The sequence below is a fragment of the Neisseria sp. HMSC067H09 genome (assembly GCF_001814135.1).
Classification (GTDB): domain Bacteria; phylum Pseudomonadota; class Gammaproteobacteria; order Burkholderiales; family Neisseriaceae; genus Neisseria.
This window is the reverse complement of sequence record NZ_KV814907.1, coordinates 9,828-55,311: the sequence shown is the minus strand read 5'-3', so window position 1 is coordinate 55,311 and position 45,484 is coordinate 9,828. Positions and strand designations below refer to the sequence as shown.

37 protein-coding genes, 1 tRNA gene and 1 pseudogene are annotated in these 45,484 nt (G+C 51.3%); 19 read left to right on the top strand and 20 right to left on the bottom strand.

The genetic code is table 11. The features are described 5' to 3' along the window. Positions 1-70: 70 nt before the first annotated feature. The 3 genes from HMPREF2954_RS05640 to folP all read right to left on the bottom strand — a co-directional run bounded on the left by HMPREF2954_RS05640 (position 71) and on the right by folP (position 3,547). On the bottom strand, positions 71-754 hold the full coding sequence (locus HMPREF2954_RS05640) for a DedA family protein (protein WP_003763064.1): 684 nt from the start codon (positions 752-754) through the stop codon (positions 71-73). 311 nt (positions 755-1,065) lie between these two features. Continuing rightward, the gene (gene glmM / locus HMPREF2954_RS05635; protein WP_045075022.1) at positions 1,066-2,403 is read right to left on the bottom strand and encodes a phosphoglucosamine mutase; all 1,338 of its coding nucleotides are present in this window, start codon (positions 2,401-2,403) and stop codon (positions 1,066-1,068) included. A gap of 286 nt (positions 2,404-2,689) precedes the next feature. Next, positions 2,690-3,547, bottom strand: coding sequence for a dihydropteroate synthase (folP, locus tag HMPREF2954_RS05630; protein ID WP_045075024.1), 858 nt, complete (start codon positions 3,545-3,547; stop codon positions 2,690-2,692). Between the two features lie 145 nt (positions 3,548-3,692). Between folP and HMPREF2954_RS05625 the strand changes: the two genes are divergently transcribed. Further along, positions 3,693-4,886 carry an amino acid aminotransferase gene (locus HMPREF2954_RS05625; protein WP_045075025.1) on the top strand — a complete coding sequence of 398 codons (1,194 nt, stop codon included), beginning with the start codon at positions 3,693-3,695 and terminating at the stop codon, positions 4,884-4,886. 104 nt (positions 4,887-4,990) lie between these two features. On the opposite strand, the gene HMPREF2954_RS05620 is transcribed toward HMPREF2954_RS05625, so the two are convergent. Continuing rightward, positions 4,991-5,066 (bottom strand) — tRNA-Arg (locus tag HMPREF2954_RS05620). A 286-nt stretch (positions 5,067-5,352) separates the two neighbouring features. Here HMPREF2954_RS05620 and HMPREF2954_RS05615 point away from each other — a divergent pair. Then, positions 5,353-6,210 (top strand): c-type cytochrome, encoded by an 858-nt coding sequence (locus HMPREF2954_RS05615; RefSeq protein WP_045075037.1) that lies wholly within the window; start codon positions 5,353-5,355, stop codon positions 6,208-6,210. 124 nt (positions 6,211-6,334) lie between these two features. Here HMPREF2954_RS05615 and HMPREF2954_RS12950 read toward each other — a convergent pair. From HMPREF2954_RS12950 to HMPREF2954_RS05605, 3 genes and pseudogenes are all read right to left on the bottom strand, one after another. Then, a pseudogene (locus tag HMPREF2954_RS12950) lies at positions 6,335-6,457 on the bottom strand (IS5/IS1182 family transposase); the annotation flags it as partial. A gap of 200 nt (positions 6,458-6,657) precedes the next feature. After that, on the bottom strand, positions 6,658-7,572 hold the full coding sequence (locus HMPREF2954_RS05610; protein WP_045075040.1) for a MetQ/NlpA family ABC transporter substrate-binding protein: 915 nt from the start codon (positions 7,570-7,572) through the stop codon (positions 6,658-6,660). Positions 7,573-7,759: 187 nt separating this feature from the next. After that, positions 7,760-8,293 (bottom strand): PepSY domain-containing protein, encoded by a 534-nt coding sequence (locus tag HMPREF2954_RS05605; protein ID WP_009312317.1) that lies wholly within the window; start codon positions 8,291-8,293, stop codon positions 7,760-7,762. A gap of 502 nt (positions 8,294-8,795) precedes the next feature. On the opposite strand from HMPREF2954_RS05605, the gene HMPREF2954_RS05600 reads away from it, so the two are divergent. Beyond that, positions 8,796-9,458, top strand: a complete 663-nt coding sequence (locus HMPREF2954_RS05600; protein ID WP_003768778.1) for a response regulator — start codon at positions 8,796-8,798, stop codon at positions 9,456-9,458. Between the two features lie 58 nt (positions 9,459-9,516). Further along, entirely contained in the window at positions 9,517-10,860 is a 1,344-nt protein-coding gene (locus HMPREF2954_RS05595) for an ATP-binding protein (RefSeq protein ID WP_045075046.1), read from the top strand. Between the two features lie 468 nt (positions 10,861-11,328). Here the strand turns inward: HMPREF2954_RS05595 and HMPREF2954_RS05590 are convergent, their stop codons facing one another. Then, positions 11,329-12,279 (bottom strand): CysB family HTH-type transcriptional regulator, encoded by a 951-nt coding sequence (locus HMPREF2954_RS05590; protein ID WP_045075049.1) that lies wholly within the window; start codon positions 12,277-12,279, stop codon positions 11,329-11,331. A gap of 439 nt (positions 12,280-12,718) precedes the next feature. Here HMPREF2954_RS05590 and HMPREF2954_RS05585 point away from each other — a divergent pair, with 439 nt between their 5' ends. Beyond that, positions 12,719-13,480 (top strand): OmpA family protein, encoded by a 762-nt coding sequence (locus tag HMPREF2954_RS05585; protein WP_039410658.1) that lies wholly within the window; start codon positions 12,719-12,721, stop codon positions 13,478-13,480. A gap of 214 nt (positions 13,481-13,694) precedes the next feature. Here HMPREF2954_RS05585 and serS read toward each other — a convergent pair whose 3' ends face one another. Then, positions 13,695-14,990 carry a serine--tRNA ligase gene (gene serS, locus HMPREF2954_RS05580; RefSeq protein WP_039410661.1) on the bottom strand — a complete coding sequence of 432 codons (1,296 nt, stop codon included), beginning with the start codon at positions 14,988-14,990 and terminating at the stop codon, positions 13,695-13,697. A 212-nt stretch (positions 14,991-15,202) separates the two neighbouring features. Here serS and rpsF point away from each other — a divergent pair, with 212 nt between their 5' ends. The 5 genes from rpsF to mltB all read left to right on the top strand — a co-directional run bounded on the left by rpsF (position 15,203) and on the right by mltB (position 17,774). Next, positions 15,203-15,574 carry a 30S ribosomal protein S6 gene (gene rpsF / locus HMPREF2954_RS05575; RefSeq protein ID WP_003757376.1) on the top strand — a complete coding sequence of 124 codons (372 nt, stop codon included), beginning with the start codon at positions 15,203-15,205 and terminating at the stop codon, positions 15,572-15,574. 2 nt (positions 15,575-15,576) lie between these two features. Next, a complete protein-coding gene (gene priB / locus HMPREF2954_RS05570; RefSeq protein WP_003757378.1) occupies positions 15,577-15,873 on the top strand; it encodes a primosomal replication protein N in 297 nt (98 codons plus the stop codon). 6 nt (positions 15,874-15,879) lie between these two features. Beyond that, entirely contained in the window at positions 15,880-16,110 is a 231-nt protein-coding gene (gene rpsR, locus HMPREF2954_RS05565) for a 30S ribosomal protein S18 (protein WP_003678863.1), read from the top strand. A 16-nt stretch (positions 16,111-16,126) separates the two neighbouring features. Then, on the top strand, positions 16,127-16,579 hold the full coding sequence (gene rplI / locus HMPREF2954_RS05560) for a 50S ribosomal protein L9 (protein WP_003743490.1): 453 nt from the start codon (positions 16,127-16,129) through the stop codon (positions 16,577-16,579). 112 nt (positions 16,580-16,691) lie between these two features. Then, a complete protein-coding gene (gene mltB, locus HMPREF2954_RS05555) occupies positions 16,692-17,774 on the top strand; it encodes a lytic murein transglycosylase B (protein ID WP_045075051.1) in 1,083 nt (360 codons plus the stop codon). Positions 17,775-17,840: 66 nt separating this feature from the next. Here the strand turns inward: mltB and HMPREF2954_RS13230 are convergent, their stop codons facing one another. Further along, entirely contained in the window at positions 17,841-18,659 is an 819-nt protein-coding gene (locus tag HMPREF2954_RS13230) for an aldose epimerase family protein (protein ID WP_321178155.1), read from the bottom strand. A gap of 198 nt (positions 18,660-18,857) precedes the next feature. Here HMPREF2954_RS13230 and dnaX point away from each other — a divergent pair, with 198 nt between their 5' ends. The 3 genes from dnaX to recO all read left to right on the top strand — a co-directional run bounded on the left by dnaX (position 18,858) and on the right by recO (position 22,440). After that, positions 18,858-21,035, top strand: coding sequence for a DNA polymerase III subunit gamma/tau (dnaX, locus tag HMPREF2954_RS05540; protein ID WP_045075053.1), 2,178 nt, complete (start codon positions 18,858-18,860; stop codon positions 21,033-21,035). A 141-nt stretch (positions 21,036-21,176) separates the two neighbouring features. After that, the gene (locus HMPREF2954_RS05535; protein ID WP_003744574.1) at positions 21,177-21,512 is read left to right on the top strand and encodes a YbaB/EbfC family nucleoid-associated protein; all 336 of its coding nucleotides are present in this window, start codon (positions 21,177-21,179) and stop codon (positions 21,510-21,512) included. 187 nt (positions 21,513-21,699) lie between these two features. Continuing rightward, positions 21,700-22,440, top strand: a complete 741-nt coding sequence (gene recO / locus HMPREF2954_RS05530; RefSeq protein WP_003744573.1) for a DNA repair protein RecO — start codon at positions 21,700-21,702, stop codon at positions 22,438-22,440. An 82-nt stretch (positions 22,441-22,522) separates the two neighbouring features. Here recO and HMPREF2954_RS05525 read toward each other — a convergent pair whose 3' ends face one another. After that, positions 22,523-23,017 (bottom strand): DMP19 family protein, encoded by a 495-nt coding sequence (locus HMPREF2954_RS05525; RefSeq protein ID WP_045075057.1) that lies wholly within the window; start codon positions 23,015-23,017, stop codon positions 22,523-22,525. Between the two features lie 318 nt (positions 23,018-23,335). Between HMPREF2954_RS05525 and HMPREF2954_RS05520 the strand changes: the two genes are divergently transcribed. Beyond that, positions 23,336-23,527, top strand: a complete 192-nt coding sequence (locus tag HMPREF2954_RS05520) for a zinc-finger domain-containing protein (RefSeq protein WP_003763364.1) — start codon at positions 23,336-23,338, stop codon at positions 23,525-23,527. Between the two features lie 6 nt (positions 23,528-23,533). After that, positions 23,534-23,881: a hypothetical protein gene (locus tag HMPREF2954_RS05515; protein ID WP_003763387.1), complete on the top strand. Its 348-nt coding sequence runs from the start codon at positions 23,534-23,536 to the stop codon at positions 23,879-23,881. An 86-nt stretch (positions 23,882-23,967) separates the two neighbouring features. Here the strand turns inward: HMPREF2954_RS05515 and adhP are convergent, their stop codons facing one another. Further along, positions 23,968-25,011, bottom strand: coding sequence for an alcohol dehydrogenase AdhP (adhP, locus tag HMPREF2954_RS05510; protein WP_082054554.1), 1,044 nt, complete (start codon positions 25,009-25,011; stop codon positions 23,968-23,970). A 443-nt stretch (positions 25,012-25,454) separates the two neighbouring features. Here adhP and HMPREF2954_RS05505 point away from each other — a divergent pair, with 443 nt between their 5' ends. Beyond that, positions 25,455-26,930, top strand: coding sequence for an aldehyde dehydrogenase family protein (locus HMPREF2954_RS05505; RefSeq protein WP_045075060.1), 1,476 nt, complete (start codon positions 25,455-25,457; stop codon positions 26,928-26,930). Positions 26,931-27,216: 286 nt separating this feature from the next. On the opposite strand, the gene HMPREF2954_RS05500 is transcribed toward HMPREF2954_RS05505, so the two are convergent. The 3 genes from HMPREF2954_RS05500 to dnaE form a co-directional block, all read right to left on the bottom strand. Next, positions 27,217-27,468 carry a hypothetical protein gene (locus HMPREF2954_RS05500; RefSeq protein WP_045075062.1) on the bottom strand — a complete coding sequence of 84 codons (252 nt, stop codon included), beginning with the start codon at positions 27,466-27,468 and terminating at the stop codon, positions 27,217-27,219. A gap of 231 nt (positions 27,469-27,699) precedes the next feature. Then, positions 27,700-29,178: a 4-hydroxy-3-polyprenylbenzoate decarboxylase gene (gene ubiD, locus HMPREF2954_RS05495; RefSeq protein WP_045075064.1), complete on the bottom strand. Its 1,479-nt coding sequence runs from the start codon at positions 29,176-29,178 to the stop codon at positions 27,700-27,702. 127 nt (positions 29,179-29,305) lie between these two features. Continuing rightward, complete coding sequence (gene dnaE / locus HMPREF2954_RS05490) at positions 29,306-32,740, bottom strand: DNA polymerase III subunit alpha (RefSeq protein ID WP_070689042.1); 3,435 nt, start codon at positions 32,738-32,740, stop codon at positions 29,306-29,308. Positions 32,741-33,191: 451 nt separating this feature from the next. On the opposite strand from dnaE, the gene HMPREF2954_RS05485 reads away from it, so the two are divergent. Beyond that, positions 33,192-34,094 (top strand): ribokinase, encoded by a 903-nt coding sequence (locus HMPREF2954_RS05485; protein ID WP_039408657.1) that lies wholly within the window; start codon positions 33,192-33,194, stop codon positions 34,092-34,094. A gap of 265 nt (positions 34,095-34,359) precedes the next feature. On the opposite strand, the gene HMPREF2954_RS05480 is transcribed toward HMPREF2954_RS05485, so the two are convergent. Then, a complete protein-coding gene (locus tag HMPREF2954_RS05480; RefSeq protein ID WP_045075069.1) occupies positions 34,360-35,481 on the bottom strand; it encodes a porin in 1,122 nt (373 codons plus the stop codon). A gap of 441 nt (positions 35,482-35,922) precedes the next feature. Beyond that, entirely contained in the window at positions 35,923-37,557 is a 1,635-nt protein-coding gene (locus HMPREF2954_RS05475) for a CTP synthase (RefSeq protein WP_003768576.1), read from the bottom strand. Between the two features lie 251 nt (positions 37,558-37,808). Between HMPREF2954_RS05475 and HMPREF2954_RS05470 the strand changes: the two genes are divergently transcribed. Together HMPREF2954_RS05470 and HMPREF2954_RS05465 are read left to right on the top strand one after the other, a co-directional pair. Continuing rightward, the gene (locus HMPREF2954_RS05470; RefSeq protein WP_045075072.1) at positions 37,809-39,266 is read left to right on the top strand and encodes a TrkH family potassium uptake protein; all 1,458 of its coding nucleotides are present in this window, start codon (positions 37,809-37,811) and stop codon (positions 39,264-39,266) included. 172 nt (positions 39,267-39,438) lie between these two features. Beyond that, on the top strand, positions 39,439-42,765 hold the full coding sequence (locus HMPREF2954_RS05465; RefSeq protein ID WP_210398480.1) for a DUF2339 domain-containing protein: 3,327 nt from the start codon (positions 39,439-39,441) through the stop codon (positions 42,763-42,765). Positions 42,766-42,910: 145 nt separating this feature from the next. Here HMPREF2954_RS05465 and HMPREF2954_RS12940 read toward each other — a convergent pair whose 3' ends face one another. The 3 genes from HMPREF2954_RS12940 to HMPREF2954_RS05455 all read right to left on the bottom strand — a co-directional run bounded on the left by HMPREF2954_RS12940 (position 42,911) and on the right by HMPREF2954_RS05455 (position 45,311). After that, on the bottom strand, positions 42,911-43,075 hold the full coding sequence (locus tag HMPREF2954_RS12940; RefSeq protein ID WP_197067795.1) for a hypothetical protein: 165 nt from the start codon (positions 43,073-43,075) through the stop codon (positions 42,911-42,913). A gap of 52 nt (positions 43,076-43,127) precedes the next feature. Beyond that, a complete protein-coding gene (locus tag HMPREF2954_RS12935) occupies positions 43,128-43,367 on the bottom strand; it encodes a hypothetical protein (protein ID WP_197067796.1) in 240 nt (79 codons plus the stop codon). Between the two features lie 612 nt (positions 43,368-43,979). Further along, positions 43,980-45,311 (bottom strand): pentapeptide repeat-containing protein, encoded by a 1,332-nt coding sequence (locus HMPREF2954_RS05455; RefSeq protein WP_168165595.1) that lies wholly within the window; start codon positions 45,309-45,311, stop codon positions 43,980-43,982. Positions 45,312-45,484 lie beyond the last annotated feature (173 nt).

The following is a 45,484-nucleotide window of genomic DNA, read 5'->3' as shown; positions in this document are numbered from 1 at the left end:
ACGCCGTACTGGTTTAAAGTTAATCCACTATATTGAATATCGTCAACCTTGTCAGGGGGGGGGCTTGATTTTATTGTTCGCTTTGCGCGGCTTTTTTGGCTGCCTTGGCGGCTTTGCGCTGCGCCCGCTTTTCGCTCAACTTGGTACGGTAGAACTGAAGGCGTTGGCGTTTTTTCCACCAGAACCATGCCAACGCTACTGCCAATATACCCAAAACAGTAAAGATGCCGGATTGCAGGCTGTGCATTTTTGCCATCAGCCAATCGATGTTGTTCGCACCGTATTCGCCCAAATAAATCCAAACCGGCACGGAAATCAATGCGGCAAGCCCGTCCATCAGAATGAAACGGGTATAGGAAACTTTGCGGCTGATGCCCGCAGTCACGAAAACGGCGGTACGCAAACCGGGCAGGAAGCGAGCGACGAACAATACCCAGTTGCCGTATTTGTCGAATTTTTCCTGCACCTGCGCGTAACGCTTGGGCGTCATCACGCGGGCAATCGGTTTGAACTTAAGGATTTTCTGCCCCCACAAGCGTCCGGCGACAAACATAAATCCGTCGCCCGCCAACACGCCGAGCATACCGACGACAACCATCCAATGCGAATTGGTGTACCCCAAGCCGGAAATCACACCGCCTGTCACCAGCGTCAAATCTTCGGGAATCGGTACGCCAAAGCCGCAGATGACCAAAACGAAAAACACGGCTGCGTAGCCGTATTGGACAAAAAAGGCTTCTAAAAAGGCAAACATGGCGTATCCGTCGGTTGTAATGTGGAGGGAAAATTCATTTGAACTGAATGTCGTATTTTACCAAAGATAGGGTCGTCTGAAAGAAATAACAAGGAAGGTTATGAAAATAGGTGTGAACAATATGAATTGATGTGTTTCAGACGACCTCGAATCCTAAAAAACACAATCACAATGGATTAACCTTAAACCGGCATGGCGTTCCCCCGCCTTGCCCTGATTTAAAATCAATCCACTGTACCGCCGTTCCCGCTTGCGTGGAAACGACGGCAGTTCCAAGGTTTGCTAAAAACCTGATTGATTTTTTGACGGCATTACTGCTTGCCGGTGATGGCTGCCGCGATGCGTTCCGCGCCCTTTTTCGCCCAGTCCGCCTGACGCGCTTCGACCATGACGCGCACGACCGGTTCGGTACCTGATGCGCGCAATACGACGCGGCCTTTGCCTTCGAGCTCTTTTTCTACTTCAGCCAATACATCTTTCGAGGCTTCCTGCCATTTCTGACCTTTTTGAATGCGCACGTTGATCATGGTTTGCGGATACGGCTGCCAGTCGGCGCAAACGGTGGCAAGGTCTTGGTTCAGGATTTGCAGCGCCGCCAAAACTTGCAGCGCGGAGATGATACCGTCGCCGGTGTTGTGTTTGTCCATACACAAAATATGGCCGCTGGCTTCGCCGCCGATGAGCCAGCCGCGTTGGTTCAGTTGTTCCAACACATAGCGGTCGCCGACTTTGGCTCGGCAGAAATCGACGCCCTGCTCTTTCAGGGCAATTTCCATCGCCATATTGGTCATGACCGTACCGACCACGCCGCCGATGTTGATGCCTTCGCGGGCGCGGGCTTTGGCAATGACGTAAATCAGGCTGTCGCCGTCGTACACTTTGCCGTTGCGGTCGACCATCATCAGGCGGTCGCCGTCGCCGTCCAACGCGATGCCGTAGTCGGCTTCGTTTTGCAATACGGCAGCCTGCAAGGCTTTGGGATGGGTTGCGCCGCATTTTTCGTTGATGTTGTAGCCGTTGGGTTCGTCGCCGATGCTGACGACTTGCGCGCCGAGTTCGTGGAACACTTTGGGCGCAACGTCATAGCCTGCGCCATGCGCGGTATCGACCACCAATTTCAGGCCGCGCAAATCCAAATGGCTGGGGAAGGTGGATTTGCAGAATTCGATATAGCGGTCGTCCGCTCCGTTGATGCGGCGGGCGCGTCCGAGGCGGGCGGACGGCTGGGTTTTCATTTCCTCGTCGATTTTGGCTTCGATTTCCAACTCGATTTCATCACTCAGTTTCACGCCGCCTTCGGCAAAGAATTTGATGCCGTTGTCGGAATAGACGTTGTGCGACGCGGAAATCATCACGCCGGCGGACAAACGCAGCGCACGGGTCAGATAAGCCATACCCGGCGTAGGCAGCGGGCCGGTTTGGATGACGTTGACACCTGCGGCGGTAAAACCCGCCACCAGCGCGGCTTCAAGCATGTAGCCGGAAATACGCGTGTCTTTGCCGATAAGGACAGTCGGCTTCTGCCCGCCGTCATGCTGCACCAACACCTGCCCCGCCGCATAACCGAGCTTCAATACGAAATCGGGGGTAATCGGGAATTGACCGACTTCGCCGCGCACGCCGTCCGTGCCAAAATATTTTTTTGCCATAAATTTGCTCCGTGAGGATGTTTTTAAAATGAGAATACCCGTGAATGTTATAACGGGCAGTATAGGGGATTTTATGCAAACCTGTTGGGATTTATGTTTAGCGTTATTAGATTGAGCCTGAGCGGTATAGTTTCTTATCTTATCAAAATCCGAAACAAGTTAACCGGATTAAACAAACAGGTCGTCTGAAACCGTCCAACTCGTTTTCAGACGACCTCTTTATCACCACTTCAGGGGCTGCCGACATTTCATTTTCCAAGTGGTTTTTTTGCTTCCAAAACGAAAACTATCGGACGCCGGCAGGCCCTAAGGCATCCCACACCTTCAACGCATCCGCCGTCGCCTTCACATCATGCACGCGCACGATTTGCGCACCGCGCGCCACAGAAGCCAGCGCTGCCGCCACGCTGCCGTGTACGCGTTCCGCCGCATCTGCCTCGCCGGTCAGCTCGCCTATCATGCGTTTGCGCGACACGCCGATCAGCAGCGGAAAACCCGTTTCCGCCATCAATTCGGGCAAGTGCCGCATCAGCGCGATATTGTGTTGCAGGTTTTTACCGAAACCGAACCCCGGATCAAGCGTGATGCGTTGCGGGGCGATGCCTGCCGCGATACATTCCGCCGCCCTCTCTTTCAAATACCGCGCCACTTCGCCGACAACATCTTGATATTTCGGATTAATCTGCATGTTTTCGGGCAAACCCTGCATGTGCATCAGGCAAATGCCCGTGTCCGCCTGACGCGCCAGCAATTCGACCGCGCCTTCGTCGGTCAACGCCGCTATATCATTAATAATATCGACACCGCCGAGTGCCAACGCTTTTTCCATAATCACCGTGCGGCGCGTGTCCAAACTGACGGGAACGCCCCACCCCGCCACTTCCGCCAATACAGGCTTAACCCGCGCCCATTCTTCTTCAGGCGAAACATAATCCGCACCCGGCCGCGTCGATTCGCCGCCGATGTCGAGAATGTCCGCGCCCTCCTTTAGAAGCTGTTCGGCGTGTGCCAAGGCTGTTTGGGCGTTTTGCGAATATACGCCGCCGTCGGAAAAAGAATCGGGCGTCAGGTTGACGATACCCATGATTTTCGGCTTGTTCAAACCGATTTCAAACCTGCCTGCCTGCCAGATGCGCGTGGTCATGATGGTGTTCCGTAAAATAATGAAGACGAAATTATAGGTCGTCTGAAAACATCATGCAGCTTTCAGACGACCCCGTTTTACAAATCCTGCCGTTTAATGCAAAAATCAGGTTTCCCGTCCCCATCCGTCTGACAAAGGAAGCATCATGTACCGACACGTCGAATACTATCCCGGCGACCCGATTTTGAGTTTGGTCGAAACCTTCAAAAACGACCCTCGCCCTGAAAAAGTCAATTTGAGCATAGGCATTTATTTCGACGATGAAGGCAAAATGCCCGTATTGGAATCCGTGAACCGTGCCGAAACCGCCCGCGCCGCCACGCCTGCGCCGTCGCCCTACCTGCCGATGGAAGGTTTGAACACTTACCGCAGCGCGGTGCAACATTTATTGTTCGGCAAAGACAACCCCGCGCTTGCGCAAGGACGCATCGTTACCGTACAAACCTTGGGCGGATCGGGTGCGCTCAAAGTCGGAGCGGACTTCCTGCACCGCTGGTTCCCCGCAGCGCGTGCCTACGTCAGCGACCCGACTTGGGACAACCACCGCGGCATTTTTGAAGGCGCGGGTTTCGAGGTCGACACTTATCCTTATTACGACCCCGCCACCGTCGGTGTGAAATTCGACGAAATGACCGCGTTTTTCAATACCCTGCCCGAACACAGCGTCTTAATCCTACACCCCTGCTGCCACAACCCGACCGGCGTGGATATGTCGGAACAGCAATGGGACGAAGTGTTGCAAATCATCAAAACGCGCAAACTGATTCCGTTTATGGACATCGCCTACCAAGGCTTCGGCGGCGATTTGGACAGCGATGCCTACGCCATCCGCAAAGCGGTGGAAATGGAATTGCCGCTGTTCGTCAGCAATTCATTCTCGAAAAACCTGTCGCTCTACGGCGAGCGCGTCGGCGGTTTGAGCGTGGTTTGCCCGAATAAAGAAGAAGCGGAATTGGTGTTCGGACAGATCAAATTCACCGTCCGCCGCATCTACTCCAGTCCGCCCGCGCACGGTGCCTATATCGCCGCCGATGTGATGAACAGCCCCGACCTTTACGCTTTGTGGCAAAACGAAGTTTACGTTATGCGCGACCGCATCCGCGCCATGCGGCAGAAACTTTACGACGTATTGACCGTCCAAATCCCTGACCGCGATTTCACTTATTTCATCAAACAGCGCGGCATGTTCAGCTACACAGGATTGAGCGTGGAACAAGTCCATAGGTTGCGCGACGAATTTGCCGTTTACCTGCTGGATTCGGGCAGGATGTGCGTCGCCGGGCTGAACGCATCGAATATCGCCTATGTTGCCGATGCGTTTGCCGAAGTGCTGAAATAAAGCGCAAAAAGTAAAAGGTCGTCTGAAACCCGATGTAGTTTTATTTGAAGTAAGTCAAAAGGCCGCCCGAAAAATTTTCATCTTTCAGACGGCCTCTCTATAATTGGCGCACCCAACAGGGATCGAACCTGTGACCTCCAGCTTCGGAAACTGACACTCTTCCAACTGAGCTATGGGTGCGAAGAAGGCGTAAGATTAACGCAAATCCCGCCTGTTGGCAAAGCCTATTATGCAGGATGGCGCAAACAAGACAAATTTGAAGAAAAATTCCATAAAATAATCAACAACATACACAACCCACCCCTTAACAGGCGGCAAAAAACCGCCGCCTTTGCGTATATTTTCCACGAGAGCGATTGGAAAGCCCTTGTGAATTCAGTATAATCCAGCAAAATATTGTTAACTGCGTTTAACACACCAAACTATAACTCAAAGCACAACCTAACCTAACGGCGAGGCCTACCAAATGAAACAACTCCGCGACTCCAAAGCCCAAGGCTCTGCATTGTTTACCCTTGTGAGCGGTATCGTTATTGCCATTGCAGTCATTTACTTCCTCATCAAATTGGCGGGCAGCGGCTCGTATGCAGACGTTGCCCAATCTTCCGAAACTGCTACCCAAACCCGCATCCAGCCCGTAGGACAGCTTACCTTGGGAGACGGCATTCCGGTAGGCGAACGCAAAGGCGATCAGATTTTCAACAAAATCTGTATCCAGTGTCACGGCGCAGACAAATCCGTCCCCAACGCGCCAAAAATCGAAAACAACGGCGAATGGGCTCCCCGTATCGCACAAGGCTTCGACACCCTTTTCCAACACGCTCTGAACGGCTTTAACGCCATGCCTGCAAAAGGCGGCGCAGCCGATTTGACCGACCAAGAACTCAAACGCGTCATCACTTACATGGCGAACAAGAGCGGCGGCACCTTCCCTGATCCGGATGCCGCAGCGCCTGCCGATCAAGCCGCTTCAGGCAATGCAGCCGCCTCCGCACCGGCCGCTGCCGGCTCTGCCCCCGCAGCCGATGCACCTAAAGCCGAAGACAAAGGCGCAGCCGCTCCTGCAGCCTCCGGCGCAGACGGTAAAAAAGTTTTCGAAGCAACCTGTCAGGCATGTCACGGCGGCGCAGTCCCCGGCATTCCCGGCATAGGTAAAAAAGACGAATGGGCTTCACGCATCAAACAAGGTAAAGAAACCCTGCACAAACACGCAATCGAAGGCTTCAACGCCATGCCTGCAAAAGGCGGCAACGCCGGCCTGAGCGACGATGAAGTCAAAGCAGCGGTCGACTACATGGCAAACCAATCAGGCGCTAAATTCTGATTTGTTCAAAAAACGCCATATATCCCATCAAAAACGCACCTTTAAACAAGGTGCGTTTTTTTATGAGTTCCAGGAAATATGTAATCCCCTATCAACGCAGGTTTGGGACAAATAACATCCCCACTTCATTTACGATATATAGTGGCTTAAATTTAAACCAGTACGGCGTTGCCTCGCCTTGCCGTACTATCTGTACTGTCTGCGGCTTCGTCGCCTTGTCCTGATTTAAATTTAATCCACTATATTTTATTCATTAACCCGTTCATTCTACCCTGCCTACACAAAACATACTGAGATAGAAAGAACAGCATTAAATTTTCTTTCAATTGGCAGCACAACAAGATTTTCAATTCACGCACATTGTTTATAAAAACCAATCTAAAAAAGGTCGTCTGAAACCTTATTTGGGTTTTCAGACGACCTTTTTTTACTTTTGAAGTTTACTGCTTATTTTGCTGCCGAAGCCGTAGAGGCTGCTTCGGCTTTTGCACCGACAGCTGCATCTTCACCCCATGCAGCAGGATATTTATAGCCTTCGAAGCGTTTGTGCGCATAGGCTTTGAACTCATCGGAGTTATAGGCTTCGGTTACATCTTTGAGCCATTGGCTGTCTTTATCGGCAGTTTTGACTGCTGCCCAGTTAACATAGGCAAAGCTCGGCTCTTGGAACAGGGCTTCGGTCAGCTTCATACCGCTGCTCATGGCATAGTTGCCGTTTACGATGGCGAAATCAACATCGGCGCGGCTGCGTGGCAGTTGCGCGGCTTCAAGTTCTACGATTTTGATGTTTTTCGGATTTTCGGCGATGTCTGCTTTGGAAGCAGTCAGCGGATTAACGCCGTCTTTCAGCTTAACCCAACCCAATTCGTTCAACATCACCAGCGCACGGGCGAAGTTGGACGGGTCGTTAGGCGCGGAAACACTGCTGCCGTCTTTGACTTCGTCCAAAGATTTCAGTTTGCCCGGATACAGGCCCAAAGGCGCAGTCGGCACTTGGAAAGTCTCAGTAATGTCTAATTTGTGTTCTTTTTTAAAGTCATCCAAATAAGGTTTGTGTTGGAAAATATTGATGTCCAGCTCGCCTTCGGCCAAAGCAAGGTTGGGACGGACGTAGTCGGTAAACTCGACCAGTTTGACGGTGTAGCCTTTTTTCTCCAGTGCAGGTTGGATTTGATCTTTGACCATGTCGCCAAAGTCGCCGACGGTTGTGCCGAAGACGATTTCCTTTTTCGCCGCGCTGTTGTCGGTAGCCGGCGATGCGGCGGATGCGGCAGGTGCGCTGTCTTTTTGACCGCCGCAGGCTGCCAACACAACGGCTAGCGCAGCAGCAGAAAGGGTTTTGATTAAGGTGTTCGCTTGCATATTTTGCTCCTGATTATTTATCGAAACGGTTTTCAGACGACCTCTGTCATCAAAAGATAAGGATTTTAAATCTATTTGGGCAGCTTGCGGACGTTTTTTGCAGAATCAAAATATTAAAAGGTCGTCTGAAACCTGATTTGGGTTTTCAGACGACCTTTTGACAGGTCACCACGAATCGGTTTTTACTTTATAAATCGATGTGTGAAGACAGTACCTGACCGCTGTTGGCATCGACGCGTACCTCGTATTTTTGGATGTTGTTGACGGTTTCCACTTTATAAACCGACGGGCCTTTTTTATAGCTCAAATCGGCATCCTTCGCGCGGCCGCCTGTTTTGGCTTCGGCTGCAGCAATCGCCTGTTTCAGGGAAATATTGGTGTTCGGCAGCGGTTGGAGCGGTTTTTTGTCGTAGTCTGGGCGGCTTTCGATGATGTGCCCGTTGGCTGCATCGACGAAAACTTCTTGTTTCTGGTCATCGGCAACTATTTCTACTTTATAGTAGCTCTGGCCGTTTTTGTGGCGGAAATCGACTTCGACGGCGCGGCCCGGAATTTTGGCCACTGCGTAATCGACAGCTTGGGCGGCACTGATTTTGCTACTGGAGAAAGCGGCGGCTTTGGTTCCGGGTATGGCACCTGCGGCATATGCACCGACACTGGCAGTACCGATGGTCAGAGCGGTTGCGACGGCGATGATGAGACCTTTTTTGCTGAATTTCATGATGTTTCCTTTTTTGTCGGATAAAAATAAAAATGTTTGTGTATTTGAAATCTGCCAACAGTGTCTGCTGGATTGAGCGTATTAAAACAAGCCAAACTTAAGCGAACCTTAAGAAAAAGATTTTTCTATAAATTTTATTCAAATTATTGTTTTTATTTTATATTTATTCCTCCAAATTTCTTAAGTTCTACTTAAGCCCAGCCTGTTTTAATGACAGGCCTCAACCTGAAACCAAGGGTAAAGCGGGCAGTCTGCATGATGTTCCATTACCATCCCGACTTTGGTTTTCAGACGACCCTGCCTTACAATATTGTTTTGAAGCAAGGCAGTACAACAAAACGAGTTTCAAGCCAATCCGCTATACAATCCATATCATATAGAGCCAATTAAAATAGAGGCATCCGGTTTTCGCTATGCCTTTTCTTGCGAAGTCGGGAAATGACGGGGCAGAGCGTCTTGATTTGAATTCACTGCATTTATCCGAACAAACAGGAGTATCTTTATGCGTATCCTGCTGGTGGAAGACGACCCGCACATCGGCGACGGCATTGCCGCCGGGCTGAAAAAGCTCGGTATGGCGGTGGACTGGTTTTCAGATGGCGCTCAAGGACAGTCCGCACCACTGGCTGCGCCTTATGATGCAGCGGTGTTGGATTTGGGGCTGCCGAACATCGACGGCATAGAAATATTGCGGCACTGGCGCAAACAAGGTCTGACGCTACCCGTGCTGATTCTGACGGCACGCGATGCGCTGCCCGACCGCCTGACCGGGTTGAACAGCGGCGCGGACGATTACCTGTGCAAACCGTTTGCATTGGAAGAACTTGAAGCACGGCTGAATGCCTTGGTGCGCCGCAGCCACGGACGCAGCGACAGCGGCCTGACCTTCGGCAGCCTGTATTTGGATACCTCCGCCCAAACCGCCACACTTGGCGGCAAGCCGCTGAACCTGACCGCGCGCGAATGGCGGCTGCTGGAAATGCTGGTCGCCAATCCGAAACACATCATCAGCCGCGCCCAAATCGAAGACAAACTATACGGCTGGGATCAAGAAGTTGAAAGCAACGCGGTCGAAGTGCATATCCACAACCTGCGTAAAAAAATCGGTTCATCCGTGATTCAAACCAAGCGCGGATTGGGTTACCAACTCGGAGAAATGCCTTAAGGTCGTCTGAAAACGCAAAAATTGAAGAAACAGCCCACTTGTACAAAAAGGTCGTTCCATGTTTAAAAAGCTTCCGCCCGAAACTTCTATCCGCAAACGCCTGATACTCTATATCGGCAGCGGACTGCTCTTGGCATGGTTCGCCGCCAACGCTGTTTCACTGGCAATGGCGTTACACGAACTGAACGAATCCGCCGACAGTCAGATGAGCGACCTTGCCCAATCACTGCCCTACATCGAACCGGAAAAAGCCGTGCTGCTGCCCAAAGTTAAAAAAAGCCTGGGCAAAGGCCATACCGGTTTTGCAGAAGACAAACAAAACGGCATCTCCGTCTGGAATGCAGACGGCAGGCTGTTGCTCTCAGACAAAAGGGGTAAAGAAATTCCATTCCGCAAAATTTCCGGCTTCACCGACATCGGGAAGCCTTGGCAGGAAAAAAGCCTACGCGTCATCTATTACCACGACGGGAAAACCGGACAGACAGTCGCCGTCGCCCAACCCTGGCGTAACCGCCTTGAAATTTTGTGGAATATTGTTTGGGCGCACCTTGCCGCCTCGCTGCTTGTTCTGCCGCTGATGGTGTTGCTACTGCATCTGGCGGTCAAACGCAGCATCTACCCGCTGAAAGAGCTCGCATCAGAATTGTCCGAACGCCGCGCCGACAACCTTGCTCCCGTCAGCCGAGCCGTACCGCAGGAAACCCAAACCCTGGTCGACGCCCTCAACCGCCTGTTCGCCCGCGTTCAGACCAGCATCGAACGCGAACAACGCTTTACCTCCGATGCTGCCCACGAACTGCGCAGCCCGCTTGCCGCATTGAAAGTGCAGGCCGAAGTCCTCGCCCTCAGCGACACTGCCGAACAGCCCTACCACCTGCAACAAATCCAACAAAGCCTCAACCGCGCCGAACACCTAATCAACCAACTGCTCACGCTGGCACGGCTCGATCCCGAACAAGGCCTGAAAAATACCACCCCCATCAATTGGGAGAGCCTCAGCAGCCAAGTGCTGCAAAACACCAACCTCCCCGCCCGCGAAAAACGCATCCGCCTCAAGCGCGAATTTCTTGCCGAGCCGCCCCTCCTGCAAGGCGACGACGCGCTACTGCAACTCATGTTGCGCAACCTGCTCGACAACGCTGTGCGCTATTCGCCCGAAAACAGCGAGGTTGGACTGTATTTTCACGCTGACCGTATCGAAGTACGTGACCAAGGCACCGGCATCGCCCCCGAACACCTGTCGCGGATTAAAGAACGTTTCTACCGTCCTGCCGGACAAAATGCCCAAGGCAGCGGACTGGGTTTGTCCATCGCCGAACACATCGCCAAACTCCACGGCCTGACGTTGAAACTTGAAAACCGCGACGGAGGAGGTTTGAGTGCATGGCTGGAGAGAGCCTGACAATAAGTACAAAACAGCAGCTTCCTATATTTGGCAAACGCTTCCCCCAATCACCCAAAGGTCGTCTGAAATTCCTGACAAATCAGGTTTTCAGACGACCCTCTATAATCAATTAAAATAAAAAACACCCAATATCCTTCATTTCCGCGCAGGTAGAAATCCGAATCTGGAGTTTTCAAAAATACTCAAGGATTGCAGCGAATACAATATCTAAACGGAAGGTGCAGAACACTTTTGTTTCTAGCTCTGAAAACAGTTCCGATTAAATAATCAGCCTTCCTACCCTCGACACCTTGGGTTTATCAAACTCTGCATCCTTACAAGAAACACACCTTTAAAAACATAGAAATATTCAAACCAAGCATACGGCAAAACTAAAAGGTCGTCTGAAAGCACGGTTCTGACAAAATCAAAACCGCCCGTTTCCAGACGACCTCTTGCCCCATCAGGCGTATTTCAACTAAACAATCAAATAGAAAAGTCCTCGACTACTGGAGTATAAAGCGTTCTATCGACCACTTCACGCGTCAACTTAGGCGCGAACAATTCTATAAAATCATATGCATACCCCCTAAGATAGGTATCTTTCCTAACGGCAATCCAAGTTGGAGACGACTCAAACAAATGTGAGGCGTCCACTAATTCCAGATCCGTGTCATTCTCAGGATCGTAAGCCATCTTCGCCATCAACCCGACACCAAGACCCAAACGGACATACGTCTTTAAAACATCCGTGTCCGCTGCCGACAACACAACATCGGGCTGCTCTAATCTGGCTTTATTAAAAGCCCGGGCAATACTACTCCCCTGATTGAACGCAAATTCATAAGTAATCAAGGGAAAAGAGGCCAAATCCTCAATACTCAAAGGATTTTTACAATCCAACAAAGGATGTTCATGCGGCACGATAACCGCATGATTCCATTCATAACAAGTTAATTTACCCAACTCCGGATGCTCATCGATACGCTCAGTTACAATCGCAATATCCGCCTCTCCGTTGCTGACCATCTGGGCGATGGCCGCAGGACTGCCCTGCTTGATGGTCAGTGTTACCTTCGGATAACGTTTGACAAATTCCGCCACAATCAAAGGCAGGGCATAACGTGCCTGCGTATGAGTCGTCGCAACAATCAACGAACCACTGTCATGATCAGTAAACTCACTGCCTATATTTTTAATATTCTGCACATCGCGCAAAATCCGTTCTACAATTTCCAACACAGCCTTGCCGGGCTGCGACACAGAAACCACGCGTTTGCCGCTGCGGATAAAAATCTGTACGCCCAACTCCTCCTCAAGAAGCCTGATTTGCTTGGAAATACCCGGCTGGGAGGTAAAAAGGGCTTCAGCAGCTTCAGACACATTCAGATTATGCCGGTACACCTCCAATGCATACCGTAATTGCTGTAATTTCATAAACGGCTCGTGTTCTATATATTTGTATGATTTGTGCGACAAATGGCAGACAATTTAACATATTTTTCCTAAATTGTCGGCAGCACCCTCACCTCAAATAAAAACTTTTGTTTTAAATAGTACTATACAAACCGATTATCGAAACCAACATTTCCCTCAGTACAAACTGTATCCTTCATACAACAACAAATGGCAACAAACTCCGATTTACCCATAAATAAATGACACAAACTTGATTTTTAGGCATGATTCGAAGCTAGGAAGCAGGCAGTTTCATGATTGTATGAGGCATTGAGTATTGACAGTAGGCACCATGCTTCTTTATAGTGCAGACTGATATATCCGATTTGCCGCTGCTTAGTATGCTGCGGCCTGTATATTGGTAATTTGCAGCGGTTCTTAAACACCCGCCGCATAACAATTTAGATGAGGGAATAAAATGACCAAACAGCTGAAATTAAGCGCATTGTTCGTTGCATTGGTTGCTTCCGGCACCGCAATGGCAAGCGAACCGCATACCAAACACGGCTACACCGTAAGCAGCCAGTCTCAAGAAGTTGTCCGCAACAACTATGGCGAATGCTGGAAAAACAGCTATTTCGACAAAGAAACCCAAGGTCGTGTCGAATGTGGCGACCGTGAAGCAGTAGCCGCAGTCCAACAAGCTCCAGAATATGTTGATGAAACCGTATCTCTGTCTTCTAAAACACTGTTCGGCTTCGATAAAGACAACCTCCGCCCTGAGGCTCAAGAGAACCTGAACGCATTAGCCCAACGCCTGAACAATGAAAATGTTCAAACTGTGCGTGTCGAAGGTCACACCGACTTTATGGGTTCAGAAGAGTACAACCAAGCTCTGTCCGAACGCCGTGCAAACGTAGTTGCCAACTACTTGGTTGGCCGTGGTATTCCTTCCAGCAAAGTTTCCGCTGTAGGTCTTGGCGAATCTCAAGCTCAAATGACTGCCACTTGTGAAGCAGAAGTAGCAAAACTGGGCAAAAAAGTATCCAAAGCCAAAAAACGTGCTGCTTTGATTGCATGTATCGAACCTGATCGTCGTGTTGACGTGAAAATCCGCAGCACTGTTACCAAACAAGTTGCCCCAGGCCAAACAATTGAAGGTCAAGGTGAGCGTCCTGCAGTAGATGAAGGCTGGATTCCTTCTCCCTACAACGGTGTACACGGTTACGCCAAACCTTAACTAAATTTAGTTTTAATTCAAAACCCCGCCTCTGCGGGGTTTTCTTATATTTTTATTTTCTCCTCTACAAATTAAGAGACTTTTTATCCCCTCTTACACCCACCTCTATAAATAATCAAAAAAATCAATAAACAAAACTTAATGAAAAACAAATAAAAAAGTATCCTAAGATTACTCAGGATACCCTCTTCAAGTCTCATATCATCAAGTAAAATTACTTAACCTCTATCTTTTCTACTCCGCCCATATAAGGCTGCAAAGCAGCAGGAATATTGATGCTGCCGTCGGCGTTTTGATGGTTTTCCAAAACAGCAACCAAAGTACGGCCGACTGCCAAGCCGGAGCCGTTTAAGGTGTGTACCAAGCGGTTTTTGCCGTTTTCGTCTTTAAAACGCGCCTTCATGCGGCGAGCTTGGAAATCTTCGCAGTTGGAACAGCTTGAGATTTCGCGGTAGGTGTTTTGCGCGGGAACCCAGACTTCCAAATCATAGGTCTTAGTCGCGCCGAAGCCCATGTCGCCGGTACACAGGGTAATCACGCGGTAGGGCAGCTCCAAGGCCTTCAGGATGTTTTCGGCATGACCGACCATTTCTTCCAGCGCTTCGTATGATTTTTCGGGATGAACGATTTGCACCATTTCCACTTTGTCGAATTGGTGTTGTCGAATCAGGCCGCGCACGTCTTTGCCGTATGCGCCCGCTTCGGAGCGGAAACATGGGGAATGGGCGGTCAGCTTCAGCGGCAAATCGCTGCCTGCCACGATGCTGTCGGCAACGGTATTGGTCAGCGTCACTTCGGCGGTCGGAATCAGATATTGCGTTTTTTTGCTCTCGTCACCGCCGCGGGTAACATGGAACAAATCTTCTGCAAATTTAGGCAGTTGGCCTGTGCCTTGCAGGGTGGTGTCGTCCACGATGTAGGGCGTGTAATGCTCGGTGTAGCCGTGTTTCAGCGTGTGCGTATCGAGCATGAATTGCGCCAGCGCGCGGTGCAGGCGGGCGATTTGACCTTTCATGACGGTAAAGCGCGCACCGGAGAGTTTCGCGCCGCCTTCGAAATCCAAGCCCAAAGGTTCGCCCAAATCGACATGGTCTTTGATTTCAAAGTCAAATTCGCGCGGCGTGCCGACTTTGCGGACTTCGACGTTTTCGGTTTCGTCTTTACCGACGGGTACACTTTCGTGCGGCAGGTTGGGAATGCTCAACAACCATGCGTCCAATTCTTTCTGAACGGCATCCAAATCGGCAGCGGCCTGCTCCAAATCGGTTTTGATTTGGGCGACTTGATCCATGGCTGCCTGCGCCTCTTCGTGTTTGCCCTGTCCTTTCAATGCGCCGATTTGTTTGGAAATGCTGTTGCGCGAGGCTTGCAGTTCTTCGGTTTTCACTTGGACGGCTTTGCGCTGCTCTTCCAAGGCATTGAAACGTGCGGTATCAAACTCGTAACCGCGCTGCGCCAAACGTTCAGCGACGGCTGCGGTGTGGCTGCGGAGCTGTTGGATGTCTAACATTTTGTTATTCTCTCGATAGAATTCAGAAATGGCATTATTGTAAACCAAATCGCCAATCTTTTCATGACAACACTTTTATTCAAAAACCCCTTTCTTACATATCATCCATTGCAGAAAAAGCAAGAATGGGATAGAATCCATCGTTTTGTCAAACCTTGCCTTTTGCTTTCGCATGGCAAAAGGCTGTATTTAATCATCCATAAGGAGATAACATGCGTCATTATGAGATCGTGTTTATCGTTCATCCTGATCAAAGCGAGCAAGTGCCTGCTATGGTTGAACGTTACAAAACCATGATTGCCGAAGCCGGCGGCAAAATCCACCGCTTGGAAGACTGGGGCCGCCGTCAACTGGCTTACCCGATTAACAAAATCCACAAAGCACACTATGTTTTGATGAACATCGAAACTACTCCTGAAGTAGTTGAAGAGCTGGAAACCGCTTTCCGCTTTAACGATGCCGTACTGCGCCATCTGACCATCAAGACAAAACATGCTGTAACCGAAGCCTCTCCTATGCTGGGCGGCGAAAAAGCAAAAAACTTGCTGAACGGTGCGGCTGAAGAAGTTGCAGCAGCCGAATAAGATTGGATAATCTTACAAAGCTTACCGCCCTGATTTACAAGGTTGAATCCTTGAGATACACACCGGCAGGAATCCCTGTTTTGGATATTATGTTAAAGCATGAATCTTGGCAGGAAGAAAACGGGCAAAAATGCCTGGTCAGTTTTGAAATTCCCGCGCGTATTTTAGGTAAGCAGGCTGAAGAATGGCAGTATCGGCAAGATACGATGGTTGAAGCAGAAGGCTTTCTCGCACAGCGAAGCAAACGCTTCCCAAGGCCGATACTCCGCATACAGAACATTAAAGAATATAAAGGTTAAACGACAATGGCTCGTCAATCATTCAAACGTAGAAAATTCTGCCGCTTTACGGCTGAAAAAATCCAAGAAGTCGATTACAAACAAGTTGATCTGCTGAAAGACTTCATTTCTGAAAACGGCAAAATCATCCCTGCCCGCATCACTGGCACCAAAGCGCATTACCAACGCCAATTGGCTACTGCAGTCAAACGCGCACGCTTCCTGGCTCTGTTGCCTTACACCGATCAACACAAATAATTTTGGAGTTTAAATCATGCAAATTATTCTGTTAGAGAAAATCGGCGGTTTGGGCAACTTGGGCGACATCGTTACCGTAAAAAACGGTTACGCCCGCAACTTCCTGATTCCTGCCGGCAAAGCCAAACGCGCTACTGAAGCCAATATGAAAGAATTCGAAGCACGCCGTGCCGAATTGGAAGCCAAACAAGCCGAAATCTTGGCCGATGCTAAAGCACGTCAAGAAAAACTGGACGGTCAAACCATCACTATCGCTCAAAAAGCCGGTGTGGACGGTCGTCTGTTCGGTTCCGTTACCAATGCCGACATCGCTGCTGCGATTGTTGCTTCAGGCGTTGAAGCTGCAAAATCCAACGTCCGCCTGCCTAACGGCCCTTTGAAAGCCGTAGGCGAGTACGAAGTTGAAGTGGCTCTGCACACTGACGCTGTTGCTGCGATTACCGTTGCTGTTGTTGCGGCTGCCGAGTAATAGACAGTCTTAAAAGGTCGTCTGAAAGGAAAGGGAATGTATATTCCTACCGTCTTTCAGACGACCTTTTTGCATAATGAAGGCTGCTTCCTTAGTGACTATAAATTCAGATATGAAAAAATTTATCCCTTTCATCGCAATATCAACCGCGTTGCTACTTTCCGCTTGTAGCACAACCAAAACAAACGTTGAGTCTGCTAAAACGGTTGAACCGATCAATCAAAGCAAAAACCAGCGTCCTGCTTTTGATTCTGCTGCGGAATCGGTTGCCAGCAGCGGCTTTAATGCCAATACCAATGTCCGCCAGTTTATCCGTTATGAGGCAGCGAAAAAGCAGTTTACAGAAGCCGAGCTGCAAAACTTTTTCAATGGCGTGGTTTACAAGGGCAATATCATCAATATCATGTACCGCCCGTCAACTTCCCGCCCTTGGTATGAATTCCGCACGGGCAACTCCGGCGCGATGAAATTTAACGGCGGCAAACAGTTTTACGCTGCCAACCGTGCCGTTATCGATGATGTGGCACGCAAATACGGCGTACCTGCCGAGCTGATTGTGGCGATTATCGGCATTGAAACCAACTACGGTAAAAATACAGGCAGCTTCCGCGTTGCCGATGCTTTGAGTACCTTGGGTTTTGATTATCCGCGCCGCGCCGAGTTTTTCCAAAACGAGCTGATTGAGCTTTTGCTGATGGCGAAAGAAGAAAAAGAGAACGTTTTTGACTTCAAAGGCAGCTATGCGGGCGCAATGGGTATGCCGCAATTCATGCCTTCAAGCTATCGCAAATGGGCGGTCGATTATGATGGCGACGGACACCGCGATATTTGGAACAATATCGGCGACGTTGCCGCCTCTGTTGCCAATTATATGAAGCAACACGGCTGGAAAACAGGCGGCAAAATGATTGTTCCCGTCAATCTGACAATTACGCCTGATTTAAAAGCCATCATTGATGAAAAAACCGCATTGAACCGTACCGTTGCGGATTTCAAAGCGATGGGCGTGGTTCCGCAAAAAGCGGTTGCCGACAATGAGAAAGCCGTTTTATTCAGCTTGGAAACCAGTCCGGGCGTATTTGAATATTATCTCGGTCTGAATAATTTCTATACGGTTTGGCAGTATAACAACAGCCGGATGTATGTTACCGCCGTGCGCGACATTGCGAATGCAATCAACAACAACGGTTTGTAATGTTTAAAAACCACCTTCTCCAAGGTGGTTTTTTATTTGAGGGCCTGAAACAAATCCACTCTAAATTCAAGCAATCAAACGGATTTTCATGCCGTAACGCTTTTTGCCATGTCCCGATACAAACTGCCCACCGCGCGCAGGCGATAAAAATGCGTTACCTTCTGCGGTAGGCTCGGCGCAGGTGTATTGTCCGTTGCGGTCGCTCCAAAGCGCGTAAACGGGCAGGTTTTGCGTTCGGATGTCGAGTTTCAGTCCATCAAACGCAACATGTGTATCCGACGGCGAGGCGACAAATTCCGTGTGTGCGATATATAGTGGATTAACTTTAAACCAGTACGGCGTTGCCTCGCCTTGCCGTACTATCTGTACTGTCTGCGGCTTCGTCGCCTTGTCCTGATTTAAATTTAATCCACTATAGTCGGCATCGTAGGGCGCGCCGTTGAAATCGAATTGGGTGCCGACGGCGGGGAAATAGGGATGGAAACCGGGTGAAGTGCGCACGGGCGCGTCGCCGTAATTGCAGACGGTCAGCGTGGCGACTGCTTCGTTTTCGTTCGGCAGGCTGTAATCCAGCAGCCATTCGACGTTTTCGTAGCCCTTTGCCGTACTGATTAATCTCAAGCCGACATCCGATTCGTTTTGATAACGGACTTGCCAAGTAGAGGTTCTGCCGAAACCGTGTTGCGCCAAATGGTTTTTACTGTCCGGTCCGAACTGCGGCAGGCAGACGTGCATCCCGCCGCGTAATTTTGTGTCAGTACCGACTTGGACGCTGGTTTTCGGGAATAACACTTCCCGACCGTGTAAAACCAAATTGTCCACATATGCACCCAAGGTGTTTATCTGCATGGATGCGGAATGATTGCGTAAGATGATTTCAGACATAGTGATTTGTTCTTCAAGATATTTTAGATTTTGTAATATTCTAACGATTATACACGCGCCTTTCTCGATATGCAGACAGAAAATCCTTAATAAAAATCAAAAAAATGCTAAAATACCCGTCATCTTCCAAGGTCGTCTGAAAGGCGTTCAACCACTTTTCAGACGACCTTCCGATTTATTTCCAGCAGAGAAAACCTTATGGCTTATCAAGTTCTTGCCCGTAAATGGCGTCCGAAAACCTTTGCCGACTTAGTCGGTCAGGAACACGTCGTCAAAGCCTTGCGCAACGCGCTGGACGAAGGCCGCCTGCACCATGCCTACCTGTTGACCGGTACGCGCGGGGTCGGGAAAACCACCATCGCCCGTATTCTGGCGAAAAGCCTGAACTGCGAAAACGCGCAACACGGCGAGCCTTGCGGCGTGTGCCAAAGCTGTACGCAAATCGACACCGGACGCTACGTTGACCTGCTGGAAATCGACGCCGCCTCCAACACCGGCATCGACAACATCCGAGAAGTACTGGAAAACGCCCAATACGCGCCGACTGCCGGCAAATACAAAGTCTATATCATCGACGAAGTACATATGCTCTCCAAAAGCGCATTCAACGCGATGCTGAAAACGCTGGAAGAGCCGCCCGAACACGTCAAATTCATCCTTGCGACCACCGATCCGCACAAAGTCCCCATTACGGTTTTGAGCCGCTGCCTGCAATTTGTCTTGCACAACATGACTTCGCAACAGGTTGCCGACCACCTTGCCCATGTTTTAAACAACGAAAACATCGCCTACGAACCTGCCGCCCTGCAACTTTTGGGCCGTGCCGCCGCAGGCTCGATGCGCGATGCTCTGAGCCTGCTCGACCAAGCCATCGCCATGGGTTCGGGCAGCGTTGCCGAACAAGACGTCCGCCAAATGATTGGTGCGGTGGACAAGCAATATCTCTACGAACTGCTGGCGGGTATCGTCAACCAGGACGGCGAAGCCCTGCTGGCGAAAGCGCAGGAAATGGCGGCGCGTGCCATCGGCTTTGACAGCGCGTTGAGCGAACTTGCCATGCTGTTGCAACGCCTTGCCTTGATACAGGCGGTTCCTTCCGCTTTGGCACACGACGACCCTGAGCGCGAAACCCTGTTGCAACTAAGCCAGGCACTCAGCGGCGAACAAATCCAGCTTTATTATCAATGCACTATCCACGGCAAACAGGATTTGAGCCTTGCGCCCGACGAATACGCCGGCTTCGTCATGACCCTGCTGCGTATGCTTGCGTTTGCGCCGCTGGCAGCGGATGCGCACGACGTTGGCGGACATATCGAAAATACCGAGCTGCATTCTGCCGAAACGGGTGTCCATACCGCAAAGAAGCCTTTGCAACTTCCCCAGTCTGAAGCCGCCAAACCGCCCGTTCAGACGAGCTCCACGCCTGCAACGTCGTCTGAAAACAAGGTTGCCGAACCGGTTTCGACTCAAGGAAACAACGACGTCCCACCTTGGGAAGACACGCCGAGCAAGGCAGAAACCGTAACAGAAACGCCTGCGCAAAAGGCGGATGCGAGCGTTCAGACGACCTCTGACGCAGCAGAGACAAACACTTCGTCCGCAAACGAAGCAGAAACGCCGTTTCAGACGACCCCTCAAGCCGAAACGTCGTCTGAAAATCAAGTTTCCGATTACGGGGCAGCAAACAACGAAACCGATGTTTCCTTGGCTGATACGTCGTCTGAAAACCCCATTCAGACGACCCCGATTGAAGAAGCCGTGGATGCAGAATCGTTTGCGCATGAAGCTTCCGCAGAGCCTTTCTACGATTACGGTTCGCCCGAGCATGACTACCCCGTAGCGGATAGCGCGGAAATGCCACCGCCGCCGGATTGGGAACACGCCGTCCCTGCCGATACGGCAGAAGCAGAATCGGAAGCCGAAGAAGACAGCGACGACGAAGACACGCAGTTCACCCCGCTGCCCGATTTTTCCACCGAAAACTGGGCGGCAATCGTCCGACATTTCGCCCGCAAGCTCGGCGCCGCGCAAATGCTGGCGCAACACGCCGCATGGACGCACTACGACGCAGGCAGCCATCTGATGATGCTGTCGCTGACCGACGAAGCCCGCGCCACCGCCAACAAAGAGCGGCTCGACAAAATCAAAAACACGCTTGCCGAAGCCTACGGCCTGCCGTTGAAATTGCAAACCGAACCGTGGCGCGACGATACCGGCTGGGAAACCCCGACCATGCGCCGCCAACGCCTCCAGCTTGAAGGCAGGCAGCAGGCACAGGATTTGCTCGAAGCCGACGAAACCGCGCGTCAGGTTTTAAAGGTTTTCGAAGCCCAATGGCAGCCCGATTCTTTGGAACTGGCGGAGCAGGCGGAATAACGGCAATCGAGAATTTCCGTTTCCCTTCGGATACCTAAACATTCAGGTCGTCTGAAAACCATCAACCCGCTTTCAGACGACCCTTCACACCAAACGGTATGACCCCATAACCTTAACGATTCAACCACAGGAGTTTTAAATATGTTCGGAAAAGCCGGATTAGGCGGCCTGATGAAACAGGCGCAGCAAATGCAGGAAAACATGAAAAAAGCGCAAGCGAAACTTGCCGAGACCGAAGTAGAAGGCGAAGCAGGCAACGGCTTGGTTAAAGTCGTGATGACCTGCGCCCACGTCGTGCGCAAACTCGAAATCAGCCCCGACCTGATTCAAGAAGCCGCAGACGACAAAGAAATGCTCGAAGATTTGGTGCTCGCCGCCATCAACGCCGCATCTGAAAAAGCCGAAGAAACCACCAACAAAACCATGGGCGCATTCACCCAAGGTCTGCCCGCAGGCATGGGCGACTTCTTCCGCTAAACCCGCGCCGCAAAAGCAAATAAAGGTCGTCTGAAACGCCAAAAAGCAGTTTCAGACGACCTTAGGATTATCGTTTTAACAAATCGACACCCGTCCAATATTTTCAGACGACCCCTGCCCGCTTTGGTAAAATACACCATACAATCAACCGCCCTCTTCCACCATTCCCCAACCACGCCAACCGCCCATGACCAACCAGCGCATCAACCACGAACCCATCTTCCTGCTTGCTTCCGCCCCTTGGCGCGAGAGCAGTTTATGGGTGGAAGTGTTCAGTCGCCGTTACGGGCGCGTGGCTTTACTGGCGAGAAGTGCGCGCAAGCGGCAGAGCGAGTTGCGCGGCGTATTGGTGCCGTTTGTACCGGTCAGCGCCTCTTGGTACGGTTCGCAAGAGTTGAAAACGCTGCATCGTGCAGAGTGGATAGGCGGCTGGCCGCAGCCGCAAGGCAGGGCTTTGTTCAGCGGTCTGTATATCAACGAACTAATGCTCAAACTGACGGCTCGCGAAGACCCGATACCCGAGCTTTACGACGCTCTGGAAGCAGTGATGCGGGCGGTATGCGGTGAAAACAGCCATACCGCTGCGCTGCGGCGTTTCGAATGGGCTTTACTTACCCGCTTGGGATTCGCGCCCGATTTGTTCCACGATGGCAACGGCGAAGCAATCCGCGCCGAAGAAACCTACTGGCTGACGCCTGAAAACGCGGTTGTCCCGATCGAAGAAGCTGAACGCTTCAATCCGCGCAACCATGGTGTTGCCGTCAGCGGCGACATCTTGATTCAGTTGCGCGAAGGCGATTTCACCCACCCCGAAAGTCTCGGACAGTCACTAAAAATCACGCGCCTGCTGATTGACAACCTCCTGCCCGAAGGCATTAAATCCAGACAGGTTTTGCAACAGCTCCAGCAATTCAGTTTCGGTATTTAATCCTTTTCAGACGACCTTTTAAATTTCGATTTTTTCTCTTAGTTTCATACTGATGCGGAAAATCAAAAGCATACCGCGCACATCAATCCGCGATCTCCGCAAACTTCTCCCAATTTGCCAACACATACGCCACAGCCGCCGCCATATCGTCATCCGCGATTTCGTAATATTCGCCGTCCAATTCCTCAAAATCGGGAAACTCGGCACGAATCTCGTCCAAAGATGCCCCGCTGTCCGCCATTTCCTCGATTTTCGCGCCGTCCCGCCCGTATAAAGCCTTTGCCTTATCCAAAATCTTAGGTGTCGGTTTAATCCGCCAGCGGCGCAGGCTGTCGGCGACGGGGTTATGGAACACATATTCGCCGTAACCCGCCGCAATCAGTTGCACAAAGCCGCCTTCCTGCACTTGGCTGTCCAAATAGCAGTAAGCCGTCAGCGTGTGCTGCTCGTCGTTCAAACACCGCATTTCCTCATCGCCTGCCGCATCCGTATAATCCAAATACGCCGCGCTCAATGTGTAGAGAAATTCTGCGGCGTCTTGAGGGTTCAAATCATCCTGCCGAAAAAGTGTCGTCATGTTAAAGCCCGTTTGAAAATAAAGTGGATTTAAAGCCGATTCATCATAAAACTGCATTATAGTGGATTAACTTTAAACCGGTACGGCGTTGCCTCGCTTTAGCTCAAAGAGAACGATTCTCTAAGGTGCTGAAGCACCAAGTGAATCGGTTCCGTACTGTCTGTACTGTCTGTGGCTTCGTCGCCTTGTCCTGATTTAAATTTAATCCACTATATAACCAAAGCATTATCAAACCAAAACCCATTTTCAGACGACCTTTTGCGCTGCACAAACAGGCGATATATCGTACAATAAGGTCGGACTTACCAAGGAAAAATCATGAACGCAAACACCGAAACCGTCATTATCTACCCCAAAGACCTGCCGCTGCACTGCTCCGGTCCCAACCACGAAACTTGGAACGGTCATCCGCGCGTCTTCCTCCCGATTCAGTCCGACAGCGACATCGAATGCCCCTACTGCGGAACGCGTTACCATCTCGAAGGCCACATTCCCCACCACCATTATTGAGACGCTATGAAGAGATACGCCCTCCTGCTGTTGCTCGGACTGTGTACCGCCTGCGGTTCGTATAAAGCCGTCCGCCCCGATGCCCCTCTCGCCGTCGTCGCCGAAGCGCAAAACAACGCCATCCGCTACCAAGCCGCCGACGGCAGCCGCATCTCCGCCATCTACGTCAACAGCAACAGCCCGATGACGGTCGAACTGCGTCAGGGAAGTACGGTCGAAAAACTGACGCAAACCCATTCGATGACCAAAACCACGGAATACCGCAACGCAAGCACAATATGGCAGCTTCAGGACGGCTTCGCCACGCTTACCCGCGGCGGCAAAACCGTCGTCTTCACCGAAATCATCGAATAATCCTGTCTGAAGTTCTTATCAAAAGGTCGTCTGAAACCCCAAAACAAGGTTTCAGACGACCTTTTTAGTCAACTGCCTGCATCAAATTAATGATGACCGCAGCCGCATTCTTTTTTCATGTCGATAACCATGCGGCCGGTGATTTTGCCTTCGCGCATTTCTTGGAAAATCGCCGGAGCTTCGTCCAAAGCACGCAGTTGGACTTTCGGTACGACCAAGCCTTCTGCGCCGAATTGGAAGGCTTCTTCCAAGTCTTTGCGCGTACCGACCAGCGAGCCGACCACTTCGATGCCGTCCAAGACCAGACGCGGGATGGACAGGTCCATAGATTCGGGCGGCAAGCCGATGGCAACGACGCGGCCGCCTGCGCGGACGCAGTCCACAGCGGAGTTGAACGCGGCGGCGGATACGGCGGTGACAACGGCTGCGTGTGCGCCGCCAGTTTTCTCTTGAATCACTTTAGCAGCGTCTTCTTTGGCGGCGTTGATGACTAAATCTGCGCCGCTTTCTTTAGCGAATGCCAGTTTTTCATCGTTGATGTCGATGGCGACAACGTGTGCGCCGAATACTTTTTTCGCGTATTGGACACCCAAGTTACCCAAACCGCCCGCGCCGTAAACGGCAATCCATTGTCCCGGACGCACGCCGGAAACTTTCACGCCTTTGTAAGTGGTTACGCCGGCGCAGGTAATGCTGGAAGCTTGCGCAGGGTCGAGGCCGTCGGGTACTTTGACGGCGTAGTCTGCATCGACGATACAGTGGGTCGCCATGCCGCCGTCGGCGGTGTAGCCTGCGTTCAATACGGAACGGCACAAGGTTTCGCGGCCGGTATTACAGTATTCGCACGAACCGCAGCTTTGGAACAACCATGCGATGCTGACGCGGTCGCCGACTTTCAGTGCATTCGCGCCCGGAGCAACTTCTTTGACGATACCGATGCCTTCGTGTCCCAACACGCGTCCCGGTTTTTCGCCGTAGTCGCCTGCCGCAACGTGCAGGTCGGTATGGCACACGCCGCAACATTCGACTTCAACCAACGCCTCGCCGTATTCCAACGGGCGTACTTCGCGTTCTACAACTTCTACATCACCTGCTACATTTTGATTTACAACAACTGCTTGCATCTTCATGGTGTTCTCCTTGGCATTCGTAAGAAATCCGTAAATGGTGGGACAGGCGGAATCGGAATAACGCCCTTCCTCTGAATGAGAATACTCCCCTTCATTTCGCTGTGTCAACACCCTATCTTTTTGAAAAATAAGAAATAAAATGTTATACCATAACAATCTGTTTGCGCAGAAATATATCTGCCAAGCCGCTGAAAAATTCTTACACATATCATGTAAAAAAGGTCGTCTGAAAACTTTAAATACATTAACAAACCCGCTTCATTTCCATGCGGGGTCAAGCCTTATCGGATTAGATTTCCTATTTTAGAAAATTACATATTTGGAATTTTGAGAACGATATCATTTTTAGTGCTTGAACTGAAAGAGAAAAAATACTATTCTATTTTCAGACGACGTTGGAGATACGTCCGAAACCTCAAGAAGACAACCAAGGAGACAGCATCATGGCAAAAGATTTAAATGTGTTTGATAAAGAGTACGGCCTCTTGATTAACGGCGTGTGGACCAAACCCGGCGCGCTTTTGGATTCATACAATCCTGCCAACGGAGAATTGTTAGCCAAATTTACCGACGCATCCGATGCCGATGTCGATGCTGCGGTTGCCGCCGCGCAAGAAACGTTCAAAACATGGCGCAAAACCACCACCACCGAACGCGCTGCCATCCTCAACAAAATCGCCGATGTGATTGACGAAAACTTGGAATTGTTCGCCTTGCAGGAAACGCTGGACAACGGCAAACCCATCCGCGAAACCCGCGCCGCCGATATACCTTTGGCTTCCGACCATTTCCGCTACTTTGCCAGCGTAATCCGCGGCGAAGAAGGCACTGCCACCCAGCTTGACTCCGAAGACCTGTCTATCGTCCTGCGCGAACCTATCGGCGTAGTCGGTCAGATCATTCCGTGGAACTTCCCCTTCCTGATGGCGGCTTGGAAAATCGCACCCGCACTTGCCGCAGGCTGTACCATCGTCATCCACCCGTCTTCCAGCACTTCGCTGAGCCTGTTGTCGCTCGCTCAAAAAATTAACCACCTGCTGCCTAAAGGCGTGCTGAACATCATCACCGGACGCGGTTCTAAATCCGGCGAATACATGCTGCACCACAAAGGCTTCAACAAACTCGCCTTCACCGGCTCGACCGAAATCGGCCGCCGCATCGGCATCGCTGCCGCCGAAATGCTCATTCCCTCCACCTTGGAGCTGGGCGGCAAATCCGCCAACATCTTCTTTGACGACATGCCGTTTGACAAAGCCCTCGAAGGCGCGCAAAAAGGCATTTTGTTCAACCAAGGCCAAGTGTGCTGCGCCGGTTCGCGTATCTTCGTACAAGAAGGCATTTACGACAAATTCGTCAACGCCTTGGCGGAAGAATTCAAAAAAATCAAAGTCGGTTTGCCTTGGGAAGACGATACCCAAATGGGTTCTCAAGTCAACGCCGGTCAGCTTGAAACCATTTTGAAATACGTCAAAATCGGCGAACAGGAAGGCTGCCGCATCATCACCGGCGGTAAGAAAATCGAAGGCGAGTTGGGCAAAGGCGAATTTGTCGAGCCGACCTTGATCGAAGCCGGCAGCAACAGCGCCCGTGTCGCCCAAGAAGAAATCTTCGGCCCGGTTGCTACCGTGATTAAATTCAAAACCGAAGAAGAAGTCATCAAAATGGCGAACGACAGTGAATACGGCTTGGGTGGCGCAGTTTGGAGTACCGACATCAACCGCTGCCTGCGCGTTTCCAATGCACTGGAAACCGGCCGCGTTTGGGTGAACTGCTACAACCGCCTGCCCGCAGGCGCACCGTTCGGCGGCTACAAAACTTCAGGCATCGGCCGCGAAACCCACAAAATGATGCTCGCCGCCTACACGCAGGTGAAAAACATCTACATTTCCACCCGCGAAGAGCGCGAAGGCTTCTATTGATTGCCAGCTGAACATCGTTTATTGATGTAGAAAAAAGGTCGTCTGAAAATCCGGATTCGGGTTTCAGACGACCTTTTGTGTTGACTGGATTTTTATGAGTACTTGTCGTTATAGACAAATAAACCGTCAGGCTTGGCTTTGGGAAGGATTAAACGGTTTTCAGGAGATCTATGAAGTCAAAGGGTAGGGATGATTTCGCTATACGGTTGAAAATCTGTTTTCAGACGGCCTTTTTTGAAATTGCAGTCAGGTCATCGTTACCTTATCGACGTTTCAAATTACCTAATTACCTGAAAGCCTGCCACACCACCCAAGCAATGATTGTCCAAGCAAATACCATTCCCGCTGCCAATATCATCACAAATACCAGCCAGACGGCAATCTCCATCTTACGTCCGGTCAATACGCGCCGTACTTTCCGCCGGCCGCCATGCCGATATGCGCGGCGCAGAACGGAAATGCGCTTTTTGCCGTAGCTCAGGAAATCCCAAGTAGCGGCAAAGAGTTCGAGAACGCCAGCTACAAAATCCAATACCACTATTTAAACTCCGTAAAATATACTGGCGTTATAGTAAATCCAAACAAGGAATCCCTATTCCGTCATGTACGCGCAGGCGGGAATCCGAGCCCTGATTTATCAGGAATATTTAGAGGTTGCCGCGACTTCAAACTTCTGGATTCCCGCCTGCGCGGGAATGACGGTAATTGAATCTTCCCTGTTCCAATCCGCTGTAAAAAACGTTTTCAGACGACCTTTTGATATTCGGGTTTACAACCCCAACTCCCCCCAAATCTCATCAATCTTAGCCGTAACCGCAGGGTCTTTTTTGATTACCCGTCCCCATTCGCGGTCGGTTTCGCCCGGCCATTTGTTGGTCGCATCCAAACCCATTTTGCCGCCGAGTCCGCTGACGGGGCTGGCGAAGTCGAGGTAGTCGATGGGCGTGTTTTCCACCAACACGGTGTCGCGCACGGGGTCCATACGCGTGGTGACCGCCCAGATGACTTCCTTCCAGTCGCGCACGTTCACATCGTCATCCACCACGATGATGAATTTGGTGTACATAAACTGACGCAGGAATGACCAGCAGCCCATCATCACGCGTTTGGCGTGTCCGGCGTACTGTTTTTTCATGCTGACCACCGCCATGCGGTAGGAACAGCCTTCGGGCGGCAGGTAGAAATCGGTGATTTCAGGGAACTGCTTTTGCAAGAGCGGTACGAACACTTCGTTCAATGCCACGCCCAAAACGGCGGGTTCATCGGGCGGTTTGCCCGTGTAGGTGGAGTGGTAAATCGGGTTTTCACGCATGGTGATGCGCTCGACCGTGAACACGGGGAAATGGTCCTGCTCGTTGTAATAGCCCGTGTGGTCGCCGTATGGGCCTTCCAACGCGGTTTCGTTCGGATGGATGACGCCTTCCAGCACAATTTCGGCACGGGCGGGCACTTGCAAATCGCTGCCGATACATTTCACCAGCTCCGTCCGCGAACCGCGCAGCAGTCCGGCAAACTGGTATTCGCTCAAGGTATCGGGAACGGGCGTTACCGCGCCCAAAATGGTGGCGGGGTCGCAGCCGAGCACGACGGCGACGGGATACGGCGTATCGGGATTGAGTTTGCGGAACTCCTGATAATCCAACGCGCCGCCGCGATGCGACAGCCAGCGCATAATCAGCTTGTTTTTGCCGATTAATTGCTGACGGTAAATGCCTAAATTCTGGCGTTTTTTGTGCGGACCGCGCGTGACGGTCAAGCCCCATGTTACCAGCGGCGCAACGTCTTCCGGCCAGCAATGCTGAATCGGCAGTTGATACAAATCAACGTCTTCACCTTCCCACACGATTTCCTGACACGGCGCATTTTTCACCACGTTCGGCGCCATGCTCCAAATGTCTTTCAGCAGCGGCAGTTTGGAAAACGCGTCTTTGATGCCTTTGGGCGGTTCGGGTTCTTTCAAATACGCCAGCGTCTGCCCGATTTCGCGCAGTTTGGACACGCTGTCCGCGCCCATGCCCATCGCCACGCGTTCGGGCGTGCCGAACAGGTTCGCCAACACGGGATAATCATAACGCGTACCGTCGGGCTTAATCGGGTTTTCAAACAACAACGCCGGCCCTTCGGCACGCAGCACGCGGTCGGCGATTTCGGTCATTTCCAAATGCGGGGAAACGGGATGCGCGACGCGTTTGAGTTTGCCCTGCTGCTCGAGCATAGCAATGAAGTCGCGTAGGTCTTTGTATTTCATGTTGATCCTTAGTTGAGGTCGTCTGAAAACCGGACTTTGGATTTCAGACGACCTGAATCATCAAATTTTTATCAGATTTTTTACAGAAGTTTCAATCGGTTCCGAAATAAACCTATAGTTACCAATACTACCAATTCACGCGTACTGCCCTGCTGCCGAGCAGTTTTTCCAGTTCGTCGAATAACGCGGAGCTGGGCGTAACCATCCATTTCGGCGGCACCTGAAACTTGCCCGACGCTTTGTCGTTGCTGTACGACAGTTGCAGCGGGATGTGCGGCGTGTCGGGCAGGCGGTGGGCGGTGAGGATGGTAGCGAGGCGCTCGATGTCGTGACCGGGGGCGAGGGCGAGGCTGAGGCTGCGGGCGTAGCGTTCGCGCGCCATTTGCAGGGTCATGACTTGGTTTGCCATGATGCGCAGCCCGTCGCTGCCGCCGTAATCATCGCGGCTGACTTTGGATTCGATAATCAACACTTGGTCGGATTTGAGGTAGTCGGCGCAGTTTTCCAGCGTCTGGCCGCTGACCATGATTTCAATCTGCCCGCTCAAATCTTCGAGGCTGACGAAGGCGATTTTGCCGCGCTTGCCCATCATGGTGCGCACGGCGGTAACGAATCCGGCGAGGCGCACGCTGTCTTGCGGTTTCAGACGACCTAATTTGGTCGGGGCGATTTGGCGGACTTCTTGAGCATACGGGCCGAACGGGTGGCCAGACAGGTAGAAGCCGATGACGGTTTTTTCTTCGGCGAGTTTTTCCGATTCGCTCCACATGGGCGCGTCGATGAGCTGCACCGGTTCGATGGCGTCTTCCATCATGTCAAACAGCCCGCCCTGATTGGCGTTGGCGGCTTTTTGGTCGGCGTTGTTCATGGCGAGGTCGATGTTTGCCAAGAGCATGGCGCGGTTGGGTTCGATGCTGTCGAACGCGCCGCCGCGTATCAGGGCTTCGAGGGTGCGGCGGTTCATGTGTTCTTTGCCGACGCGCTCGCAGAAGTCCAAGAGGCCGGTAAACTTGCCGCCGCTTTGCCGCGCGGCGATGATGGATTCGACGGCGGCTTCGCCCGTGCCTTTAATTGCGCCGAGTGCGTAGTGGATTTTCATGTTCGGATACGGCGTGAAGCGGTAGTCGGATTCGTTGATGTCGGGCGGCAGGAACTCGATGCCGTTGGCGCGGCAGTCGTCGTAGAAATGCTTGAGCTGGTCGGTGTTGTCCAATTCAGACGACATGGTCGCCGCCATAAATTCGGCGGGGTAATGGGCTTTGAGCCATGCGGTCTGGTAGGAAATCAGGGCGTAGGCGGCGGCGTGGGATTTGTTGAAACCGTAGCCGGCGAATTTTTCCATATAGTTGAAGATTTCGTCGGATTTTTCGCGCGAAATGCCTTGTTTTGCCGCGCCTTCAGCGAAGATTTCGCGGTGTTTCACCATTTCTTCAGGCTTTTTCTTACCCATGGCGCGGCGCAGCAGGTCCGCGCCGCCAAGCGAGTAGCCGCCGATAATCTGCGCCGCCTGCATCACTTGTTCCTGATACACCATAATCCCGTAGGTCGGCGCGAGGATACCTTCGAGCAGCGGGTGGATGTATTGGAATTCCTGACCCTTCATGCGCGCGACGAAGTCGGGAATGTTGTCCATCGGGCCGGGGCGGTAGAGCGATACGAAGGCGATGAGTTCTTCAAACTTGGTGGTGTGCGCCGTTTTCAGCATTTTTTTCATGCCGGTCGACTCGAACTGGAAGACGGCGGTGGTGTTCGCGTCGCGGAAGATTTTGTAGGCGGCTTGGTCGTCAAGCGGGATTTTGCCGACATCGACAATATCGCCGGTGGTGTTTTTGATGTTGTTCTGCGCCATTTCGATAATGGTCAGGTTGCGCAGACCCAAAAAGTCGAACTTCACCAAACCCACGTCTTCCACGTCGCCCTTGTCGTACATGGATACGGGCGAGGCGGATTCGTCCGCCTGATACACGGGGCTGTAATCGGAAATCTTGCCCGGCGCAATCAACACGCCGCCCGCGTGCATACCCAAACCGCGCGTCAAATCTTCCAGCTTTTTCGCCAGCGTAATCAGTTCGTCCGCTTCTTCCGCTTCAATCAATTCCTGAATCTGCGGCTCCGCCTTCATCGCGTCGTCCAAACCCAAAGGTTTGTTGGCTTCCAGCGGAATCAGCTTCGACAGTTTGTCGCACAGGGTAAACGGCAGCTCCAACACGCGCCCTACGTCGCGGATGACCGCTTTGGACGACATCGTGCCGAAGGTCACAATCTGGCTCACCGCCTGCGCGCCGTATTTATCGCGCACATACTCAATCACGCGGCCGCGGTTGCTCTGGCAAAAGTCCACGTCGAAGTCGGGCATGGAGACGCGTTCGGGGTTTAAGAAACGTTCGAACAGCAGCGCGTATTTCAGCGGGTCGAGGTCGGTAATCTTCAGCGAATACGCCACCAGCGAACCTGCGCCCGAACCGCGTCCCGGCCCGACCGGACAGCCGTGCGTTTTCGCCCAGTTGATAAAGTCTTGTACGATAAGGAAATAGCCGGGGAATTTCATCTGGATGATGATGTTCAACTCAAAATCCAGCCGCTCCTGATATTCCGGCATTTTCGCCGCCCGCTCCGCCTCGTCGGGATAAAGCTGAACCATGCGTTCCTGCAAGCCCTCGTTGGACAGTTTCACCAGATAATCGTCCAGCGACAGGCCGTCGGGCGTCGGGAACAAGGGCAGGAAGTTTTTGCCCAGCGTGATATGGATATTGCAGCGTTTGGCAATTTCCACCGTGTTTTCCAAGGCTTCGGGCAAATCGGCGAAACGCTCCAGCATCGTTTCCGGCGGAATGAAAAACTGGCTCGGCGTAAAATCGCGCGGACGTTTCTTGTCCGTCAATACCCAGCCGCCCGCGATGCACACCCGCGCCTCGTGCGCGTTGAAATCGTCGCGGCTCATAAACTGCGTCGGATGCGTCGCCACCACCGGCAAACCCAACTCCTCCGCCAGCTTCACGCTGCCCGAAACGCAAGCCTCCCATTCGGGACGTTCGGGCAGGCGTTGCAGCTCCAGATAAAACGCATCGGGAAACCACGCCGCATACTTCAACGCCGCCGCACGCGCCGCGTCTTCATTGCCGTTCAACAGATTCACGCCCACTTCGCCGTAATGCGCGCCGCTCAAACAAATCAAGCCGCTGTTGTCGCCGTTTTCCAGCCATTCGGGATTGAGTTCCGCATGATGGATATTGCGGTCTTTGCCGACATAGGCCTCCGTTAAAAGCTCGCTCAAGCGCAGATAGCCCGCATCATTGCGGATAATCAGCATGGCGCGGAACGGCTTGTCGGGCGCATTGGGATTGCCTATCCATACATCCGCCGCCCCGACGGGCTTAATCCCCGCGCTGCGGCAGGCTTTATAGAATTTCACCAAACCGAATTCGTTCATCAAATCGCTGATGCCCAAAGCAGGCAAACCGTATTCCTGCGCTTTGGCAATCAGTTTTTTAATCCGCACCATACCGTCGGTAATCGAAAACTCGGTATGCAGGCGCAGCGGGATGTAGGTCGGCTCGGTCATGGCAAAATCGGCGTGAACAATAAAAGGCGTATTGTAGCAGGGTTGGAAAAAGGTCGTCTGAAAAGGAGTGAAGCTGGGCTTGCCAAAACAAACAAAGTGAGTTTCGCTAAAACGGGCACGCGGGTTTTCAGACGACCTTGAAAGAAAAATGGTATATAAAACAGAAAAAATTTTCCATTCTATTTAAATTTTATAAAAAACAAAATAAAAACCGACCAATGTACAAATTTAGCATTCAAACGGTATGAAGTTTCCGAAATTTTACGATTTAATTACAACAAAATCTGATATTAAAATATGAAAAACGGGAATTAATATTGCATTTGCAATTCCAGCGGGTACAATGACGCAAAATGCCTATCGGCATAGAGAATGCGGTTTCCTGCATATTTCAATATCAATAAAGACCGCCTGATACGGTTGTATCGTGTTTCAAAAGGGATATATCAGAATGCTCCATATCAAAGTCGTCGTCGTCGGTAGTATCAACATGGATTTAGTAACCCGCGCCACCCAATTCGCGCGCGCGGGCGAGACTTTGCTGGGAAGCTCATTCCATCGCTACATGGGAGGCAAAGGTGCCAACCAAGCAGTTGCCGCCGCACGCCTAGGTGCATGCGTAACCATCATCGGTGCAGTCGGCGACGACGATTTCGGACTGGAAATGGTAACCAACCTCCGCCACGAAGGCATATGTACCGATTATGTCCAAACCATCATGGGACAAAACAGCGGCATGGCAAACATTACCGTTGCCGACGAAGAAAATTCCATCATCGTTATTGCCGGCGCAAATATGTATCTGACCGTTGCCGACATCGAAGCCGCAGAAGAACGGTTTGCCGAAGCCGACATCATCCTCAGCCAGCTTGAAATTCCGATGGAGTGCGTGATAGCCACATCAAAACTGGCAGCAAAATACAACAAACCCTTTATCCTTAATCCCGCACCCGCCCGCGCCATCCCGAAAGAATTGTTGGAGCAAATTACCATCTTAACACCCAACCGCTATGAGCTTGCCGCCAGCTTGGGAGCACCGCAAGGCTTGTCTCCCGAAGAGTTGATTTTAAAATCCCCCTGCCCCGTCCTGATGACTTCAGGCAGTAAAGGCGCCGTATATAAAGACCCCAAAGGCCGTCTGCGCCATGTTTCAGGTTTTAAGGTACAAACCTCCGACACCACGGGTGCCAGCGATGCCTTCAACGGCGCATTGGCAGTATTCTGGCACGAAGGCATAGACATCGCCGTACGCAAGGCCTGCGCCGCTGCCGCCCTGTCTATTACCCGCTCCGGCGCGCAAAACGGAATGCCTTTCGAGTTCGAGTTAAGCGGCTTCCTCGCCTCTCAAAAATAAGGTTTGATGCGGCAGATTTTTCCCTCTGACACACTATCTAAAACTACCTCAAAACGAGAACATCAGAATTTAATATTCTAAAATAATTTATTTTTTTAACTGTTAAGGCGTTTTCCTATGTAAAAAGGACAAACAGATCCGCCGTATTCGAACCTTCTATTAAATTTGGAAATATTTAAATTTTTATTATGATAAAAGGTCGTCTGAAACCCAAAATCAGGTTTCAGACGACCTTTTATATTTTCTGATTATCCTTACGGTTTCATCAGAATTTATGAACCATACCCAAAGAAACGGCTTTTTGCTCAACAGACCCTGTTTGAGTCGGCGTCAGGCGGGTTTTGCTGCCCAGTTTCATATAACCGGCATGAGCAAGCATAGAAGTACGTTTGCTGAATTTGTAGTTGGCACCAACTACAACTTGGTCGAACTTATCGACCAGTTTCTCGCCGCTGTTCACACCTTTTGCCGCCCAGCCGTGGGCGTAAGTGAGGCGCGGGGTCAGGTTACCGAAGGTATAACCCACGGTAACGGCTGCATCGGCAACTTTGACGGCTTCATTTTTACCGGCATCGGCAGTAATGTCAGCGCCTTTGTAAGTATTGAAATCATCGGTAAAGTAACCCAGATATTTATTTGCGCTTTCATGGCCTTTGGTATATTGCGCACCTACGCCGACAAACAGGTTGTTTTTGTCGTAGTAGCTCTCGATTTTAGCGATTTGCGCGGCTTTGGTTTTACCGTTCTTGTCGGTGTATGCGCCTTTGTAATGGCCATAGGCAAGGTTGGTGGTGAAACCGCTGTTTTCATAAGTCAAACCGGCGGTATATTGCTCTTTGCTGGGTTGTTCGTGCTTATATTTGTCGTCCGGATTGCGGTTGTCGCGCGGTGCGTAGGATGCATTGAACTTGAACCCGCCAAATGAAGGGCTGTCGTAACGCACGGATGTGGTGCGCACACCGGTGCGGGTGTTGATGCCCAAACCCATCGCGTTGGTTTTATACAACCACGGATCGATGGTATCCATCTCGTTGAGCATATTGTTCATATTGCCGACGCGAACCTTACCGAATGAGCCTTCCAAGCCGATGAAGGAATCGCGGTTGCCGAAACTTTGGCTATTGGATTCGCCCAAAATGGAAGTGCGCTGTTCCACCTGCCAGATGGCTTTGAGGTCGTCTGAGAGTTTTTCGCTGCCTTTGAAGCCGATGCGTGAAGTATTGTCGTTGATGCGGGTTGCAGTCGCGCTTTTTTCCGTACCTTCGTTACCTTTGATTTTCACCTGTCCGGAGGTGATGGTGCTTTTAACTTGTCCGTACAGGACAACTTCGGCGGATGCTGCAAAAGGCAAAGCCGCGATAGTCAGGGCAATAATGGCTTTTTTCATACAAACTCCTCTTTAATCAAAGAATCAAATTTAGGTCTATCGTTTTACAAAAATAAGAGACTCAAAACCAAAAACAGCAAGACCCGTGGAACAATTTGCGCAATCATAATGAACTTTCGATATTTAAACAATCTTTTTCATCTTGATAAGAATTATTATTCATTAGAGTTTAGACTTTTTACTACATTCACCCATTTTTTTATAGTTGATTCAAATAGAAACGCAAACCCACCATTTATGGATAGGCAGGAATTTGAGATTTGAAAGTAGCTTTTCCCCCATACACTTCATCCCGACTCCTAAAACCGGTTTCCACTCTCCTCAAAAAAATAATGATAAGTCATTTTTATCTGAATGAATATCCGGTATAGTCGTCTGAAAAGAGAAAAAGCACCTCAACCGAGGTGCTTTTTCTCTTTTCAGACGACCTTTTGCCGGGCATCAGCCTTTTTTATTGTTCAACGCGGCTTTGACAAACGCGGTAAACAAAGGATGGCCTCTGCGCGGGTTGGACGTGAACTCAGGGTGGAACTGGCAGGCGAAGAACCAAGGGTGGTTCGGCAGTTCGATGGTTTCGACCAAGCGTTCGCGTCCGGCAGATACGCCGCCGATAACCAAGCCTGCCTGTTCCAGCGTGGGAACGTAGTTGTTGTTGACTTCGTAGCGATGGCGGTGGCGTTCGCGGATATGTTCGCTGCCGTAGATTTTGGCGGCGAGGCTGCCTGCTTTCAATTCAACTTCTTGCGCACCCAAACGCATGGTGCCGCCCAAATCGGCGGATTCGTCGCGGGTTTCGACGCTGCCGTCGGCGGTTTGCCATTCGTCAATCAGGGCGACGACGGGCGCGGCGCATTTGAGGTCGAACTCGGTGGAATTCGCGCCTTTCAGGCCTGCGACGTCGCGGGCGTATTCGATCAGCGCAATTTGCATACCGAGGCAGATGCCCAGGTACGGCACGTTGTTTTCGCGGGCATAACGCACGGCGGCGATTTTGCCTTCCACGCCGCGCGAACCGAAGCCGCCGGGAACAAGGATGGCGTCCATGTCTTTGAGCATGGAAACGTCGCCGTTGTTTTTCTCGATGTTTTCGCTGTCAACGAAGGTGATTTGCACGTCGGTTTCGGTGTGGATGCCCGCGTGTTTCAAGGCTTCGATCAGCGATTTGTAGGATTCGGTCAAATCGACGTATTTGCCGACCATGGCGATTTTGACGGTGTGTTTCGGATTTTTGATGGCATGGACGATTTTTTTCCACGCAGTCAAATCCGCCTGTTGTACGTTCAGCTGCAACTGCTCGGTAATGATGTTGTCGATGCCTTGGTCGTGCAACATTTCGGGACATTCGTAGATGCTGTCCACGTCGTAGCTGCCGACAATCGCGCGCTCTTCCACGTTGCAGAACAGGGCGATTTTGCGGCGTTCGTCCGCCGGCATTTTCCGATCCATGCGGCAAATCAGGATGTCGGGCTGCAAACCGATGCTCAACATTTCTTTAACGGTATGCTGGGTCGGCTTGGTTTTGATTTCGCCGGCGGCGGCAATGTAGGGAACGTAGCTCAGGTGGGCGAACAAGGTGTTGTTGCGTCCCAACTGGCTGCGCATCTGACGGATGGCTTCCAAAAACGGCAGCGATTCGATGTCGCCGACCGTACCGCCGATTTCGACGATGGCAACATCGTAACCCGCCGCACCTTCGTGGATGCGGCGTTTGATTTCGTCGGTAATGTGCGGGATGACTTGAACCGTACCACCGAGGTAGTCGCCGCGGCGTTCTTTGGCGATGACGTTTTCGTACACCTGCCCCGTGCTGAAGCTGTTGCGGCGGGTCATGGTGGCGTTGATGAAACGTTCGTAGTGTCCCAAGTCGAGGTCGGTTTCCGCGCCGTCGTCGGTGACGAACACTTCGCCGTGCTGAAACGGGCTCATCGTGCCGGGGTCGACGTTGATATAAGGGTCGAGCTTGAGCATGGTTACGTTCAAACCGCGCGATTCGAGGATGGTGGCAATAGAAGCGGCGGCGATACCTTTTCCGAGTGAAGATACGACGCCGCCGGTTACAAAAATAAATTTAGTCATGATGCAGTACCCATGTTGGAATACGGGATTTTACCTTTAAGCGGGTTTTCTGGCAAACGCGGGACGGGATGCGGATGTGGTTTTCAGACGACCTCCGCTTCTACCCTTTTGCGTCTAGACAAGGCAATAATTTGTTAAAATAACGTCTGTTTGCGATTACCGATGACGATAAGGTCGTCTGAAAATGTCGGCTTCCTCATCGCCATCCCATGCCGCCGGATGATTCGGCCGGTTTGTTAAGATTAATTGATATGTATAAGTTCCTCCCTATTGTCCACGTTTTGTCCAGACTGGGGCTGCTGTTTTCCATGGTGCTCGCAGTACCGACGCTGATGTCGTATTTTTTTCTGGACAACGCGTTTCCGGCGTTTGCCTACACGGCTTTGGCGACAACGCTGACCTCTTGCGCGGTTTGGCTGCTGACCTTCCATTTCCGCCGCGAGCTGCGCCCGCGCGACGGGTTTACGTTGGTTTTGATGTTGTGGCTGGCGTTTGCGCTGGTGGCGGCGATGCCGATTTATATTCACATCCCGGGCATCAGTTTTACCGATGCGTTTTTTGAGGCGATGTCCGGACTGACGACGACGGGCGCGACGGTCATGACGAGTTTGGACACGCTGGCTCCGTCGGTGAATTTTTGGCGGCATATGCTCAACTGGCTGGGCGGCATGGGTATCATCGTGCTGGCGGTTGCGATTCTGCCGATGCTGGGCGTGGGCGGAACGCAGCTCTTCAAGGCTGAAATTCCGGGGATGGACAAGGAAAGCAAAATGGCGCCGCGCATTTCGCAGGTGGCAAAGAAACTTTGGTTCTTCTACACGATGACGACGGCGGCGGCTTTTCTGACGCTGCATTTTGCGGGGATGAGCTGGTTTGATGCGCTTTGCCACGCGATGTCGGCGGTGTCGCTGGGCGGTTTTTCGACACACGATGCCAGCATCGCTTATTTTGATTCGCTGACCGTCGAATGGGCGATCATGTTTTTCACGCTCTGGGGCGGTGTGAATTTTGCCACGCATTTCACGGCGCTGACACGGCGTTCGCTCAAACCCTATTGGCAGGACGAGGAATGCCGCGTACTGCTGGTGCTGCTGGCGGGCAGTATTTTGATGTCGGCGGTGTATCTGTGGCAGAAGGATTTTTATGCAACCTTTGGGGATTCGCTGCGTTTTGTCAGCTTCAACTTTGTCTCCATCGGGCTGGCAAGCGGTTTTTCCAACACGGATTTCGCGCAATGGCCGCTGATCGTGTCGCTGTGGATGTTTTTCCTGTCCAACCTGTTGGCAAGCTCCGGCTCTATGGGCGGCGGCATTAAAAATGTGCGGGCGTTGGTCTTGTTCAAATTCAGCCTGCGCGAGATGATGATTCTGCTGCACCCGAAAGCGGTGCGCACGGTCAAGGTCAACGGACGCATGATTCCCGACCGTATGGCGCTGACGGTGATGGCGTTTATTTCGATTTATTTCATGACGACGATTGTGTTCAGCTTTTTGCTGATGGCAAGCGGGATGGAATTTATCTCCGCCTTCACCGCCGTCATCGCGTGTATTACCAATGCGGGCCCGGGCTTGGGCGAAGTCGGACCGGCGGGCAGCTATGCGGTATTGAGCGATGTGCAGAAATGGCTGTGTTCGGCCGTCATGCTGCTGGGCCGCTTGGAAATTTTTACGGTGTTGATTTTGCTGACGCCGGCTTATTGGAAAAAATAAAGACAGGTCGTCTGAAAACGGATTTCGGGTTTTCAGACGACCTTTTTGCTTCACTGACACATCTTCTATTACCGCACAACACCTTTTCCTACCGTTACGCCTTCTATACATCCTTCTCATGACAAGGATGCTACAATTGGCATATTTTTTACTGTTATCGGACAGGTGTTTTATGCAGTATTTCTGCCTACTCATCCCCATCCTCATTGGCTATTTTCTTGACGAAATGACCGTCGGCGTCATTTTCGGCTCTATTTTATGGTTGTTTGCGCGGGAACTCGGCAAACCGCGTCAGGAAGAACATGATACAAAGCTGCAAAATCTGGAAAAAGAAATCGAGTTGCTGAAGCTTCGTTTGACGGCTTTGGAACACGAATCCGTTCATGATAACGCGGGAGTCGGTCAAGCGCGGAAACTGCGTGCTGTTTTGTCCGAACATGCCGACGATATTCAGACGCCCCCTGCGCCGCTTCATGAGAAGGTTGAACCTGTTGCAACTGCGGACAATGCGCCTGTCGAGCCGCATATCGAACCGGTTGCCGCTCCCTCTTTTTCTACACCCGTTCCTCCTGTTTCCGCTGAACCTTCCGTACAGCCCGAACCTGCTTTGTACGCAGACAGCGTCGAAACGCCTGCCCAAGTTTCTGCCATTCAAAAAGACGAACGCAAACAAGACGCGCCTGTCCTGCAAACGTCGTCTGAAAACGAAGTGCCGATGTCGTCTGAAAATACATCAGAAAACATCGACACCGAATCTCGTGAAACCGTTATCCATAAAGAGGAAGGTTTCGATTTCAAATTCTCCGAAAATCCCATTGTTGCTTGGTTCCTGCGCGGCAATCCGCTGCTGAAAACCGGTATCGTGGTGCTGTTCCTCGGCTTGGCGTTCCTCTTGCGCTATGCCTCCGAGCGGATTTATGTACCGGTGGAAATGCGTTACCTGACTGTGGCAGGCGCGGGTCTGGCAGCGGTCATCGGCGGCTGGAAGCTGCAAAGCCGCAAGCGCGAATACGGCTTAGTATTGCAGGGCTTCGGCGTGGCGGTGATGTATCTGACCGCTTTGGCGGCGTTGAAACTGCATCCGCTGCTGCCTGCGCCGATCGTGTTCGTGCTGATGGTGGCGATGGTCGTATTAATGGCGTTGCTGGCGATCAGGCAAAACGCGCAGATTATGGCGCAGGTCGCCTTGGTCGGCGGTCTGGCAGCGCCCATCCTGGTATCGGACGGCAGCGGCAATTATTTGGTGCTGTTTTCCTACCTTTCCCTGCTCAACGCCGGCGTAGCGGCGATTGCCTGGTTTAAGGCATGGCGGCCGCTGAACCTGACGGGTTTCGCCGGAACCTTCTCCATCGCCGCGTTGTGGGGCATGCAAAGCTATACGCCGCAGCATTTCGCCACGACCGAACCTTTCCTGATTTACCACTGGCTGCTCTACACCTTCATCGCCTATCTGTTCGCCCGCCGCAAGCTGACGGAAAACCGCGAAGACACGCTCGCGCCCGTTGCCGACAATGCGACGCTGGAAGAAATTTGGAACAGTATCTGCTCCCACGGCCTGCGCGTCCACGTCCTCGACCATACTTTATTGTTCGGTACGATGGCGGCGGCGTTCGGGCTGCAATACCGCATGGTGGAACACTGGTCGTCTGCGGACGCATTCTCTGCGCTGGGCTTCGCCGCCGTTTACGGGCTTGCCGCGCTGTTGCTGAAACGGCAACAGGGTTTGTATATCCTGCGTCAGGCATTTGTTGCCCTGTCGCTGCTTTTCCTCACACTCGCCGTTCCGCTTCACTTTGAACGCGGCAACACCGTCATCCTGTGGACGGTAGAATCCGCGCTCGTGTATTTCTTCGGACTGCGCCAACAGCGTCCGCATATGCGTTTGGGTGCGCTCGTCGTTTATCTGCTGGCGGCGCTGATCCAACTGAGCGGTTATCAGGAGGGAGGATCCACCATCCTGCGCGGTCAATGGTTCACCACCCTGCTGACCCTGTTCGGCGGCGCGGCAATTTACCTGCAATGGCATCTCTACCGCCGTAAAGGCTCGGCACACTGGGAACACACGCTTCAAAATGCAACCCTCTGCGCCGCCCTGCTCTACACATCCATCCTGCCTTTACTGTTTTTCGCGGAACGCGGCAGCATCATCATTTTCTCTGCTTTGGTGGCAGCTTGGGCGTTCTGCCGAGGCAAAGGCAAGTCGGACGTGTTCAGCACATTCGCCTTGGGCAATGCAATCTTTATCCTGCTCTTCCAAGCCTCGATTAATAATGAATCCAACGGCTTCCTGACACACTGGCACCTCTTTGCCGCCGCGCCGCTGCTGTTTGCCGCTGCCTACATGCTGCAATATCCGCGCGTCCAAACCGAAGCATCTGAAAACCAAGACAAACAAGACCAAACCCTCCCGTTCTCGCAAATTGCGGGCTGGGCTATCCTCGTTATCGCCCTGATGCTGGGCGGCTTCGCCATCTATACCCAATGGACGGGCGAAGAAACCCTGTTTATCGAGCTTTGGGCATTGCCGATATTCACCACCTTGCTGTTGCTTGCCAACCGTTTGAACTGGAAAGAGCTTTTTCAGACGACCTTGGCATTCCTGCCCCTGTTTGCCCTGCACTTCATCGGCTATCACCTCGAACCCCTATGGACGGCCGCCGCAGCCCTGCCGCTTGCCGCCGCCACCGTGTTGAACTTCGTCATCCTGAATAACCGCCAAACCCATGCGCCTATCGGCTTGCACAAACTTAACATCATCCTGATCGGCATCCTTTGGTCGCTTTGGGCAGGAATGTATGTCGGCGATCGTCTCGACGGCGTTTGGTCGCAGCTCTCGTGGCTTGCCGTACCGCTGATCATGTGGGTCGTCCTCCATACGCAGCGGCAGCGCGGCTTTTTCAGACGACATCAAGCCGCCTATCAGCATTTCGCCCTGCCGATAGCCGCCCTTGCGTCGGCAAGTTGGATGATATGGACGAACTTCTCCACTCCGTTCCAACCTGCGCCCTTGCCGTATATCCCGCTGCTTAACCCGCTGGAGCTCGCCTGCGCCGGAATGCTGTGGTTCGCCCTGAAGTCCCTGCCTGAAGCCCTGCCTGCAGAATACCGCCGCGTGAACGCGCCCGGCGTCGCCGCCCTCGCATTCATGGTCATCAGCGCGGGTGTGATGCGTCTGTGGCACTTCTACGACGGCATCACTTGGCGCCTCGACATCATGCTTCAATCCTTCGGCCTTCAAGCCAGCCTCTCTGTCGTCTGGGCAGTGACTGCCATCATCCTGATGGTGTACGGCAACCGCCGCAAACTGCGCCCCTTCTGGATAACCGGCGCAGCGCTGATGGCCATCGTCGTCGTCAAGCTCTTCCTCATCGAGCTTTCCAACAGCGGCGGCATCGCCCGCATCGCCTCCTTCATCATCGTCGGTGTGCTGCTGCTCTTGGTCGGCTGGTTCGCGCCCGTTCCGCCCAAAGCGGTGGAAAACGAAGAGGACAAAGCATAGCCCAGTCCCCCAAAGCAAAGGTCGTCTGAAAACCGATTCAGGTTTTCAGACGACCTTTTTAGTAGAAAGAACGTTATAGCCCGCTTGCCAAGTAGTTCAATATCCTGATTGTTCCGTCGGCATTAGGGCAAACATTCCCGAGCGGTTATTTCAGATGAATTGTCGGTTGATAGCCTTTTGCCTCTTCCGAACCGTCAAACGGCACAACAACGCCATCCGCGTAGGTTACATACGCTTTGTATTTCACTGAGACATCGCCTTTAGGATTCAGCGCGATAAATGGGAAAGCGGTAAATTCGCCCGCTTCCATACGGCCTTTGTAAATGATGCTGACGATATTGCCTTCCGCATCTTTTTCTGTTTTATAAGTCCAACCCGGAACAGGATGGATGGATGAACAAGAGTTTCACACCTTCGGCAACCACCATTTTTACCCCGGTTACCGCCTTACCGCGATTGGTCGGCACATTCAGGCGGAAATGGTCTGATTTTCCAGAAATACTATCAACACCATTAGAATAATTGCGAATCGTAACATGCGCCTGAGCGTCCATCATCAATGCAGACAGTGCCAAAGCAGAAAACAATAGCTTTATTTTCATTATGTTATCTCCGTATAAAGAGTGGATAACAAGATCACCGCTGAAGGCTTGCCCGAATCCTAGCAGAGAATGTCCATCAAAGGAGCATATGTTCGCCTTTATTGCGCCAACAAGGGAACAGAAAGCCGAATACACCCATTAAGGTCGTCTGAAAGACAGATTTAGGCTTTCAGACAACCTTTCGAATAATTTGCTTGAACCACTATTCAACAGCTTTTTAAATCTTGACCCACCCCACCTCAAACGCCCGCCTTGCTCTTCCATTGCCGTTATTTCCATTCCCACCGACGCAAGGAAAATACGCAAAAATCGATAAGTTAGAAATGCAGCAGTCTTGAAATATTCCCGAAATGCCAAGGTCTGGATTCCCGCCTGCGCGGGAATGACGGCGGCAGATTAAACAATCGAACCCGGTCGGCAAGACAGTATCGACGCACCGCCATCCCGTAGCGTGGGCTTTGCCCACAAAATCCGTTTGAAAACCTTGCACCAAAGAATAGCTATAAACCCGAACGGACAATGACTATTTCAAAACAAATGTCGTCTGAAAACAGATAGCCAGTTTCGCCAAAACGTTTTCAGACGACCTTTGGGGTAACAACTGTCTCTTGGTTAATTCCCCATAGATTTCTTGCCGGACAAATCGGCAATCTTATTTAATAAATCAAGCACCTTATCTGACCCCAAATCATTGTCCGACTGCTTGTCTGCTGATGAATTGTCAGGCAAGTATGGATTGCTCAACAAGCGATTGCGGATTTGGGTAAAGGTTTCCTGCACATATTCACCTGCTTTTTCCGACTCATAGTAACTAGCAGCCGCAGGTAAAGATGCTTTAAGTAAACCACTATACAGTTCGATTTGGTGTTTCATATTGGAAAAATGACGGACTTCCCCCAACAGGTTTTTTTGATGACGCAGACAGGTTGTGCCAATCAGCATTAACGTAATGATAGGGAAAGTGTAAAACAAGAGTTTTGGCAAAGAATCAGGAGGGGAAACGAATCTAAAAGCTATGAGTAAGATAATACCAATAACGAACAAGCCAATCCCAAAAAATTTGAACAGTCTTGCTGCATTTTCATTATTTTCAATCTGTTTATCTGTATTTTTTAAAGCATGTTCTAATGCATCTATGGCATCCTGAATCCGACTATTCAATTCTTTTTTCGAAACATCTTTTAATCTTTCTGAAAATCGGTTCTTCTCTTCTCTTTCTTGTTTAAGCTGATTTTCTAGTCGATTGATTTCCTCTTGGCTTTCTTGGTCGGCTACCGATTTTGCTTGTTCTAGCTCTTTCTCTAGTTGTCGAATCTTGTTTTCAGATTCAGCTATTTGGGCTTGCAAAGAAACAAGACCTGTATCCCAATAGGGGGACTCGATACTTTCCGGAAATCTGATATGAATGAATTGATTTTCTTCTATGGTTGTGGCTACAAATCTTGCCCCATAAAAATCAGCTCCATGCAAATTTGCTCCTCGTAATTGTGCTCGCTGAAAATTCGTTTCTCGACAGTTCGCATCTTGAAGATTTGCATCCTCAAGATGCGAATAGGCTATTCTTGTTTTAGAGAGATCTGTCTTCGTCAAATTTGCTTGATTTAGAGAGCTTTCTTCAATGTATGCTTCACTAATATCCGCCCCGCTGAAATCAGCTTTATATAATGTTGCCTGATAAAAATGAGCATTTTTCAGATTTGCACCGCGAAAATCAGCTTGGCTTAAGTTTACTTCCCTAAAATACAATCCACTCAGATTTGAATAACTCAAATCTATTTTTGAGAGATTCTTCTCCCAAAAAGGAGGTACTATGTATCTCGCCTCTGCATAATCTGAATCTAAACCGCTTAAATCATATCCCGTAAAAACAGCTTGTTTACCTTCTTTACCACCACTTGAAAGCCATAACTGATGGTCTTTCAGCATGGATACTACGGTTTCCATGTCTATCTTCTGGTATGTTTGTTCCATTATTTTTCTCTACATTAATCATAATCATTGGATTGACTTAAGCAGGTAATTCACTAGCCTAAGCCGTAGGTCGGGCATGAATGTCCGACCCACCTGCGTTTTCCGTTCGTCGTTCCCGCGCAGGCGGGAATCCAGACCTTGGCATT

Coding starts and splice junctions, on each gene's coding strand:
- HMPREF2954_RS05595 (WP_045075046.1), top strand. CDS start 9,517: ATGTTTAAAAAGCTTCCGCCCGAAACTTCTATCCGCAAACGCCTGATA.
- HMPREF2954_RS05465 (WP_210398480.1), top strand. CDS start 39,439: ATGCAGTATTTCTGCCTACTCATCCCCATCCTCATTGGCTATTTTCTT.
- HMPREF2954_RS05485 (WP_039408657.1), top strand. CDS start 33,192: ATGCTCCATATCAAAGTCGTCGTCGTCGGTAGTATCAACATGGATTTA.
- folP (WP_045075024.1), bottom strand. CDS start 3,547: ATGACCACGCGCATCTGGCAGGCAGGCAGGTTTGAAATCGGTTTGAAC.
- rpsF (WP_003757376.1), top strand. CDS start 15,203: ATGCGTCATTATGAGATCGTGTTTATCGTTCATCCTGATCAAAGCGAG.
- HMPREF2954_RS12940 (WP_197067795.1), bottom strand. CDS start 43,075: ATGGAAGCGGGCGAATTTACCGCTTTCCCATTTATCGCGCTGAATCCT.
- HMPREF2954_RS05590 (WP_045075049.1), bottom strand. CDS start 12,279: ATGAAATTACAGCAATTACGGTATGCATTGGAGGTGTACCGGCATAAT.
- rplI (WP_003743490.1), top strand. CDS start 16,127: ATGCAAATTATTCTGTTAGAGAAAATCGGCGGTTTGGGCAACTTGGGC.
- HMPREF2954_RS05520 (WP_003763364.1), top strand. CDS start 23,336: ATGAACGCAAACACCGAAACCGTCATTATCTACCCCAAAGACCTGCCG.
- HMPREF2954_RS12935 (WP_197067796.1), bottom strand. CDS start 43,367: ATGAAAATAAAGCTATTGTTTTCTGCTTTGGCACTGTCTGCATTGATG.
- HMPREF2954_RS05455 (WP_168165595.1), bottom strand. CDS start 45,311: ATGGAAACCGTAGTATCCATGCTGAAAGACCATCAGTTATGGCTTTCA.
- HMPREF2954_RS05605 (WP_009312317.1), bottom strand. CDS start 8,293: ATGAAATTCAGCAAAAAAGGTCTCATCATCGCCGTCGCAACCGCTCTG.
- serS (WP_039410661.1), bottom strand. CDS start 14,990: ATGTTAGACATCCAACAGCTCCGCAGCCACACCGCAGCCGTCGCTGAA.
- glmM (WP_045075022.1), bottom strand. CDS start 2,403: ATGGCAAAAAAATATTTTGGCACGGACGGCGTGCGCGGCGAAGTCGGT.
- HMPREF2954_RS13230 (WP_321178155.1), bottom strand. CDS start 18,659: ATGTCTGAAATCATCTTACGCAATCATTCCGCATCCATGCAGATAAAC.
- mltB (WP_045075051.1), top strand. CDS start 16,692: ATGAAAAAATTTATCCCTTTCATCGCAATATCAACCGCGTTGCTACTT.
- recO (WP_003744573.1), top strand. CDS start 21,700: ATGACCAACCAGCGCATCAACCACGAACCCATCTTCCTGCTTGCTTCC.
- rpsR (WP_003678863.1), top strand. CDS start 15,880: ATGGCTCGTCAATCATTCAAACGTAGAAAATTCTGCCGCTTTACGGCT.
- HMPREF2954_RS05625 (WP_045075025.1), top strand. CDS start 3,693: ATGTACCGACACGTCGAATACTATCCCGGCGACCCGATTTTGAGTTTG.
- HMPREF2954_RS05525 (WP_045075057.1), bottom strand. CDS start 23,017: ATGACGACACTTTTTCGGCAGGATGATTTGAACCCTCAAGACGCCGCA.
- HMPREF2954_RS05615 (WP_045075037.1), top strand. CDS start 5,353: ATGAAACAACTCCGCGACTCCAAAGCCCAAGGCTCTGCATTGTTTACC.
- adhP (WP_082054554.1), bottom strand. CDS start 25,011: ATGAAGATGCAAGCAGTTGTTGTAAATCAAAATGTAGCAGGTGATGTA.
- HMPREF2954_RS05535 (WP_003744574.1), top strand. CDS start 21,177: ATGTTCGGAAAAGCCGGATTAGGCGGCCTGATGAAACAGGCGCAGCAA.
- ubiD (WP_045075064.1), bottom strand. CDS start 29,178: ATGAAATACAAAGACCTACGCGACTTCATTGCTATGCTCGAGCAGCAG.
- HMPREF2954_RS05640 (WP_003763064.1), bottom strand. CDS start 754: ATGTTTGCCTTTTTAGAAGCCTTTTTTGTCCAATACGGCTACGCAGCC.
- dnaE (WP_070689042.1), bottom strand. CDS start 32,740: ATGACCGAGCCGACCTACATCCCGCTGCGCCTGCATACCGAGTTTTCG.
- HMPREF2954_RS05515 (WP_003763387.1), top strand. CDS start 23,534: ATGAAGAGATACGCCCTCCTGCTGTTGCTCGGACTGTGTACCGCCTGC.
- dnaX (WP_045075053.1), top strand. CDS start 18,858: ATGGCTTATCAAGTTCTTGCCCGTAAATGGCGTCCGAAAACCTTTGCC.
- HMPREF2954_RS05600 (WP_003768778.1), top strand. CDS start 8,796: ATGCGTATCCTGCTGGTGGAAGACGACCCGCACATCGGCGACGGCATT.
- HMPREF2954_RS05475 (WP_003768576.1), bottom strand. CDS start 37,557: ATGACTAAATTTATTTTTGTAACCGGCGGCGTCGTATCTTCACTCGGA.
- HMPREF2954_RS05610 (WP_045075040.1), bottom strand. CDS start 7,572: ATGCAAGCGAACACCTTAATCAAAACCCTTTCTGCTGCTGCGCTAGCC.
- HMPREF2954_RS05585 (WP_039410658.1), top strand. CDS start 12,719: ATGACCAAACAGCTGAAATTAAGCGCATTGTTCGTTGCATTGGTTGCT.
- HMPREF2954_RS05505 (WP_045075060.1), top strand. CDS start 25,455: ATGGCAAAAGATTTAAATGTGTTTGATAAAGAGTACGGCCTCTTGATT.
- HMPREF2954_RS05470 (WP_045075072.1), top strand. CDS start 37,809: ATGTATAAGTTCCTCCCTATTGTCCACGTTTTGTCCAGACTGGGGCTG.
- HMPREF2954_RS05480 (WP_045075069.1), bottom strand. CDS start 35,481: ATGAAAAAAGCCATTATTGCCCTGACTATCGCGGCTTTGCCTTTTGCA.